Origin of the sequence: Comamonas sp. NyZ500 (genome assembly GCF_016772095.1) — a bacterium.
GTDB lineage: Bacteria > Pseudomonadota > Gammaproteobacteria > Burkholderiales > Burkholderiaceae_C > Comamonas > Comamonas thiooxydans.
In genome coordinates, this window is record NZ_JAEIJE010000006.1 from 57,191 (window position 1) to 113,940 (window position 56,750).

Consider the following 56,750-nt stretch of genomic DNA (forward strand, 5'->3'; position numbering starts at 1 on the left):
GAGCGGGTGGTGGGTGGCGGCTATACCTGGGCATCACAGGCGGGCATCTCGCCGCATCCATCAATCAAGGCATCATAGTGGGGTGTTGAACGGTCGGCATATGGAAGATCCGTATGTCGGCAATGCTGTGATTGCCATGCCATTTTTGATGCCAAAACTGCGTACAGTTCATATTCTAAAAGCGCTGACAGCTTCTGTTTTGATAGCTATTCAGGCCGTATCCCCATTGGCTTCCTCTGCGCAGGCGGCGGGTTTGCCGACCCTGGGCGACGGCGCATCGTCGCTGACCACGGGCGAGGAGCGGCGTCTGGGCGATTCCATCGCCCGCGAGCTGTACCGCGATCCGGACTATCTGGACGACCCGGTGCTGCAGGAATATGTGGAAGGCATCTGGCTGCATCTGCAGGATGCGGCGCGCAAGAATGGTGAGCTGTCGCCCGAACTGGAGGAGCGCTTTGCCTGGACACTGCTCCTGGGCAAGGACCGCCAGGTCAACGCGTTTGCACTGCCCGGCGGCTATATGGGCGTCTATCTGGGCCTGATCGGTGTGGTCAGCAGCGGCGATGAGCTGGCATCGGTCATTGCCCATGAAACCAGTCATATCACCCAGCGCCACATTGCCCGCATGATGGCGCAGCAAGGCAAGCAGACGCCGCTGATGCTGGCTTCCATGCTGCTGGGCGCCCTGGCGGCCACGCGCAGCCCCGATGCAGCCATGGCCATCATGATGGGCGGTCCGGCGGCGGTGATGCAAAACCAGCTGAACTTCTCGCGCGCCATGGAGAGCGAGGCGGACCGCATGGGCTACAGCCTGATGTCCCCTGCCGGTTTTGCTCCCCAGGGTTTTGTGAGCATGTTCGGCAAGCTGCAGCAGGCCAGCAGACTCAATGACAACGGCAGCTGGCCCTATCTGCGCAGCCACCCGCTGACCACGCAGCGTATCGCGGACATGGATTCGCGCATTCCGCCCGGCAAGCGTGCGGCCGACCCCGTGCCGACGCTGGAGCATGTGATGATGTCGGCCCGCGCCCGTGTGATCTCCAACCCCGGTGTCGAGGTGCGCCGCCAGTGGGCCAGGCTGCCGCGTTCCGGCAGTTTTTCCAGCCTGAGCCAGTTGGAGCAGGTCGCTCAGCTCTATGCAGCGACGCTCAGTGCCATGTATCTGCGCGACTGGCCGCTGGCGCGCGAGATGGCGCAGCGGCTGCTCGCGGCGACGGCGGACAACGCACCAGCGAATATTCAAGCCAGATGGCTGAATGCCGAGCTTGAATTCAAGGCCGACAACCCGCAGGCGGCCTTGGCGGCTTTGCCGCTGCAGTCCGGCAATGCCCCCCAGGCGGCGCCCAGGGTCACGGCCAGCGGCAATCTGGCCGGGCCACGTGAGGCCGGGCCGAGCGAGGCCGGGCCAAGTCTGGCCACGATTGACGTGGTGGAGCGGGTTGCGCCGCGCAGGCCAGAGCTGTTGCTCAAGGCGGAAATCCTGCTCAGGCTCAACCAGGCTGGCTCCATGGCCAGCCCCTTGCAGACCTGGGTGACGGATCATCCCCGCGATGGCTCGGCCTGGCAGACGCTGGCCCGCGTGTGGCGCAGCCAGGGCCAGGAGATGCGCGCCCTACGGGCCGAAGCAGAGGCCCAGGTGGCGCACTATGACTACGCGGCAGCGGTGGATCGCTTCAAGGCCGCGCAGGATCTGGCTCGCAAGGCCGGCGCCAGTGCCGATTACTTCGAGGCTTCCATCATCGACACGCGTTTGCGTGCCGTGGACGAGTTACTCCGGGAACAGCTGCGCGACAAGGCGGTCAATAAGTAGGCCCAGCACCGAGTAGATCAGCGCACCCAGCATGGCGGCCCAGAAGCCGGTGACATGGAAGCCGCCGAGGATGCCGGAGGCCATCCAGAACATCAGGCCGTTGACCACCAGCAGGAACAGGCCCACGGTGATGATGGTCACGGGCAGCGTCAGTATCACCAGGATGGGGCGAATGATGGTGTTGAGCAGGCCGATGACCAGGGCCGCAATCATGGCCGAGCCGAAGCTCTGTACCTGTACGCCGCTGTAGACATAGGCGACCGCGAGAAGAGCCGCCGCGCAAAGAAGCCATTTGACGAGGATTTTCATGCTGACCAGCATAGCAGCAGGCCGTGTCTGCCGTCATCGCGGCGCAGCATAAAAAAAGCCTTGCGAGGTGTTGGCCGCGCAAGGCTTTTCAGAGAGTGCTTGAAGCTCTTAAATCGAGAGCGAGTCGTCGATCACAAAGCCCATCATGGCGGCAATTGCCGCCATGGTGCCGGGCAGATTCCAGCGGCCGCCGGTGGCGCCTGTCTTGGCATTGGCCTTGACGGGAGCGGCTTGCACGACCTCCTGCTTGGGGCGGCGGGCATCGATGATCTGTGCTGCGCCATGTTCCTGCTGCAACTCGGCGACCAGCTCGGTCAGCGGGCCCTTGGCCAGCACGGCGGTGACCTTGCCTCCTGTCGTCGCCATCACGGGCATCAGCGCCGCAAACAGCTTGTCTGCCCATTTGCCGCGCCAGTTCTCGCGAGCGCGATGGCTGACCCATTTGCTCACACGGTGGGTCATGCGCGGAGCACAGGCCACCAGCAACCAGTGGGAGGAAGCCGCCTGGCTCGATCCCGCCAGTGCCTCGAGCATAGGCTGGGCGTATGTGGCGTCATCCACGTAAACAATGATGGGGTTCAAAGTGCGTCCTAACGGGAACGAAGGTTGAAGAATGCGGCACATCTGTAGGAATGTGCCGACTTGTTTCTATTGTGAGTCGTGAAGGCTGCAGTCAGTTCCCGCATTCCTTCACGAATTGCTGGGTTTTCCAGACTTAGTGGGCTGCAACCGTGGGACGGCGGCTGGCAATGAACTTGCCCAGAGCCAGAACCAGCAGTGCGCCGCCGATATGGGCTGCCCAGTACAGGGTCTTGGAGATCTCGGCCAGACCTTGTGCATCGGTCGTGCCCAGCTTGGGCATCCACAGCCACTTGTCGGTGTTCACGAACACGGGGTCGGTCACGAACATGCCGCCCGCGATCCAGCCCAGCAGCATGCCGCCGGCCACGATGATCATGGGGAAGCGCTCCATCAGCTTGATGACCAGCTGCGAACCCCAGACGATGATGGGCACGGAAATCAGCAGACCCAGCACGATCAGCAGCATCTGGTGGTCGCCCGAGCTCTGGGCTGCGCCGGCGATGGCGATCACGTTGTCCACGGACATCACCAGGTCGGCGACGATGATGGTCTTGATCGCGGCAAACAGCTTGTCGCTGCCTTCGATGTTGTCGTGACCTTCGTCATCGGGAGCAATCAGCTTGATACCGATCCAGATCAGCAGTATGGCACCCACGACCTTCAGGAACGGCAGCTGCAGCAGCACCATGGCAAAGGCGATCAGGATGATGCGCAGGATGATGGCACCGGCAGTACCGTAGATGATGCCCTTGCGACGCTGCTCGGGTGGCAGCTTGCGGCAGGCCAGTGCGATCACGACCGCGTTGTCGCCGCCGAGCAGGATGTCGATGATGATGATTTGGCCCAGCGCAATCCAGAAGGGCGTGTGGGTCAGAAAGTCCAGATCCATGTGATTTTTCCTCGTTGTGGAATGCCGCCGGTGCAGTCTGCATAGGTTTGGCACTTGACGCCAGCGGGTGAAGACCAAGGTGACGTAAGTCGAAGCGCAAACCCGCGCGAGGAATCGTGCAGGGGCAGACACTTTGATTGACCGTCATCGGCCTATCAAAGGTCTTGCTCGATTGCAGCCTGGCTGCAAACCGTATGGCCGGAAGCTTGCGCTTCGTATTGACGACCATCCGCTCATGACGCAAAGCATGCGCCCGATAAGCTACTCCCCTTCGAAGCTGCGCATTTCAACACAGCAGGCATGGGATTTCAAGTTTCAAACCCCATCTAGTTCACAGGTTTTATATTGAGCAGCCGTCTTGCGGCGCCTTTGCACAAAGCACAGGCAGCTACCAAAAACGAAGCAACCTTGCTGACGCAGGCCTCATGGCTGCGGCTTATGATGCCTGCTCCATGACTGCCATTCATATCACCGACATCGAAGCGGCCATCAATTACTGGCGAGGCCGTGCTCCATCACCCGACGGCGTGCTGCTGGCACCCGAGGTCAAGGCGCTGGCCGAGGTGTATGCGCTGATGATTCATGCCTGCGAGTCCGAGGTGGCGGTGGAGGGTTTCCCGTCACATGCCATGGCTGCCTGGCTGGCCTGGTTCGACACCATGCCCGATACGCCTTGCATTGCCATCTGTTCCACCAGCCAGGGCGACGAGAAATGCAAGGGCTGCGGCCGCAGTTTCGACGAGGTGCAGCACTGGACTGCCATGGAGCCCGCCGAGAAGCGGGCCGTATGGCGCCGCATCACGGTCGAGGGCGATTCCTGGCGCTTCAACCGCTATGCGGAGCGCGCGGCGGAGCGGCGCGGCCAGAGTTTCTGAAGCTTATTTCCAGCGCGTGGGCTCGATAAACACCGTGCCCAGATTGCTGGACAGCGTGAGCTGGCCTTCCTGAATCGTGGCTTGCAGTTGCATGCTGCGCTCGGCCAGCGCACCCAGTTGCTGGGCCACTTCCGAGTCGATGTAATGCACTTCCAGCTTGCTCTGGCGGGCCAGCTTGCCTTCCAGACCCTTCCACCAGACATGGGCGGCGTGGTTGAAGGGGTAGACCAGCATATGGTCGGACTTGTTGCAGGCCTTGGTGATGGGCTTTTCGTCGGGCTGGCCGACTTCGATCCACAGGCGCTTCTGGCCGGTGTAGTCGGTGATGTGCACGTCCGGATCGTCAGGGTCGGACAAGCCGATGCCAAAGCCCAGCGTGCCGTCACCATTGCACAGGTCCTGCAGCTTCCAGGCGTTCAGCGCCAGGGCCACCAGGCGCACCATCATGCGGTCATCTGTTTCGCTGGGATGGCGCGCCAGTGTCAGATTGTGGTCGGCGTAGTAGTTGTGGTCGATGTCGGCAATCGACAGATTGGCTTTGAAGATGGTGGACTTGATGGCCATGGCGGTGCTGCCCGCAGGCAGTCCTTTTTGAAAACTATCAAAAACAAGAGCTGCCAGCGCCAATAAACATTGGCTTTGGCAGCTCTTTGATGCTGAAAAGCTTGAGTATCAAGCGCTAGCAGCTATCCTTTTTGCGGATCAAACTTGCGAATCAAACGCGCTTGGCCAGCTCGGCAGCCTTGCCGATGTAGGAGGCAGGCGTCATGGCCAGCAGACGGTCCTTGTCGGCCTGGGGGATTTCCAGACCGTTGATCAGGCGGTGCAGGTCTTCGGCCAGCACGGTCTTGCCGCGCGTGACTTCCTTGAGCTTTTCGTAGGCGCCCTGCACGCCATAGCGGCGCATCACGGTCTGGATGGGCTCGGCCAGCACTTCCCAGGCGTGGTTCAGGTCTTCCTGCAGGCGCTCTTCGTTGAGTTCGAGCTTGTTCAGGCCGGTCATCAGCGAAGCGTAGGCCAGCGTGGTGTAGCCGAAGGCGACGCCGATGTTGCGCAGCACGGTGGAGTCGGTCAGGTCACGCTGCCAGCGGCTGATGGGCAGCTTCTCGGCCAGATGCTTGAGCATGGCGTTGGCCATGCCCAGATTGCCTTCGCAGTTCTCGAAGTCGATGGGGTTGACCTTGTGGGGCATGGTGGACGAGCCGATCTCGCCGGCCTTCAGGCGCTGCTTGAAGAAGCCCAGGGAGACATAGCCCCAGATGTCGCGCGACAGGTCGATCAGGATGGTGTTGGTGCGAGCCATGGCATCGAACAGCTCGGCCATGTAGTCATGGGGCTCGATCTGGATGGAGTAGGGCTGGAAGCTGATGCCCAGGCCCTTGGGCTCGGCGGATTCCACCACGTTCTGGCTGAAGGCTTCCCAGTCGAACTCGGGCCAGGCCGACAGGTGGGCGTTGTAGTTGCCCACGGCGCCGTTCATCTTGCCCAGGATCTTCACGCCGGCGATGTTGGCAGCGGCCTTTTGCAGGCGTACGACCACGTTGGCCAGTTCCTTGCCCACGGTGGTGGGGGAGGCAGTCTGGCCGTGGGTGCGGCTGAGCATGGGCACTTCGGCATAGAGGTGGGCCATCTCGCGCAGCTTGGCGATGATGCCGTCGATGGCGGGCAGCAGCACGGTGTCGCGGCCGACGCGGATCTGCAGCGCGTGGCTGGTGTTGTTGATGTCTTCGCTGGTGCAGGCAAAGTGCACGAACTCGGCGGCCTTTTGCAGCTCGGCGCGGCCATCGAACTTGGACTTGATCCAGTACTCCACGGCCTTCACGTCGTGGTTGGTGGTCTTTTCGATGGCCTTGATGGCGTCGGCATCGGCTTCGGAGAAGTTGGCGACCAGCGCGTGCAGATAGTCGCGCGATTCGGCCGACAGCGCGGGGAATTCGGCAAAACCGGCATCGGACAGGGCGATGAACCAGGTCACCTCGACCTGAACACGGCGGTGCATATAGCCGTATTCGCTCATGATGGGGCGCAGTGCGGACAGCTTGGCGGCGTAGCGGCCGTCCAAGGGAGAGATGGCGGTGAGGGAGGACAGGTTCATGGTGGCGCAATTGTAGGTGCGCTGCATCAGTCGCACGCCGCGCTGGGTTGCTCGGCGGCCGTGACTGGCACGCATGCCGGCCCTTTGCGGCGGCAGCCGGGCCGCCATGCCAGCGCATAGAATCATCGCACCGGCCCGTCGCCGGTGACTCGTGTCATGGAACCGCTGCTATGAAACTAATAGGCTCCACCACCAGCCCCTTTGTGCGCAAAGTCCGCGTCGTGCTGGCCGAAAAGAAGCTGGACTATCAATTCGTCGAAGAGAACCCCTGGGAGGAAGCGCTTGCGCCGGGTACGGGCAATCCTCTGGGCAAGGTGCCGCGCCTGGTGATGGACGGAACGGAGGCCATGTTCGATTCGCGCGTCATCGTCGAATATCTGGACACACTTTCGCCGGTTGGCAAGCTGATTCCGGGCACGGGCCGCGAGCGCGCCGAGGTCAAGACCTGGGAGGCCCTGGCTGACGGCATGCTGGACGCTGCCGTTCTGGTGCGGCTGGAGGCCACCTGGCCCGGCCGCAGCGCAGAGCAGCGCAGCCAGGCCTGGATGGACCGCCAGATGGGCAAGGTCCAGGCCGCGCTCAAGGTCATGTCTCAGGGCTTGGGCGAGAAGCCGTTTTGCTGCGGAGGCACGCATCTGACGCTGGCCGATATCAGCGTCGGCTGTGCCCTGGCCTGGCTGGATTTCCGCTTTCCCGAGATGGACTGGCGCGCCGAGCATCCGAATCTGGCCGCCTTGCTGATCAAGCTGGCGGCACGCCCCAGCTTTGTGAACACCGTGCCCCACTGAGTGGCAGCATGTCGTCAAAGAAAAGGCCACTCGAAAGTGGCCTTTTTTGGGGCATAAAAAAGCTGCGAAGCATCCCGAAACGAATTAAGAGAGGGAGGGAGGAGAAGCGCTCCGGGGATTGTTCAATGGGCGTACCCAAGGGCTTCGCAACTGGAAATTGGTGAATGCAGACCTGTCAGTTCATTGCACTTGACTATCAGATAAGACACTGTTGCAGAAGTTCCAGCCCCAGTGGGTTTCATTTTTGTAACAGTTTGGCAATGCCTGTAGGCAAATCTTGATGGATGCTGCCAGTGCTTCGAAAAGCAGGTGCTCACCAATCTCCGATCCATTGAGGCAGTTAGCTGCTTTGCGCTGAGGCGACAGGCCCGAACACCGCAGTCCAGAGCTTGAGTACCGCTTCACGCTGGGCTTGGGCCTGCTCTGGTTCCAGCTGTCCGGAACGCTCATCCAGTCTTGCCACGTGTTGCAGGCGGCGCAGCTCACGGTAGGCCTTGGCTGCTTCATAGCCCACTGCCTTGGGCAGCAGGCCCGCGTCTTCGGCGCGCTGCAGCAAGGCGATATTGCCCACATTGGCGATCAGCTCGCGGTGCGCGCCGGATTCGGCCAGCACCAGGTACTGCACGGCAAATTCCACATCCACCATGCCGCCGGGGCTGTGTTTGACGTCAAACAGGCCGCCGCGTACCGGGTGGGCGCCACGCACCCGCTCACGCATGGTTTCAATCTCGTTGCGCAGAGCAGCGGCATCGCGCGGCGCGGTGATGACGGCTTCGCGCACCGCATCAAAACGCTGATGCAGGTGCAGATCGGTCGCAGGCTCGCCTGCAGGCGAGGGAAAGTCGCGGCTGCCAAGCACAAAGCGGGCACGCGTCATGGCCTGGTGTTCCCAGGTCCAGGCGGTGTTGCTGCCGCGCTGCTGCTGGTAGTTGGCATAGGACTCGAAGCTGGTCACCAGCAGGCCCGAGTTGCCGTTGGGGCGCAGTGCGGTGTCGATCTCGAACAGATCGCCTTCACCGGTCTTGACGGTCAGCCAGTTGATGAGCTTGCGCACATAGGCCGCGTAGACCTCGGGCGCGCGGTCATCGTCGTCATCGAAGACGAAGACGATGTCCAGATCGCTGCCGTAGCCGAGTTCCTTGCCGCCGAGCTTGCCGTAGCCCACGATGCCGAAACGTGGCGTATCGCGATGGCGGTTCTTGAGCCGGCTCCAGCACCATTGGGCCGTGATGCGCAGCACGCTGTCGGCCAGGGCGCTGAGGTCGTCGGCCACTTGCTCTACGGTAATGCGGCCTTCGATATCGCGCGCCAGCGTGCGGAAGACTTCGGCATGGTGGGCGCGGCGCAGCAGATTGAGCAGGGTTTCGTCGTCGTCCTCGCCCGTGGACTGCAGGGCGGCCAGGCGCATGGCCAGCTCGTGCTCGAAGTCTGCTGCGACAAAGCGCTCCTTGAGGATGGCATCGCTGGCCAGCTCATCGATCACCCCGGGGTGTTGCTGCAGGTAACGTGCTGGCCAGCGTGCAGCTCCCAAAAGATGTAGCAATCTCTCGTGAACTGCCGGGCGCTCCAGCAGCAAGGCGAGATAGCTTTCGCGGCGCAGCAGGGGTTCCAGCCACTGCAGAAAGCGTTTGGCAGCTTCTTCGCTGGACTGGCCGCTTTCCACCCATTGCGAGGTGCGCTCCACCAGCCTGAACAAACGAGCCCGCGCCTCGTCGCGCAGGCCGTTGATGCGGGTATTGCTGCGCCAGTCGGCGACCTGCCCGGCCAGCGAGGGAGGCAGGGCCTCGATCAGGTCTTCGATGTCTCTGGGCGTGGGCGGTCCGCCTGCCGCGGCCTTGGCGGCATTGCAGTGGCCGTTGCTGCATTGCTGGGAGTCACCGCCGAGCAAGGTGTCGAACTCCTGTGCCACCAGTTCGCGGTGCTCGTCCAGCTGGTGCAGAAAGCCGCAGGCATCGGCATAGCCCAGGGTGCGGGCAATCCACAGCAGATCATCGTCGCGTGTGGGCAGCACATGGGTCTGCTGATCGTCCAGATACTGGATGCGGTGCTCCACCTGGCGCAAGAAGATGTAGGCGCGGCTCAGCGCATCGGCAATCTCGGCGCTCATCAGATTGGCCTGCACCAGGCGCTGCAGCGCTTCCAGTGTGGGGCGACGGCGCAGTTCGGGGAACTGGCCGCCGCGCACCACCTGCAGCAGCTGCACGATGAATTCGATCTCGCGGATACCGCCGCGCGAGAGCTTGACGTCGTTGGCGCGCTCGGGATGGCCTGCGCTGCGCTTGGAGGCGTGGTCACGGATCTGGCGATGCAGGCTGCGCAGCGAGTCGAACACCGCATAGTCCAGATAGCGGCGGAACACAAAGGGCAGCACCACGCCGCGCAGGGCCTGGACGTTGGGGGTCTGGATATCGGCCAGCGGCGCTACGATGCGGCTCTTGAGCCAGGCAAAGCGCTCCCATTCGCGGCCATGGATCTGCAGATATTCCTCCAGCGAGGACAGCGAGACGGCGGGGGCGCCTGAATTGCCGTTGGGCCGCAGGGCCAGGTCGACGCGAAAGACAAAGCCGTGTTCGGTGGTGTCGCCGATCAGGCTGAAGATGCCCTTGACGGCACGGCCGAAGTACTCGTGGTTGGAGATCACGCCGCGGCCGTCGGCCTTGCCACGGGTGTCGCCGTCATGTTCGTAGACGTAGATCAGGTCGATGTCGCTGGAGACATTGAGCTCGCGGGCGCCGAGCTTGCCCATGCCTATGACCCAGAACTGGACTTCCTGGCCGGCGGGTCCTTGAGGTGCACCATGCCGGGTGTCGAGTTCGGCGCGCACCTGGGTGCAGGCGCGATCCAGGGCCAGCTCGGCCAGCTCGGTGACGGCCTTGGTCACTACGGCGAGAGGTGCCTGCTGTTCGCAGTCCAGCACGATGATGCGCTCCATCACCAGCTGGCGCAGCACGCGCAGCGCCGCGGAGAGGTCCAGGCCGCGCGACTGCAGCGTGCCCAGGGCCTGCTCCATCAGGGCCCGGTCGGGGGCTCCCGGCGGCAAGGCGTCAAACCAGTTCTCGTAACGGCGGTGAAGGCGCTGCACAAAGCGCGAGTACTGGGCCGGGGAAGGAACATTGAGGGCGTTTTCTGCCATTGCTTGCTCTGGGGACTGCATGCGGACCGTGAAAAATGATGTCAGGCAGGCAGGTAATCAGCCCGGCAACGTGTGGTTACCGAAACGCGCACGGGGCGCCGGTCATAATTCCTGCCATTGCTAGGCCACCGATGATCGAACCGAAACCACTCCCAACTCGCCAAATTCATAGGCTGGCCAGCTTGGCACGGTGGTCTCTGGGACTGGTCCTTAGCCTGTGGCTGCTGCTGGCCACCGTGTGGGGGGTGCTCCATTTCTGGATTGTGCCGCGAATCGAACAGTGGCGCCCCGAGCTGGAATCCCTGGCCTCACGCAGCCTGGGTGTACCGGTTTCCATTGGCCGGCTGAATGCTTACCGCTCGGGTCTGGTGCCGACCTTCGAGCTGGGCGACGTAGTCCTGCATGACCCTGCGAACAAGAGTGAGGCCTTGCTGCTGCCCAAGGTGGTGGTGGCGGTCTCTGCCCATTCGCTGATGACCCTGGGCGTCGAGCAGATATATCTGGAAGGGCCGGATCTGACGGTGCGCCGCGATGCCGACGGCCAGATCTTTGTGGCCGGTATTGCCGTGTCATCCGATCCGGGGCAGGGTACCGACTCCGACTGGATCTTCTCCCAGCCCGAAATCGCCATCCGCAGCGGCAAGCTGCAGTGGGTGGACGAGCTGCGCAATGCCGCGCCCTTGCAACTGCAGGATGTGGATCTGGTGCTGCGCAACAAGCGCTGGCACCACTCCCTGCGGCTGGATGCCACGCCGCCAGAGGGCTGGGGCCAGCGCTTTACGGTCATGGGCAACTTCAAGGAGCCTTTGCTGTCGGTGCATGAAGGGCGTCTGGAGCGCTGGAGCGGACAGGCTTATCTGGACTTCACGCATATCGACCTGTCCCATCTGGGCCAGTATCTGGGGCCGCAGGACTGGAAGCTGCAGCAGGGCAAGGGCTCGGTCAGGGCCTGGCTGGATGTGGATCACGGACAGCCCGTGGGCGGGGTGGCCGATGTCGCGGTACAGGCGCTGCAACTCCAATGGCGGGACAGACCTGAGCCCCTGGCCCTGCAGGCCTTGCGGGGGCGTTTGCGGGCCAAGAATCAGAACGGTTACCAGTTTTCCGTCCAGGGATTGCAGTTCACGGCCGATGACGGCCTGAACTGGCCCAGAGGCGACTTCAGCCTGCGCTATGTGCCGACCGGCGCTTCCGAGCAGGGCAGCCAGGGCGAGCATGGCGAGGTTCAGGCCGATGGCATCGATCTGGCCATTGCGGCGCAGATGCTGCAGCGTCTGCCCCTGCCGGAGTCCGTGCAGACCCAGCTCAAGGCGCTTGCGCCGGCAGGACAGCTGAGTGATCTCAAGCTGTCATGGCGCGGACCTCTGCAGCAGCTGGCGCAGTACAAGGCTTCGGGGCGCTTCGAGCAGCTGGGCTTGCGTTCCCAGGCTTCGCAGGAGGGTCCGCACAGCATAGGTATTCCCGGCGTGCGGGGGCTGAGTGGCAAGTTCAGCCTGGACCAGGACAGCGGCGAGGCAACGCTGACCAAGACGGCGGAGGCCAACCAGGCCATGCTGAGCTTCCCCGGAGTGTTTGAAGACCCCGATATTCCGCTCGACCAGTTCGACAGCCTGGTGCGCTGGCAACTGCTGGACAAGGGCCAGTCCATCAAGGTGCAGGTGCCCCGGCTGCGTTTCGCCAATGAGGACACGGCCGGCCAGGCCCAGGCCAGCTGGCAGTCCGGTGCAGGGACCAAGGAGCAGCCGCGCTTTCCGGGACTGCTGGATCTGCAAGGGCAGCTCAGCCGCGCCAAGGGTGAACGGATTTATCGCTATCTGCCCCAGGATCTGGGCAGCGATGCGCTGCGCTATGTGCGCGAGGCCATCACCACGGGTCAGGCCAGTGCAGTGAACTTCCGCGTCAAGGGCGAGCTCGAGCATGTGCCGTTTGAAAAGCCGGGCAAGGGCGAATTCCACATCAGTGCCCAGGTGCATGATGTGAACTACCAGTTTGTGCCCGGCTATCTGCTGGGCCCCGGCGAAAAGCCCTGGCCGCCGCTGACCAGGCTGTCGGGCGAGCTGGTGTTCGACCGCAACTCCATGCAGGTGCGCAAGGCCAAGGGCTTTCTGGGGCATACCGCCATCGTGGTTGATGAAGCGCAGGCCGGAGTGGCCGACTGGAACCTGACCGAGGTGGAGGTCAACGCCAAGGCTCATGGAGCTCTGGGCGATATGCTGAACCTGGTCCAAGGCTCGGCCCTGTCTGCGCTGACTGCCCATGCTCTGGATGGCAGCAAGGCCACGGGCAATGCCAAGCTCAGCCTCAGGCTGCATCTGCCCACCATGCATATGGAGCGCAGCAAGGTACAGGGTGAAGTGGCGCTGGCGGGCAATACGCTGCAGCTGATGCCCGAGGTGCCCACACTCAGCCAACTGCGCGGCAATGTGCAGTTTTCGGAGACCGGCTTTCAGCTCTCGGGCGTGCAGGCCAGAGCTCTGGGCGGTGATGTGCGCATCGAGGGCGGCATGAAGCCTGCCGCCGACGCCGCCACGGCTCCGGTGCAAGTGCGCGTGGACGGTATTGCCACGGCCCAGGGCCTGCGTGACGCCAAGGAGATGAGCGAACTGGTGGCTCTGGGCAAGCATCTGCAAGGCCAGGCCCGTTATGGCTTGCAGATCAAGGTGCTGCACAGCGTGCCGGAAATCAGTCTGCAGTCCGAGCTGCAGGGAATGGCGGTCATGTTGCCAGCTCCTTTGGGCAAGGCGGCCGACAGCTCCCTGGCCTTGCGTGTCAACCGTACGGTGCCAGCCGTGGCCAAGCCGCTGACCGATCAGTTCAGCGTGCAATGGGGCAATCAGGCCGCAGCTTTGCTGGAGCGCGATATCAGCGGGGCCCAGGCCCGCATCACACGCGGCAGCCTGGAGCTAGTGGAGTCGGGCAAGGCGGAAGCCGCGTTGCCGCCTGCCGGCCTGCAGGCCAGGGTGCAATTGCCGGTGCTTGATCTGGATGCCTGGAGTCGTTTGTGGCCCGATGGCGCAGGGGGCGCTGCCGATGGACCAGGTGCCGAGGAAGAGAGCTGGCGCCAGTTTGTGCCGCAGCAGCTGGCGCTCAAGGCGCGCGAGGTGAAGCTCCATGGCCGTTCGCTGCACGATGTATCCCTGCAGCTCAGCCATGCCAGCAAGGTCTGGACCAACCAGATCCAGTCACGCGAGCTGGCAGGGCGTGTGGAGTATCGCGAACCCTCCGCGCAGGAGCCGGGCGGCCTGGTCATCGCCAAGCTCTCGCGTCTGAGCATTCCCGACGGCCCGGACGAAGGGCTGGATGCTGCTGCGGAACAGACCGGCAATGTGCGCGAGTTACCGGCCTTGCAGGTCAGTGTGGACGACTTCCAGCTGGGCAAGCGCTCGCTGGGCAAGCTGGATGTGGTGGCGCGCAATCACGGGCTGTCCGTCGGCGCGGGGCAGCGCGAATGGCAGCTGTCGCGCTTCAATATCAGCACGCCCGAGGCGACGTTGACGGCCCAGGGCTCCTGGGGGCTGCGCTCCAGTGACAAAAAGCACCCGGGGCAGACCCAGCTGCAGTTCCAGCTCAATCTGCGCGATGTGGGCAAGCTGCTCAATCGCTTTGACATGCCGGGCGTGGTTGCCAATGGACAGGGCCAGCTGCAGGGTGAAATCAGCTGGACAGGAGCGCCCGTGACGCCGGAGTTCAAGACCATGTCCGGCGCCGTGCATCTGGAGGTGCAAAAAGGCCAGTTCCTCAAGGCCGATCCGGGACTGGCCAAGCTGCTGGGCGTGCTCAGCCTGCAGTCTCTGCCCAGGCGGCTGACGCTGGACTTCCGCGACGTGTTCCGTAACGGCTTCTCTTTCGACTTCATGCGAGGCGATGTCACCATAGAGCGCGGCATTGCCAAGACGAATAACATGCAGATGAAGGGCGTGAACGCGGCCGTGCTGATGGAGGGCTCTGCCGATATCGACAAGGAAACCCAGGACCTGCATGTCGTGGTAGTGCCGGAGATCAACGCCCTGTCCGCCTCCCTGGTTGCGACGGCCATCAATCCCGTGGTGGGGCTGAGCAGCTTTCTGGCACAGATGATTCTGCGTGGCCCGCTGATTGCGGCCACGACCAAGGAGTTCCATATCCACGGCAGCTGGGAAGACCCGCAGGTGACCGAGCTGCCCAGGCGCAGCGTGCCCAAGGCCGGAGCCGACGATGCCGGCAAGCAGCCCGCTGCCGCTCCAAGCTCAGAGGAGAAGCCATGAAGATTGCCGCTCTACAAATGGTCTCGGGTCAGGACGTCGCAGCCAATCTGGCGCAGGCGCGCAGCCTGATGCAGCAGGCTGCCGCCCTGGGTGCGGAGCTGGTGGTGCTGCCCGAGTATTTCTGTGCCATGGGAGCCAGGGACACCGACAAGCTGGCCTACCGGGAGGCTTTTGGCCAGGGGCCGATCCAGGACTTCATGGCCGGGGCGGCCAGGCAGCTGCAGCTGTGGGTGGTGGCCGGCACGCTGCCGCTGCAGGCCGCTGACGACAGCCATGTGCTCAACACCAGTCTGGTCTATTCGCCCGAGGGCGAATGCGTGGCCCGCTACGACAAGATCCACCTCTTTCAGTTCGACAACGGGCGCGAGAGCTATACCGAGGCTGCCGTGGTGCAGGCGGGCAGCCAGCCCGTGGTCTGCGACATACAGGCCAGAAATGGCGTGAGCTGGCGCCTGGGCCTGAGTGTCTGCTATGACCTTCGCTTTCCCGAGCTGTACCGCGCACTCAGTGCACAGGGGGCCGATCTGCTGCTGGTGCCAAGTGCCTTCACCTACACCACGGGCCAGGCGCACTGGGAGGTGCTGCTGCGGGCGCGGGCGATAGAGAACCTGGCCTATGTGCTGGCACCGGGCCAGGGCGGCGTGCATGAAAACGGTCGCCGCACCTGGGGCCACAGCCTGCTGATCGACCCCTGGGGCGAGGTGCAGGGCCTGCAGGCCAGCGGCACCGGCGTGGTGGCGGGAGAGCTCAATCGTGACCGCCTGCTGCAGGTGCGCCAGCAATTGCCGGCCTTGACCCATCGTGTGCTGTGACTGATCCGCTGAATACCGCTCTTGACGCACTGCCCGAGGACCATCCCGCCCATTGGCCCTGGCGGCGCTGGCGCATGGCCTGGAAGCGCTGGTCGCTATGGACCTTGCTGGTGGCACTGGTGGTCAGCATGCTGGTCACCATGGTCTGGCTGGCCGGACGCTATGAGGCCTCGCAGGTGCAGGAAAAGCTGGAGCGCGACACCGCCAATGCGGTCGGCGATATCCGTGCAGCGCTGGGCCGCAATCTGCAGGACCTGCTGGCGCTGAGCGCCTACAGCAGCAAGCATGCCGCCTGGCGCGAGCATGCGACCGAGCTGCTGCAGCAGCGCCGCGATCTGATGCGCATCGAATGGCGCGGTGAAAACATGCGTCTCATCGAGCATGCCGAGACGCCTTACCGCACCTTGCTGGTCGAGGACGAAAGCCATTTGCCCGAGCTGCATTCGGGCGAGGCACTGACCTGTACCCAGGCCAGACGCGTCAACGGGCCATCGTACTCGCCCAGCCGCTTCCAGCTGCTGGGCGAGGGCCTGGGCACGGAGACCATGCAGGTCTGCATGCCGCTGACGGAGAACGGCCATGTGGTGGGCTATGTGCTGGGCACGTACAGCCTGCAGGGCATTCTGATGGCCCAGGTGGGGAAATCCCTGCCGCGCACCCAGGAGGTTTCGTTCACCGAGCCGGACGGCACGCGTCTGGCCATGGTGGGGGCGGCCTGGCGCGGCTCGCGCATGTTCACGGCCCAGCAGTTGCTGGATCTGCCGGGCAACACCCTGGTGCTGCGCATGGACAGCTGGCATCACGCGCCCAGCGTTTTTCCGAATGTGATGACGGCGCTGGTGACCGGCATGTCGATCGCGCTGGTGACCGTGGTGGTGGTGCTGGTGCGCGACAACCGCCGCCGCCTGCGTGCGGAGCGCGATCTGGGCGATGCGCTGGCCTTTCGCAAGGCCATGGAGGACTCCCTGGTCACGGGCATGCGTGCACGCGATCTCCAGGGCCGCATCACCTATGTGAACCCGGCCTTCTGCAATATGGTGGGCTTCAGCGCGCAGGAGCTGCTGGGTCTCAATGTGGCGCCTTACTGGCCGCCCGAGCTGGCCCAGGAATATGTGAGCCGACGCGATCAGCGCCTCGCCGGCCTGCTGCCCACACCGCGCCAGGGCCACGAGAGCGTGTTCATGCGCAAGGACGGCTCGCGCTTTCCGGTGCTGATTTTCGAGGCGCCGCTGATCACCGCCCAGGGCCAGCACACGGGCTGGATGAGCGCTTTCATCGATATCAGCGAGCAGCGCCGCATGGAGGAGATGTCGCGTGCCTCCCAGGAGCGCCTGCAGGCCACGGCACGCCTTGCGACGGTGGGCGAGATGGCCTCCATGCTCAGCCATGAGCTGACACAGCCGCTGGCCGCCATTTCCAGCTATGCCACGGGCTCGCTCAATCTGCTGGAGCATGAGCCGACTGACCCTCAGGTCCCGCATCTCAAGGACTTGCGCATGGCTCTGGAGCGCATCAGTTTTCAGGCCGACCGCGCAGGCAAGGTCATCAAGAGCGTGCGCGATTTCGTGCGCCGGCGCGACAAGTCCAGAGAGGTGGTGCAGCCCGTGGAGCTGATCGATGCCGTCATGCCTCTGGTCTATCTGCAGGCGCACAAGCTCAATGCAACTGTGCAGCTGGAGCTGGAGCCCGATCTGCCGGGGGTGCTCTGCGATGTCACCATGGTCGAGCAGGTGCTGCTCAATCTGGCGCGCAACGGCATGCAGGCCATGGACCTGCCCGAGCTCAAGGAGAGGGTGTTGACCATGGCTGTCAGGCGCAGTTCTGACGGTAATAACGCGCGTTGGGTAGAATTTTCCATCATGGACTGCGGCGCCGGCATTTCTGCGGAAGTCGCCGAGCAGCTGTTCACCCCCTTCTTCACCACGCGCACCGAAGGCATGGGCCTGGGCCTGAGTCTGTGCCGCACGGTGGTGGAGCAACATGGTGGTCACCTTGATTACCGCCCGCACCTCCCGCAGGGCACGGAGTTTGTCTTCACGCTTCCGGCCCACTGGGAACCCAGAGAGAACTAGGCTTCATGGAACCTGTAACCGACGCTACCGTCTACGTGGTGGACGACGATGCCGATGTCCGAGAGGCATTGGCATGGCTGCTGCGTTCGCGCAGATTGCTGAGCGAGTGCTATCGCAACGCTGAAGAATTCGAGCAGGCCGTGCTGCAGACCAGCCCCGTGACGCGTCGTCCCTGCTGCCTGCTGCTCGATATGCGCATGACGGGCATGAGCGGGCTGTCGCTGTTCAACCGCATGCTGGAGCGCGGCCAGATCGAGGCCATGCCCGTGATCTTTCTGACCGGCCATGCCGATGTGCCGACAGCCGTGGATACGGTCAAACGTGGTGCCTTCGATTTCTGCGAGAAGCCGTTTTCCGACAACGCGCTGGTGGACCGGGTGGAGCAGGCGCTGGCGCTGTCCGCCGAGCATCTGGCCGCTTTGCAAGCACGTGAAGAGGTGCGCAGCCGCTTGGACGAGCTCACCGATCGCGAGAAAGACGTGATGAAGCTGGTCGTCGAGGGCGTGCCGAACAAGTTGATTGCCGATCAGCTCGACATCAGCGTGCGCACCGTGGAAGTGCACCGGGCGCGTGTCTTCGACAAGATGCAGGTCAAGTCGGCCGTCGAGCTGGCCAATCTGCTGCGCAACGCCTGAGCGTAAGCCTCCGCGACATGAAAAAAGCCCCGCTTGGCGGGGCTTTTTGCTGGTCTCGCGCTGGCTTATTGAGGCGCACGCTCGCCCACGAAGATTTCCACGCGGCGGTTGCGCGCACGGCCTTCGTTGGTGGCATTGGAAGCCACTGGCTGGTGCGAGCCCATGCCCTGAACCTGGATGCGGGCGCCGTTGACGCCACGCGAGGTCAGATAGTTGCGGGTGCTCTCGGCGCGCTGCAGCGACAGAGGGTTGTTGATTGCATCGGAGCCTGTGCTGTCGGTGTGACCGATGATGCGCACTTCTGCGTTGGGGTTGTTGCGCAGACCTTCGGCAAAGCGATCGAGGATGGGGGCGAAGTTGCCCTTGATGTCGGCGCGGCCGGTGTCAAAGGAGATGTCGCTGGGGATGTCCAGCTTGAGCTGGTTGTCCGCGGTCTGTGTCACGCCCACGCCTGTGCCCTGGGTCGCGGCTTCCATTTCACGCTTTTGCTTCTCGAGGTTCTGCGACCAGATATAGGAGCCCAGGGCGCCGACACCGGCACCGATCAGTGCACCCTTGCCGGCATGGCCGCCAGCAATGGCGCCGATGGCAGCACCGCCCAGTGCGCCCACGCCTGCACCGGTCGCAGTACGACGCGTGGTGTCCGACATGCCGCCGGTATTGGCGCAGCCGGTGATCAACAATGCAGAGGCCAGAGCGGCCGTCACAGCCATTTGCTTGCGCATAGAAAACTCCTTAGTTTGATAAACGACCCGGAGGGTCTTGCAAACCAGCTTTGCGTAAAAGCTGCAAGGCCACGAGCGTACTGCCAAGAGAAGGCAAAAAAAGTAGGACGCGGGCCAGCGAGCGGTTTCTGATGCAAAAGATTGTCACATGCAGCCCGCGCTGCAGTGGCTGCAGCGCCATGGGCTAAGCTCGATTAGAGCGATCTTGTTCGGGGTCTGCAAGCACTTCTTTGTGTGGCGCAGGCTCGACCGGGGCCGGCAACTCACCCTTTTTTCGACCTGAGAACATGGTCCACCACACAATAGCGACCAAAATGGCCAATGCCAGCAGTGCTTCAAGCAAAATCAGACCCATGAATTTCCATCTCCTGCGCCGTGCTTCACTGGCGCTGATTGTAGGAACCCTGGTGGCATGCACCACCACCAAGCAGCAAAACGACCCGGCATCGGTGCCCGAGATGGCTCCGCATGGCGGGCCGGCTTCCGCAGCCAAGCCGCCGTTCACCGCCAATGTACCGACTAAAAGCCGCTGGGTGGCGGTGGATTGGGGCGAGTTGCCCGGCGTGCCCCAGGATTCCCTGAACGAGGCCTGGAATGCCTGGATCAAGAATTGCGAGCGTCCCAGCACCGTGTTTGCCAATCTGTGCGGCGAGGTGCGAAGGCTGAGCATCGCCTCGGAAGACGAGCAGCGCAGCTGGATGATGAACACGCTGCAGCCCTATCGCATCGAAGCGACCACGGGCAGTCCCGACGGCATGCTGACCGCCTATTACGAGCCCTTGTACGAGGCGCGCCGTGTGCAGGGCAACGGCTTCAACGTGCCCATCTATCAGGTCCCGCAGGGCTTTGGCAAGCGCAAGCCCTGGTTCACGCGCCAGCAGATCGACACCAACTCCGAGGCCCAGGCCGCCCTGGCCGGCCGTGCCATTGCCTGGTTGCGCGACCCGGTGGACATGCTGGTGCTGCATATCCAGGGCTCGGGCCGGCTGATGCTGACCGAGGCCGACGGCCGCCAGCGCATGATCCGCGTGGCCTATGCCGGCACCAACGATCAGCCCTACAAGAGCGTGGGCCGCTGGCTGCTCGACCAGAACCTGGTGCGCGATGCCACCTGGCCCGGCATCAGCGCCTGGATTGCCGCCAATCCCTCGCGTGTCAACGAGATGCTCTGGAGCAATCCGCGCTATGTGTTCTTCCGCGAGGAGGCGCTCAATGACTTCGATGCCCAGTTCGGTCCCAAGGGCGCCCAGGGCGTGGCGCTGACGCCGGGCCGCTCGATTGCCGTGGACCGCAACAGCATTCCCTATGGCACGCCGGTCTGGCTGTCCACGCCCGGCCCTACGGTCTCGCTCAACCGCCTGGTGTTCGCGCAGGATACGGGCAGCGCCATTCTGGGCGCCGTGCGCGCCGACTATTTCATGGGCTGGGGGGCCGAGGCCGGTGATGTGGCGGGCCGCATCAAGCAGCCGCTCAAGCTCTGGGCCTTCTGGCCCAAGGCCTTGGCCGGATCGGCACCGCATCTGCGTTGATGCTAAAAACAGGAGCTGCCAGCGCTTGTCAGTCAATGAATTCCGATGAATAACTATCTGAAATCATTGCACTGAAAGCGCTGGCAGCTCTCTTTTAAAGAGCGTCGCTGAAGTAGCGCTGCACCACGGGCGGCTCCTTGCCCTTGTGAAAGCTCAGCTTGCGGTCGCGCAGCGCCACATCGGCGGTCGTCACGCGCTCGAAGCGGCGCAGATGCTCGGTCCAGGATTCATCGGTGATCTGCTCCACGAAGCGCTCGGGCTGGCTCATGCTGTGCAGCAGGCTCCAGGACAGCGCGCCCTGGCGCAGACGGCTGCGCCGGCTCAGCTGCATCAGGTCGCGGAAGGCGCCGGCCCTGGCCGGGTCGATCAGGTACTCGATGGTCACCACCACGCGCCCGGCTTCGGGCGTCGACGCTGCCGTCGGCGGCGTGAAGGCGCGCGAAGGGCTGAGGTCTTCCTCGATGTCGCGGTCCGGGTTCAGGCGCTGCACGATCAGCAGGGCCGTCAGCCCGCTGACGGCGGCCACGGCCATGCTGATCTGCACCGAGCCCAGGCTGGCGATCTTGCCCCAGATGGCGGCGCCAATGGCCGTGCTGCCCATGATGGACATCTGGTAGACGGACATGCCGCGTGCCCGCACCCAGTTGGGCAGGGCCATCTGCGCGGCCACGCCCAGCGTGTTGGCCGTGGCCAGCAGGGCCATGCCCGAGAGCATCATGCCCGGCACGGCCACGGCGATATGGGGGGCGAAGGCCACGGTCAGCGTGGCCAGGCTTTGCGCGGCCACGCCGGCCAGCACCGTGCGCTCGCCCGACAGCATCTGGCGTATGCGCGGCAGCAGCATGGCGCCCAGGATGGCGCCCGCGCCCATGGAGGCCAGCAGCAGCGTGAAGGTGCCGGCACTGCCGCTGCTGGCCGTGCCGTGGTCCAGGCGCTGGGCCGTCAGCGGCAGCAGCGCCATGATGGCGGCGGCCTGCAGAAAGTAGCAGACGGTGCGCAGCAGCACGGCATGCATGCGCGGCGACTCCTGGATGAACTGCAGGCCCACCCGCATGGCCGAGCCCAGGCGCTCGCGGCCCAGCGGGTTGGCGGGCTGCTGGCGCTTCCAGCGCAGCAGCACAAAGCCCGAGACGATGGACAGCACGGCGTTGAGCACAAATACCCAGGCGCTGCCCAGGCCGGCAATCAGGGCCCCGGCGACCAGTGGGCCGATGATGCGCGAGGCATTCATGGCCACGCCGTTGAGGGCCATCGCAAAAGGCAGATGGTGCTTGGGCACCAACTCGGGGATCAGCGCCGAGAACACCGGCCAGCGCATGGCCAGGCCGATGCCGTTGGAAAACACCAGGGCCAGCAGCAGATAGGGCGTCAGCTGGCCCGAGAGCACGGCCAGGCACAGCAGCAGCGCCACGGCAGCCACCCAGAACTGGGTGACGATGAAGTAGCGGCGTCGGTCCAGGATGTCGGCCAGCGCCCCGCTGGGAAGGGCCAGCAGCATGACCGGCAGGGTGGAGGCCGACTGCACCAGCGCCACCAGCACGGGCGAGGTGGTCAGCGATGTCATCAGCCAGGCGGCCGCCACATCGTTCATCCACATGCAGATATTGGCCGTCATCCAGATCATCCACAGCATGCGGAAGGTGGGCGTGGCCAGCGGTGTCCAGACGCCCGGGGCCGCGGCCGGCGGCGCGCCGCCGTCATGCATGGCCGAGGGATCTTCCAGCAGCTTGCCTGCAGGGACCTGGCCGGAGTCTGAAGTTATTGGATTGTGGGAAGCGCGTGCTGCGGAATCATCGTGGGCCATGGGACACGATTCTGTAGCAGGAAAGTTGTGCTGACAAATACGTAGTTCCTCACAGCGCCAGGTTGCGGCGGCCACCTGTCGCAGCGGTGACGGGTGCTATTGATCAGTGAGCATTCAGCGCATGCCAGTCAATGATTTCAATGCCGATACGGCAGGTATCGCCCATGGATAAAGCGGTGCGCGCTTCACTTTTGAAGTGCGCCGGCCGGGCTCAGGCATGCGTCAGCGTGCTGGGCAGCGGCAGCGCGCTGCTGGACTTGACCTCGCCCAGCGAAAAAATCGTGTGCACGTCTTTGACGTTGGGCAGGCGCAGCAGCACATTGCGCACAAAACCGGAAAAGCTCTCCAGATCCCTGGCCACGACCTGCAGCTCGAAGGTGCCCGCGCCGCTGATGTAGTGGCAGGAGGTGACTTCGGGCAGCAGGCGAATGGCTTCCTCCATGCGCAGCGTGATGTCGGCCGTGTTCTGTGCGGCATCCACGCGCACAAAGGCCAGCACGCCCAGGCCCAGCTTGTGGCGGTCCAGCGTGGCGTGATAGCCGGTGATGTAGCCCGACTCCTCCAGCGCGCGCACGCGCCGCCAGCAGGGCGCGGCAGACAGGCCCACGCGCTGGGCCAGCTCGGCATTGGTGAGGCGCCCATCCATTTGCAGCTCATTCAGGATGGCCCAGTCGAAGCGATCAAGTTGGTTCATGATTCGCAATTTACAGCAAGATTCTTTCAAAAACTAGGTTAATCCCGGCAATAAAAAGAAAGCTCTATTCGGGGCGTTTTCCGTAAACTTTGCTCAAACAACTTGCGTTCCGTGCCTCTGGCGCAGGAATGCCCAAAGCAATATGCTGCTCTGGTAGCCAAGAGCTGCCACGGGTGGTCACCCACATGGAGACAAGCCATGAATGCCCCTTTGCCCGATGAAGTCCGTCGCGCCCTGGAGTCTGTGACTCTGGACGACAAATATTCCCTGGCCCGCGGCCGCGCCTTTATGAGCGGCGTGCAGGCCCTGGTCCGGCTGCCCATGCTGCAGCGGCTGCGCGATGCGCAGGCCGGGCTCAACACAGCCGGCTTCATCAGCGGCTATCGCGGCTCGCCCCTGGGCACTTACGACCAGTCCCTGTGGGCGGCCAAAAAGCATATGGAAGCGAATCACATCGTCTTTCAGCCCGGCGTGAACGAAGAACTGGGCGCCACGGCCGTCTGGGGCACGCAGCAGCTCGATCTCTATCCCGAGACCAAGAAGTTCGACGGTGTCTTCGGTATCTGGTATGGCAAGGGTCCGGGCGTGGACCGCTGCTCCGACGTGTTCAAGCACGCCAATATGGCGGGCACGGCCAAGCATGGCGGCGTGATTGCGATTGCGGGCGACGACCACATCAGCAAGTCCTCCACGGCCGCGCACCAGAGCGACCACATCTTCAAGGCCTGCGGCACGCCGGTGTTCTTCCCCAGCAATGTGCAGGACATCCTCGACATGGGCCTGCATGCCTTTGCCATGAGCCGTTTCTCGGGCCTGTGGTCGGGCATGAAGACGATCCAGGAGGTGGTGGAGTCCTCCTCCTCGGTCCTGGTGGACCCGGATCGCGTCAACATCATCCTGCCCGAAGACTTTCAGATGCCGGACGGCGGCCTGCATATCCGCTGGCCTGATCCGCCGCTGGAGCAGGAAGCGCGGCTGATGAACTACAAGTGGTATGCAGCCCTGGCCTATGTGCGCGCCAACAAGCTCAACCACAACGTGATCGAAGGGCCCAACGACCGCTTCGGCATCATCGCCAGCGGCAAGGCCTATAACGATACGCGCCAGGCCATGGCCGATCTGGGGCTGGACGAGGACACCTGCCGCCAGCTGGGCATCAGGCTGCACAAGGTCAACGTGGTCTGGCCGCTGGAGGCCACCATCACGCGCGATTTCGCGCGCGGCCTGCAGGAGATTCTGGTGGTGGAGGAAAAGCGCCAGGTCATCGAATACCAGATCAAGGAAGAGCTCTACAACTGGCGCGACGACGTGCGCCCCAATGTGGTGGGCAAGTTCAGCGACGAGCATGGCGGCGAATGGTCGCTGCCCAACCCCAGCACCGACTGGCTGCTGCGTCCCACGGCCGATCTGACTCCCGCCATCATTGCGCGCGCCATTGCCCAGCGCCTGAAGAAGCTGGGCGTGCCCGAGCATGTGCAAACGCGCATGCAGCAGCGTCTGGCCGTGCTCGACGCCCGCGAAGCGGCGATCAAGGCGGCCAAGGAGGTCTCGACCGGCGACCGCACGCCCTGGTTCTGCAGCGGCTGCCCGCACAACACCTCGACACGCGTGCCCGAAGGCTCGCGCGCCGTGGCCGGCATCGGCTGCCACTATATGACCACCTGGATGCCCGACCGCCGCACCAGCACCTTCACGCAGATGGGCGGCGAGGGCGTGACCTGGGTGGGGCAGGCGCCTTTCACCAAGGAAGCCCATGTCTTCGCCAATCTGGGCGACGGCACCTACTTCCACAGCGGGCTGCTGGCGATCCGCCAGAGCATTGCGGCCGGCACCAACATCACCTACAAGGTGCTCTACAACGACGCCGTGGCCATGACGGGCGGCCAGCGCGTGGGCGAGCGGCCCGAAGGCCATTCGGTGCTGCAGATCATGAACAGCCTGCTCTCCGAAGGCGTGGGCAAGCTGGTCATCGTCACCGACGAGCCCGAGAAATACGATGGTGTGAAGCTGGGCGAGGGCGTGACCGTGCACCATCGCGACGAGCTGGATGCGATCCAGCGCCAGTTCCGCGAGCTCAAGGGCTGCACGGCCATCATCTACGACCAGACCTGCGCTACCGAAAAGCGCCGCCGCCGCAAACGCGGCGTGCTGAGCACGCCCGACAAGACCGTGGTCATCAACGAGCTGGTCTGCGAGGGCTGTGGCGATTGCTCGGTGCAGTCCAACTGCCTCTCGGTCGAGCCCGTGGAGACCGAGTTCGGCCGCAAGCGCCGCATCAACCAGAACAGCTGCAACAAGGACTATTCCTGCGTCAAGGGCTTCTGCCCCAGCTTCGTCACCGTCGAGGGCGGTCAGCTCAAAAAGCCCAAGCAGGAGAAGAAGGGCAGCCTGGAGGCTCTCCCCATTATTCCCGAGCCCGTCCTGCCCGTGGCCGAGCAGGCCTGGGGCATCGTGGTGGCCGGCGTCGGCGGCACGGGCGTGATCACCATCGGTTCGCTGCTGGGCATGGCCGCACACCTGGAAGGCAAGGGCGTGGTCACCCAGGATGCGGCGGGTCTGGCGCAAAAAGGCGGCTCCACCTGGAGCCATATCCAGATCGCCAACCGCGCCGATGCCATCTACACCACCAAGGTGGACATGGCCAAGGCCGATCTGGTCATAGGCTGCGACCCCATCGTGGCGGCCACGCCCACCACCTTGTCTGTGATGCAGCCGGGGCGCACCTATGTGGCGCTCAACAGCCATGCCGCGCCCACGGCCACCTTTGTGGGCAACCCCGACTGGCAGTCGCCTGCCGCACGCTGCGCCACGGCGCTGGCCGAGGCCGTGGGTCATGGTGCCCTGGGCAGCTTCGATGCCGAGAAGGCCTCCACGGCCTTGCTGGGCGACAGCATCTACGCCAACCCCATGATGCTGGGCTACGCCTGGCAAAAAGGCAGGGTGCCGCTCAGCCATGCCTCGCTGATGCGCGCCATGGAGCTCAACGGCGTGCAGGTGGCGCGCAACCAGGAGGCCTTTGAATGGGGCCGCCGCTGCGCCCACGATCTGGAGGCCGTGCGCGCTCTGTATCAGGCATCGCAGGTGATCCAGTTCGTCAAGAAGCCGTCGCTGGAGGAAATGCTGGACAAGCGTGTGGAGTTCCTCACGGCCTACCAGAATGCGGCCTATGCCCAGCAGTACCGCGACTTCGTGGCCAAGGTGCGCGCGGCGGAAGAGCCGCTGGCCCAGGGCACGCGCCTGTCCCAGGCCGTGGCGCGCTATCTGTTCAAGCTCATGGCGTACAAGGACGAGTACGAGGTGGCGCGTCTGCACACCGAGGCGGCCTTCACCCAGAAGATCAGCGAGATGTTCGAGGGCGACTACAAGCTCGTGCATCACCTGGCGCCCCCCGGTTTTGCCAAGAAGGACGAGCAGGGTCATCTGCTCAAAAAATCCTATGGCCCCTGGATGCGCAAGGCCATGGGCTGGCTGGCCGGCATGAAGGGGCTGCGCGGCACGGCGCTCGATCCCTTCGGTCGCACCGAGGAACGCCGCACCGAGCGCGCCCTGATCGTCGAATATCGCCAGTGCATCGAAACCCTGCTGACGGGTTTGACGACCGACAAGCTGGCGCTGGCCGTGGAGATCGCCTCCATCCCCGAAGACATTCGAGGCTACGGCCATGTCAAAGAGCACCATCTGGCGGCTGCGCGCATCAAGTGGCAGTCCTTGATGACTCGCTGGAATGGCTCGGCTGCAGCTGCTGCGCCAGCCGTCAAGCTGATGGCAGTGAACTAATTGCGCCGAGGCGCATCACAACAAGGCCGGGGCAACCCGGCCTTTGTATTCATGGTCAGAGGCGATGCTGGCAGTGGGCTATCTGAATTTGATAGCTGTCAGCGCCTGTATTGAGTGATATTCAAAGATAAAACAGTCACAAAACAATACGGGTAATGCGCTGATAGCTATGTTTTTTACGGGCATTGTTGATGTGGAAAGGGAGGTCCCCATCGCATCAGGGAATGCCTGTGCTGCGCGGCTGCCCATGCCAATCTTGGGTACAAGCCAGCCGAATACAATGTCCCGCTGACCTGGCGAGATCGCGCAAGTGCGCGCCTGCCGGGACCTATTCCTGACAAATTCACTCTTTCGGAGTCTTTTTCGTGTTCATTTCTTCTGCTTTCGCCCAGACCGCTCCTGCCGCCGCTGCTGAAGGCGGCTTCATGGGTTCGCTCACCGGCATGCTGCCTCTGGTGCTGATGTTCGTGGTGCTGTACTTCGTGATGATTCGTCCCCAGATGAAGCGCCAGAAGGAACACCGCTCCATGATCGACGCGCTGGCCAAGGGTGATGAAGTGGCTACCGCCGGCGGCATCATCGGCACCGTGACCCGCATGGCCGAGCAATTCATCTACATCGAAGTGGCTTCCGGCGTGGAAGTCCAGATCCAGCGCTCCGCTGTGGTGCAAGTGCTGCCCAAGGGCACGGCCAAGTAAGCCTGTCCGCTGTGGATTTTGAGGGGTACGGCGCTCGACCAGAGTGCGCGTACCCGTTGTGCGTTGCTGTAAAAAAAAGAGCGCGATCATGAACCGATACCCGGTCTGGAAGTACGCGATCATCGTGATCGCGCTGCTGGTGGGGGTGCTCTACACCCTGCCCAATTTCTTTGGTGAAGCGCCTGCCGTGCAGGTGTCCTCGGCCAAGTCCACCGTCAAGGTGGACAACGCGGTGCTGCAAAAGGTGGAGTCCGCCTTGAGCGCGGCCAGCGTCAAAGCCACATCGATGTCGCTGGAAGGCACTTCGGTGCGCGCCCGTTTCGATACGCCCGATGAGCAGCTCAAGGCCAAGGACGTTATCCAGAAGGCGCTGATCTCCGACCCCACCGACCCCTCCTACATCGTGGCGCTGAACCTGGTGTCGCGCTCGCCCGACTGGCTGACGGCCATCGGCGCCAAGCCCATGTATCTGGGTCTGGACCTGCGCGGCGGCGTGCACTTCATGCTGCAGGTGGACATGGCGGCGGCCCTGACCAAGAAGGCCGAGAGCTATGCGGGCGATCTGCGCTCTTCGATGCGCGACAAGAATATCCGCCACGGCGGTGTCAGCCGCGACGGCAACAACGTCACCATTCGCGTGCGCGACGAAGCCACGCTGACGGCGGCGCGCAATCTGATCGCGGACCAGTTCCCCGATCTGGCGGCCACTTCCACGCCTGACGGCACGGGCTTCAAGCTGGTGGCCTCGATCAAGCCCGAAGCCCTGCGCAAGGTGCAGGAGCAGGCGCTCAAGCAGAACATCGTCACGCTGCACAACCGTATCAACGAACTCGGCGTGGCCGAGCCCGTGATCCAGCAGCAGGGCCTGGACCGCATCGTGGTGCAACTGCCCGGCGTGCAGGACACGGCCAAGGCCAAGGACATTCTGGGCCGCACCGCCACGCTGGAAGTGCGCATGGTGGACGAGTCCGCCGAAGCGCGTGCTGCCGAGATGGGCTCCGGCCCCGTGCCTTTCGGCTCCGAGAAGTATCTGGACCGCAACGGTCAGGGCATCATCGTGCAAAAGCAGGTGACGCTGACCGGCGAGAACCTGACGGATGCCCAGCCCGGTTTTGACAGCCAGACCCAGGAGCCTACCGTCAACCTGACGCTGGATGCCAAGGGCGCGCGCATCTTCAAGGACGTGACGCGCGAGAACGTGGGCAAGCGCATGGCCATCATCCTGTTCGAAAAGGGCAAGGGCGAGGTGGTCACGGCTCCCGTGATCCGTGGCGAAATCGGCGGCGGCCGCGTGCAGATCTCGGGTCGCATGACTACGGCGGAAGCCAACGACACTTCGCTGCTGCTGCGCGCCGGCTCCCTGGCCGCGCCCATGGAAATCATCGAGGAATACACCATCGGCCCGAGCCTGGGCGCCGACAACATCAACCGCGGTATTCACTCCGTGGTCTGGGGAATGGTGGCGATTGCGGCCTTTATGTGCATGTACTACATGCTGTTCGGCGTGTTCTCCACGATTGCTCTGTCGGTGAACGTGTTGCTGCTGCTGGCCATTCTGTCCATGCTGCAGGCCACGCTGACCCTGCCCGGCATTGCCGCCATGGCGCTGGCACTGGGCGTGGCCATCGACTCGAACGTGCTGATCAACGAGCGTATTCGTGAAGAGCTGCGTGCCGGTGCTTCGCCTCAGGCGGCCATCCATGCAGGCTACGAAAACGCCTGGCACACCATTCTGGACTCCAACGTGACCACGCTGATCGCCGGTCTGGCCCTGCTGGCCTTTGGTTCGGGCGTGGTGCGCGGCTTTGCCGTGGTGCACTGCATAGGCATTCTGACCAGCATGTTCTCTGCAGTGTTCTTCTCTCGCGGGCTGGTCAACCTCTGGTATGGCGGCAAGAAGAAGCTCAAGAGCGTCTCCATCGGTCAGGTCTGGAAGCCTGAGGGTGAGGGTCACCGTTCCGTGGCCGGTCGCGGCAGCAACAACTAAGGAGGAAGATCATGGAGTTCTTCCGCATCAAAAAAGACATTCCGTTCATGAAGTACGCGTTGGTCTTCAACGCGATTTCCTTCATCACCTTTGCGCTGGCCGTCTTTTTCCTGTTCTCGCGCGGCCTGCATCTGTCCGTGGAGTTCACGGGCGGTACGGTCATGGAAGTGGCCTACACCCAGCCTGCCGATATCGGCAAGGTGCGTGAAACCGTTTCCAAGCTCGGCTATGCCGATGTGATCGTGCAGAATTTCGGTACATCCAAGGATGTGATGATTCGTCTGCCCGTGCAAAAGGGCGTGACGACTGCTCAGCAAAGTGAGCGGGTGATCACTGCACTGAAGGCCGAGGATGCCGAGGTCACGCTGCGCCGCACCGAGTTCGTCGGCCCGCAGGTGGGCGATGAGCTGATGCATAACGGCCTGATGGCGCTGGGCATGGTGGTGCTGGGCATCATCATCTATCTGGCCTTTCGCTTCGAGTGGAAGTTCGGCGTGGCGGCCATCATTGCCAACTTGCACGACGTGATCATCATCCTGGGCTTCTTTGCCTTCTTCCAGTGGGAGTTCTCGCTCTCCGTGCTGGCAGGCGTGCTGGCCGTGCTGGGCTACTCGGTCAATGAGTCCGTGGTGATCTTCGACCGTATCCGGGAGGCCTTCCGCAAGTTCCGCAAGCTCAGCACCCACGAGGTGATCGACCACGCCATCACCTCGACCATGAGCCGGACCATCATCACCCACGCCTCGACCGAAGCCATGGTGTTGTCCATGTTCTTCTTTGGCGGCCCCAGCCTGCATTACTTTGCGCTGGCGCTGACGATTGGTATCTTGTTCGGTATCTATTCTTCGGTGTTCGTGGCGGCTGCCATTGCCATGTGGCTGGGCGTCAAGCGCGAAGATCTGGTCAAGGCTCCCGCCAAGTCCGGGTCGCAAGATCCCAATGATCCCAACGCGGGAGCCGTGGTCTGACGCTTTGACCATTGCGGCGGGTGCATAACTGCTTCTGCCGCCATTACACTTACGGAATGGCTCTCTCGCAGTCTTCCTCCACCGCGCCTGCGGCCCCGCAACAGCTGGGCTGGCAGGCGCGCTTGCGTTGGGTCCATGGCATTTGTCAGGGCCTGCCCAAGGTCGCTCGGCAACTGGATGAATTCCTCTCCAACCAGAGCAGTGCCGTCTCCACTGCCAAGGAGATGCAGGAGTGGCGCGAGGCCTGGGTCGGCTTTCAGCAGAACAAGGACGCCTGGTTGCAGGCAGGTGCTCAGGCGCTGCAGCAGGCTGCGCGCAAGCCACCCTCTGGTGGAGCCGAGAGCAATGCTTCGGGCTCGGCTCCGCTGACCTTCGAGCTGCTCAGCGACGATGTTGTCGAAAACAGGATTCTGGCCTCCCGCATGGCCCTGGCCATGGGAGAGACGCTGCAGCCCGGCTTCGAGGCCATGCGCCTGCGCATTCAGGCACTGGAGGGCCATGAGCTGGCTTCCCGGGACATGTTCCGCGCCGAGACCGTCTGCCTGCATCTGGTCGAGCAATGGCTGAGCTGCGGCATGGAGCGCAAGCATTTGCTGCGGGCTGTGGAGCCCCTGCAGAATGCGCTGGCACCGCTGATGGAGTCCGAATACAGCATCCTGCACAAGCTGCTGGATGCCAAGGGCGTCAGCAAGGCCCAGGATGCCCCGCTGCGCGTGCGACGTACCGAGGGTGGCCCGTCCACCGGTGCCATGCATCTGGGCGCCAGCAGTGGCTATGGCAATGCGTCCGATGCGGGTTGGACCAACTCTGCCATGCAGTACATGCCGGCCGGTATGGCTGCCGGTCTGGGCGTCGGGACTGGGATGGCTCCGGGCATTGCCCTGCCGCCAGGCGCCAGCGCCGGCCTGGGCATGCTGGCGCGGGCGCGCCATCGCGCGCTGGATGCCATGAATCAGCTGCGCCAGGTGCTGAGCCAGCCTGCGGTCGGCATTCCAGGACTGATGCCTGGCACGCCTGTCGTTCCCATGCCTCCGGCGTCTGCCGCTCTGGCGCAGGCGCTGCAGGAGCAGCAACAACTGATGGCGGCCGAGCTCCAGGCCCAGTATCCGTCTGCGGCCGGTTCGGCCATGGCCATGCCCGCCATGGACTACAGTCCGGCAGCGATCGGCCAGCTGGTCAATCTGGTGCGCGAGCGCTCGGCCGACTGGAAGCAAAAGGCCGAGACCAAGAGCGAGAAGGCGACCATCGAGGTGGTGGCGCTGATGTTCCAGAGCATTCTTTCGGAAGACCGGCTGCCGCCGTCCATTCGCGTCTGGTTCGCGCGCCTGCAGGTCCCCGTGTTGCGCGTGGCCCTGGCCGAGCCGCAGTTCTTCAGCGACCTCAATCACCCGGCGCGCAAGCTGATCGACCGCATGGGCTCCTGCGTCATGGGTTTTGACGCCAGCAGCATCAACGGCAATGCGCTGGAGACCGAGATCCGCCGCGTGGTTCAGGTGATAGAGCAGTACCCTGAAACCGGGCAGAAGGTCTTTGCGCTGGTGCTGCGCGAGTTCGAGGAATTCCTCACCAGGCACTTTGCCCAGAATCGGTCCACGGCCAAGATCACCAGCGTGGCTCAGCAGGTGGAGCAGAAGGAGACGCTGGCCATCCAGTACACCATCGAGCTGCGCAATATGCTCACCGACATGCCGGTGCGCGAAGAGGTGCGAGACTTTCTCTTCAAGTCCTGGGCCGATGTGCTGGCCATGGCCACCGTGCGCTATGGCGCCAAGGATGCGCGGGCCATGCGCCTCAAGCAGGCGGCCAGCGAGCTGGTCTGGTCGGCCAGCGCCAAGCCCTTGCGTCAGGAGCGCGCGCGTGTCATCCAGGGCTTGCCGACCTTGCTGCAGACCTTGCGTGAAGGACTGGAGCTGGTGAGCGTGACCGGCGATGCACAGTCTGCCGCGATCAAGGTGTTGACCGATACGCTGGCCCAGGCCTTCATGTCCAAGACGGCAGCCATTCCGGCCGAGCGTATCGAGGCCATGGCCAAGCGCCTGGCGGAGCTGGAGAAATACATCAGCGAGGATGGCAAGCTCGACGATATGCCGCTGTCCAGCGAGAGCATAGAGCTGATGCTGGGCGTGGATGCGGGCGATCTGAACGTTATTCCCAACACGGACAGCCTGGTGGAGCCCGCCATGCTGGAGTGGGCCCAGTCGCTGGAAAGCGGTCGCTGGTTCACGCTGGACCACAACGGTGCCCGTGTGCAGGTGCAATATGTCTGGCATAGCCGTCGCAAGCATCTGCATTTGTTCGCCTCGCTGGATGGACACTGTTATCTGCTGCAGGCGCAACGCATGGCGACCTATCTGCAGGCCGGCTTGCTCGCGGTGCATGATGCCGAAGCCCTGACGGTGCGTGCCACGCGCGATGCACTGCAGAAAATTCAGGCGAATCCGGAAAGACTGGCCTAAGCCCCTGAGGTGCTTTGCATCTTTCCCCTTTCTCTACGCGCTGCACCAGGGAAGGGAGCGGCCTTTGCTGGGCGTCGCCTTGTCGGGATATGCCGGTTTGGGGCTTCAGCTTTGCGTAAGTCGCTGGTACAGGCCGCCAGGCAGGCGCGCGACCAGGCCGTCGAGCTCCAGTTCCATCAGCTGCGCCTGCAAATGGGCGGCATCCCAGCCCGTGCGATCGCTCAAGGACTCCAGTGTCATGGGGTCATGGCCCAGCGCCTGCAGCAACGGGTTATCCGGTGTCGATGCCTTGTTTTTGGCAGCTTCCTGCGCTGGTTCGGCTCTGGTCGACGCGAGTTTCAGTCCTTGAAGCTCTTCGAGCACGTTGTCAGCGGTTTCCACCAGCTTGGCGCCCTGGCGTATCAGCGCATGGCAGCCCTTGGCCTGCGGCGCGTGGATGGAGCCGGGGATGGCAAAGACTTCACGCCCCTGCTCGTTGGCCAGGCGGGCCGTGATCAGCGAGCCAGACTGCAGGGCGGCTTCCACGACCAGGGTGCCTTGCGACAGGCCTGAGATGATGCGGTTGCGCTGAGGGAAATGCCGGGGCAGGGGCTCGCTGCCCAGCGGGTATTCGCTGATGACCAGCCCATTGCGCGCAATTTGCTGTGCCAGCTTGGTGTGCGCACGCGGATAGACCTGATCGAGTCCGGTGCCGACGACGGCAATCGTGCGGGGGGTAGGGCCTGAGCGGGCCTGAAGTGCTCCCTCATGGGCAGCTGCATCGATGCCGCGTGCCAGACCTGAGACTATGCACAGCCCTTGCTCGGCCAGTGCCTGCGCCATGCTGCGCGCATTGATGACTCCCTGGGCGGATGGATTGCGGCTGCCCACCATGGCCAGGGTGGCAGGGTAGGGAAACCAGGGCCCGGCAGATGCCAGCAGTGCCGCTGGACCTTGGACAAACAGCAGCAGGGGCGGATCTTCGGTCTGCAGCAAGCAGTCCGGATACTGAGAGTTGCCCAGATGAATCACGGTGTGCAAGATACCCGGCGCGGGGGAGCTCAGCCAGCGGGCCAGTGCGCTGCAATGCTGCTCCCAGTCTGCCGGGAGCTCTGTCAGAGCCTTGATCTGCGCCTGAGTGGCGCATTCCGCCCATGTGGACAGCGGCAGCCGCCAGACCGCGTCTGCACTACCGGCGCTGGCCAGCAGGCGGCGTGCCGTGGTGCGTCCGAGACCCGGTGTCAGCAGCAGGCGCAGCCAGGCCAGAATTTCGGCATCGGGTGAGGCATGGAGCGCATCTTGTGAAGGGGGCGACACCATGCTCACGCTCCATTCAGGGCTGGGGCGACTGCAGGCCATCGCCCACATTCACGCCACGCTGGGCCGTGGTGATGAGCGCGTAGGAAACCCGGTCAAACACCTTGAAGACCATGGCATAGCCATTGGCCTCATCGGGCAGCTTCACCCGGTCACGGCTGGGGCTGGTCTTGTCCACGATGACATTGCCCTTGCTGACGAGTTCCAGCACTGCGCCGATGTCCATGCCGTCCTGGGCTCCCTTGTTGATGGCAATGACCTGATTCTGAGCTGCGTTATAGCCCACCGAGTCACCATAGATGGAGACCACGGCGGCATCTACCGCATGGCGCGGGGCATGGGGCACATAGCTCAGATACTGCTGCTCGGGCGAGGGCAGCAGACGGTCACCTGCGCGGATTTCATTCTTGGAGCGGATGATGTCCACGGTTCCAGGGGTGGTCTGTACAGGCTGGCCCGGCGCGGATTCAAGCAATGTTTCACTACGCGCCACGGTGGCACTGCCCAGGTACTTGGCTTCGTAGCCAAGGATTTCCCCGGTGATGGGGTCCTTGAGCGGCGTGGCATCGCGGAAGATGCGATAGCTCGCGGGCCGGCCCTTGCCGGTGGTGACCAGCGCGCCACCGGAGTTGCGTACATAGGCGCGATCGCCATTGGCCATGAGCACGCGCTTGTCCTGGGTGGCGATGATGCGCGGGGCTTGTGTAAGTGCCTGGCTGTCCACCACCAGCGGCTCGGCCAGGAAGGGCTCGATCAGATGCGGCGGCAGCGTGGGCAGGGCCAGGTCGTTCAGTGACGATTCACGCGTTTGCGGCGACAGGCGCACTACCCCGGAATCGCCGTTGGGGGCCGTGGTCGATAGACGGGCATAACCGTTGCTGCGCACCAGATACAGCACCTGGCCGGGGTAGATCTGATGAGGGTTGGCGATGCTGGAGAGGTTCATGCCCCAGAGTTCGGGCCAGCGCCAGGGCTGGCGCAGATACATGCCAGAGATGCCCCAGAGCGTGTCGCCGCGCTTGACGGCGTACTGTGCGGGAGCGTTGGGCGCCAGTTCGTTCTCGGGGATGCCTTGCTGAGCGACTTGCTGTGCGGTGGAGCGCTGGGTGGCGGTCACAGGATAGCTTTGGGCGTGGACCGAAGTCAGGGCTGCAAGCAATGTGGCTCCAATGCTCAAGGCGCGTGCAGTGGCAAATGCGGTCATGAAGTTCCTTCTGGCGGGATTCGTTTGCTGCAGCGTCCCTCGCGTCGCCGCACTGTGGCCGATCTTGGCATAGCCAGCCAACAAGTCTTACAAATGTGTCGAAATTCTCGATGCAAGGCCTCGATAGATCAATGTTTATTGAGGACGTGACAAGCGTTTGGCGTCAAATGTTGGGACAATAACGACAGATTTACCGAGACACCATGGCCATTCTTCCCATCCTCTGCTACCCCGATCCCCGTCTTCACAAGGTCGCCAAGCCCGTGGCGCAGGTGGATGAGCGCATCCAGTCTCTGGTGAAAGACATGCTCGAGACCATGTATGACGCCCAGGGCATCGGCTTGGCCGCGACACAGATCGATGTGCATGAGCGCGTCATCGTGATCGACGTGTCCGAGAAGCGCAACGAGCCCATGGCCTTGATCAACCCCGAGATTCTCTGGGCCAGCGAGGAAAAGCAGCTGGGCGAGGAAGGCTGCCTGTCCGTGCCCGGCATCTACGACGGCGTGGAGCGCTCCATTGCCGTCAAGGTCAAGGCCCTGGATGAGAACGGCAACAGCCGTGAGATCGACGCCGAAGGCATGCTGGCCATCTGCATCCAGCACGAGATGGATCACCTGCTGGGCAAGGTGTTTGTCGAATACCTCTCGCCGCTGAAGCGCAATCGCATCAAGACCAAGCTGGTCAAAGCCCAGAAGCATGCCCTGAGGGCCTGATCGGAGTGTCCATGTCCCTGCCTCGCCTGCAAACACTGTTGACTGCCAGTCTGCTGGCATTGGGGCTGGCGGGTTGCATGGTGCCCCAGTGGCAAAAGCCTGGCATGCCTCAGGCCGAGGTGGAAAAAGGCATGGGCAAACCCACTCTGGTCGTGCCTCTGCCCGAGGGCGGCCAGCGCCTGGTCTATAGCCAGCAGCCCGCCGGTCAGCAGGTCTATCACATGGACTTCGATGCCCGACACAAGCTGGTGCGTGTGGAGCAGGTGCTGGATACCGCGCATTTTTTCGCGTTGCGCAATGGTGTGGATACCCGTGACGATGTCTACCGCATGTTCGGCCCGCCCGCCAAGGTCGAGAGGGTCTACAGCTTCAAAGGTGACATCTGGACCTACCGTTTTCTGGACAATACCGTTGCTCGGCGTGCCCATGTGCACATAGACCCGCAAGGCGTGGTGCAGAAGGTCATGTTCACCGATGAGAGCATTTACTTCAAAGAGCCGCATCTTTGAACATCTGGCAGCCGGCGGCTGCCTTTTTAATTTGTGAGTCCCATGAAAGTCATTTTTGCCGGCACGCCCGAATTTGCGCGCGTGGCCCTGGAGAGTCTGCTGGCTGCAGGTTTTGAAGTTCCGCTGGTGCTGACCCAGCCGGACCGTCCGGCCGGGCGCGGCATGAAGCTGCAAGCCTCTCCCGTCAAACAGTGCGCCCTGGAGCATGGCATTGCAGTGGCTCAGCCGCTGAGTCTGCGTCTGGACGGCAAATATCCCGAAGACGCCGCTGCCGCCAAGGCCGCGATCGATGCCGCTCAGGCCGATGTGATGGTGGTTGCGGCCTATGGCCTGATCCTGCCGCAATGGGTGCTCGATACGCCTCGCCTGGGCTGCCTGAACATCCACGCCAGCCTGCTGCCGCGCTGGCGAGGTGCAGCGCCGATTCATCGCGCCATCGAGGCCGGTGACGCCGAAACCGGCGTCACCATCATGCAGATGGATGCCGGCCTGGATACCGGCGATATGTGTGTGATCGAGCGCCTGCCGATAGCCGCATGCGACACCACGGCCAGCCTGCAGGACAAGCTGGCCGCGTTGGGCGGCCGCCTGATCGTGGAAGCGCTGGAAATGGCGGCCTGCGGAGGTCTCAGTCGCACGCCACAGCCTGCCGATGGAGTGAGCTATGCACACAAGATCGAGAAGGCCGAGAGCCTGATCGACTGGAGCGAAAGCGCCGAAGTCATTGCGCGCCGCCTGCGTGCCTTCAACCCCTTCCCCGGTGGCGCCACCAGCCTGGGCGGCGAGGCCATCAAGGTCTGGGAAGCAGAGGCCCAGCAAGGCAGCGGCGCGCCCGGCTCCGTGCTGTCGGCCGACGCTCGCGGCGTGCGCGTGGCCTGTGGCAGTGGCGTGCTCAATATGACGCTGTTGCAGCGCGCGGGTGGCAAGCGTCTGGCCGCAGGCGATTTTCTGCGCGGTTTCGAGCTGCCCGCAGGCGCGCAACTGGGCGAGGGTGCTGGCGAGGTATGACGGATATGGCGTTCACGCTGAGTCAGCGTGCGAAATCGATAGTCAGGGATCCGTTCTTCTGGGTCGGCTCCAAGGAGATGGGCGGCACCGCCCTGGGCATCGCCGCCTGGGGCCTGGTAACCGGCGTGGCCATGGTCAAAAGCGGTCTGTCCGTTCCCCTGGCGCTGCTCATGGGTTTGACTGTCTATGCGGGCAGTGCCCAGCTGGCCGTGCTGCCGCTGATGGCCGTGGGGGCTCCGCTGTGGGTGGTCTGGTTCACCGCCATTTGCGTGAACCTGCGTTTTGTGATTCTGTCCAGCATGTGGCGCAGCTATTTCGCCAAGCTGAGTCTGCGTCACCGTCTGGCGGTCGCCTATTTCAGCGGCGATGTGATTTTCGTGAACTTCATGCGTCGCTACCCAGAGGCCAGGCCGCAGCCCGAGCAACTGCCCTATTTCTGGGGCGCAGCACTGACCAACTGGCTGGCCTGGCAGATCCCGTCCACGCTGGGCATTTTCCTGGCCGACCAGATTCCTCTGTCCTGGGGGCTGGGCTTTGCCGGCGTGCTGGCGTTGTTGGGCGTGCTGCTGTCCATGCTCAAGGACCGTGCAACCTGGGTGGCCTCCATCGTGGCCTGTACGGCAGCTGTGGCGGCTTTTGCGCTGCCGCTCAAGCTCAATATCCTGGTGGCGATCGCCGCTGCGGTGGCTGCAGGCCTGACGGCCGAGCAACTGCAAAAGCAGGCCAGCCGGCTGCCTGCGGTGAAGAATGAGGAGGACCGGTCATGATGAGCAGTTTCTGGGTCATCGTTGCCTGCATCGGTCTGGCCCTCATCACGCTGATCACGCGTGCTTTCTTCATGATCCCCGAGCGTGAACTGCCGCTGCCCGACTGGCTCAAGCGCGGGCTCAAATACGCACCGCTGGCGGCCCTGGCGGCGGTGATTGCGCCCGAGATCGTGATGAGCAATGGTCAGCTGATCAACAGTCTGGCTGATGCTCGACTGCCTGCGCTGGCCGCTTCGGTGGTGTATTTTTTTTACAAGCGCAGCATTCTTGGCACCATTGCTCTGGGCATGGCGATTTATCTGCCTCTGCATATCGGTCTGGGCTGGTAGCTCCAAGACCAGAGAAAACAGGAGCTGCGTGCTCCTGTTTTCATATGGGCTGTCTATAAAAAGGCTTGAAACCAAGTTACAGAGCGCGCAGGATGCTCCTGTTTTTGAGTCGAGTAAGCGTGTAAAAGCGATGCCTGAAAGTGGCGATCGCCCTAGAATGCAGGCAGATTTTGTGTTTTCCAACCTTTGTATGGGCGACTTTCGGAGTCGCTTTTTTGCTGCATGAACATCATCCGCTTCTCCGATCTGTGCGCCCAGGGCAAGGCCCAGGGTCAACGTGTTTTCATCCGTGCCGACCTGAACGTACCCCTGAACGACGCTGGTGAAATCACCGAAGACACGCGTGTGCGCGCTTCCGTGCCTGCGATTGAAATGGCTTTGAAGGCCGGCGCTGCCGTGATGGTCACCAGCCACCTGGGCCGCCCCGCCGAAGGTGAATTCAAGCCCCAGGACTCGCTGGCTCCCGTGGCCAAACGCCTGTCCGAGCTGCTGGGCCGCGATGTGCCCCTGGTCGCCAACTGGGTGGACGGCGTGCAGATTGCCCCCGGCCAGGTCGTGCTGCTGGAGAACTGCCGTGTCAACGTGGGCGAGAAGAAGAACAAGCCCGAGCTGGCCCAGAAGCTGGCCAAGCTCTGCGACATCTTTGTGAACGATGCCTTCGGCACCGCTCACCGTGCCGAAGGCACGACCTACGGCATCGCCGAATACGCCCCCATCGCCTGTGCCGGCCCGCTGCTGTCGGCCGAGATCGACGCGCTGAACAAGGCCCTGGCCGCGCCTGCGCGCCCCCTGGCCGCCATCGTCGCCGGCTCCAAGGTGTCCACCAAGCTGACCATCCTCAAGAGCCTGGCCGACAAGGTGGACCAGCTCATCGTGGGCGGCGGCATTGCCAATACCTTCATGCTGGCTGCCGGTCTGAAGATCGGCAAGAGCCTGGCCGAGCCCGATCTGGTGGCCGATGCCAAGGCCGTGATCGACGCCATGGCTGCCCGTGGTGCCAATGTGCCCGTGCCCACCGATGTGGTCACCGCCAAGACCTTTGCTGCCGACGCCGTGGCCACCGTCAAGAAGGCCTCCGAAGTGGCCGACGACGACATGATTCTGGACATCGGCCCGGAAACCGCAGCCCTGTTGGCCGAGCAGCTCAAAAAGGCCGGCACCATCGTCTGGAACGGCCCCGTGGGCGTGTTCGAGTTCGACCAGTTTGCCAATGGCACCAAGGTCATCGCCCAGGCGATTGCCGAGTCACCCGCCTTCAGCATTGCCGGCGGTGGCGACACCCTGGCCGCCATTGCCAAGTACGGCATTGAAAAGGACGTGGGCTACATCTCCACCGGCGGCGGCGCCTTCCTGGAAGTGCTGGAGGGCAAGAAGCTGCCCGCCTTCGAGATCCTGGAAAAGCGCGCTAACGGCTGATTCCCTTGAGAAATGGCGCTAACCCAAATGGGAAGAGCGATGTAAGCTATCAAAAAGGATCGAATCATCGATCCTTTTTTGCTTTGATGCGAATGAAGATGCAGACACTCTGGGGAAGTAAAAGCAACTCCGTACCGCAAGTGATTGGCGGGACTGTCAGAGTCGCTTAGCATTCAGCCTGCGTTGATGGTGAGCCATGGCGCGCTATGAATTTCTTTTACCCTGAGCGGCCGGGATGCGTATCCGGATTTGTCCACCGGATGGCATGCGGCGTTCGCGTTCCACCCACTGCTTATGTTCGCTTCAACACCTCAGGATTTGTCGGCGCTGATCCAGGCGATGACGACCTCGGTTGCCACCGATACCGCTCAAAACGTGCTCAGTGCCGCTCAATGGGAGCTGTTGGCGCCGTACCTGCAGCCGATCAATCTGGCGGCCAGCGAGGTGTTGTTTGCCGAAGGGGCGCTGGATCGCAATCTGTATCTGGTGGAGTACGGCTCGCTGAGCGTGCATTACCAGGATTCGAAGGAAAGAATCCGCCTGGCTTTGGTGGGGCCGGGGGCGATTGTGGGGGAAGGGGCCTTCTTCGCCCATAGACCACGCAAGGCCACGGTTCAGGCCGCAGCGCCCAGCCGTCTATGGTGTCTGACAGCGCTGCGTTATTCCGAAATTGCCAACCGTCAGCCTGCCCTGGCCCTGGCGCTGCTGACCATGGCAGGTCAGGTGCTGGCCCGCCGCGCTGGGGACAGTCGTCGCCGGGTGGCCAGCACCTGAGTGAAGATTTTTTGTGTTTCGACCGGGCTGGGCGCTTGATCCACGTCGGACAAAGGCTAATATTTCGGTAAATGTCACGAGCTGCTCCAGACCCGGAGGCAGAATGTGTCTCGTTGTAAATCCTGCTTGTTCGAGTGTGCTCATGTCCCTGTTCCGATGGTTTTCTCGCGGGCCTCGCCGAGAAGGTAGCACGCAAGCACCGCGCCACGAGGATGATCCAGTAGCGCGTCAGTCGCAGCGCCGTGAGCGCTCCGCCAGACGCGAGCAGCTGTACGTCATCGTGCGCGAAGCCATGGTCAGGGTCGGCATTCTTTCGGCCGGCTACAAGTTCAAGGTGCTCTCGCTGGACAACGTCGGCCAGCGCTTTGTCGTGATGGTGGATCTGGCTCCTGCGTACGCTGCGGATGCTCCGCAGCAAAGACGTATCGAGGCATTGATTGCCGAGCTCGCCAGAACCCGCATGGATGCTGGGGTTCACGCCGTTTACTGGCGCGTGAACGGGCAGCTTCAAAGCGCTGCTAGCCCTGATTTTGCGCAGACGCAGTTTGACGGGGCCGTACCCCCGATGAAGGCGCTACGCCATGCTCCGGTTACGGCACATTCAGGCCGCTCTTTCGAGCCCATTGACGCGCAGGAAATGGATGCGTTCAAGCAGGCGGTGGCCATGGCTGCTGCATCGCCTGCGAGTGTTCGCCCATCACGCCAGGCGCCATTGCTGGGCCCTGGCTCTGGCCATGAGGAAGGCTGCGAATTTGCCGTCTCCGGACTGGGCTCTCTGGGCACGACGCAGTACGGAGAGCTGCGCTGATCCAGGGCTGGTGCGGGGCTGCTCAGTGCCCGGCAAAGTCAACCAGAGTGAACAGGGGCAGGCCGCTGTCCTTGAGGTGCTTGGAGCCGCCCAGTTCCGGCAGATCCACAATCGCTGCGCCTTCCACCACGGTAGCCCCCAGCTTTTCCAGCAGCTTCTTGCCGGCCATCATGGTGCCGCCGGTGGCGATCAAATCGTCGATCAGCAGCACACGGTCGCCGGACTTGACGGCATCGGTGTGCAGCTCCACGGTAGCGCTACCGTATTCGAGCTCATAGGTTTCCTCCACCGTGGTGAAGGGCAGTTTGCCTTTTTTGCGGATGGGCACAAAGCCGACGTTGAGCTCGTGGGCGATCACGGCACCCAGAATAAATCCGCGTGCATCCAGGCCGGCAACCACGTCGGGGCGCAGCTTGGGGTCCATGTAACGGTGAACAAAGGCGTCGGTCATGATGCGAAAGACCTTGGGGTCCTGCAGCAGGGGCGTGATGTCACGGAATTGCACGCCCGGCGCAGGCCAGTCCGGCACGGTGCGGATATGGTCACGCAGATAGTCGTTGACGCTGGTGGAAGTTTGCATGTGTCCGCCTGAGTTCTTGAATGCTCGCCAGTGTATGGGCTCGGGCTTGAAATGCGGGCCAAAGGGGTGTTGCCCGCTGCCCGGCAAGCATGGGCTGGCTAAAATCCGGGCATGAATTCTGATGCTGCCAATTCGCGTCTGATCGACGCACCGCGAGCTTTGAACCTGGCCCGCGAGGCCCTGGATATAGAGGCTGCTGCCTTGCGTGCGATGTCGGTGCGCCTCAATGGCGCATTCACGGCGGTGGTTCAGCGCATTCTGCAGCTGCCGGGCCGTGTGGTGGTCATGGGCATGGGCAAAAGCGGGCATGTGGGCCGGAAGGTGGCCGCGACGCTCGCGTCCACAGGGACTCCCTCCTTTTTCGTGCACCCCGCAGAAGCCAGTCATGGCGACCTGGGCATGTTGACACAGGATGATCTGGTGCTGGCCCTGTCCAATAGCGGCGAGACCGATGAGCTGACGGGCGTGTTGCCTGCCATCAAGCGCATGGGCGTGCCCCTGGTGGCCGTGACCGGCGGTCTGCAATCGACACTGGCCAAGCATGCAGACTGGGTGCTGGACACCCATGTCGACAAGGAAGCTTGTCCCTTGAACCTGGCACCCACTGCCAGCACCACGGCCCAACTGGCCATGGGGGATGCGCTGGCCGTGGCCTTGCTCGATGCCCGGGGCTTTGGTGCCGAGGATTTTGCGCGCTCACACCCCGGAGGAGCATTGGGGCGACGCCTGCTGACCCATGTGCGCGATGTGATGCGCCGTGGTGTCGATGTGCCCCAGGTTGCCCAGGATGTGAGCAGCGTGGACCTGATGCGCGAAATGAGTGCCAAGGGCCTGGGCTGCTCCGCCGTGGTCAACGCATCCGGTGAGCTGGTGGGGATCTTTACCGATGGTGATTTGCGCCGCTGTGTGGAAGCTGGCGTCGATCTGCGCAGCCGCACGGCGCAGGACGTCATGCATGCCAGGCCTCTGACGATCAAGCCCGATCTGCTGGCGGTGGCTGCGGCACGCATGATGGAAGAGCATGGGATTACCGCAGTGCTGGTGGCCGATGACAACCAGCGCCTGCAGGGTGTGGTGCATATTCGCGATCTGATGCGTGCCAAGGTGATTTGATGAACCGACCTGCTCTGACACCCCGCCAGCAATGGGACCCACAGTTGCTGCTCAAGGCCCAGGGAATTCGTGTGGCCTTCTTTGATGTGGATGGCGTGCTGACCGATGGCGGCCTTTACTTCTCGGGCGAGGGTGAGGTCCTCAAGCGCTTCCATACGCTGGATGGTCATGGCCTGAAAATGTTGCAAAAGGCCGGCATCACGCCGGCCGTGGTGACGGGGCGAGACTCCGCGCCGCTGCGTTTGCGCTTGAAGCAACTGGGCATTGAACATGCGCGCTTTGGCACGGAGGACAAAGTGCCGGCTGCCGAGTCCATCCTGGCTGAACTGGGTCTGCAATGGCCGCAGGCCGCCGCCATGGGGGACGACTGGCCCGATCTTCCCGTCATGCGTCGCAGCCACTTTTCCTGCGCACCCGCCAATGCCCATGACGAGGCATCGCATGTGGCGGACTGGGTCAGTGCCAAGAATGGCGGAGAGGGGGCGGTGCGGCAGTTCTGCGATCTGCTGCTGGCCGCCAATGGCGCTTATGCGGCGCTGCTTGCGGGGTATGGCTCATGAGCGGGCAATGGCGCCGTGTGGGCGACAAGGCCTCGATGTACCTCCCGGTGCTCATCATGGGTCTGCTGGCGTTGGGCACCTGGTGGCTGGTGCGCAATGCTCCCAAGCCGATTGTCAGTGGCGCGGAGAAGGCCGTGCGGCACGATCCGGACTATTTCCTCAAAGACTTCGTCATCAAGAATTTCGAAGCATCGGGCCGCCTCAAAAATCGCCTGAATGGCGCGACAGGTGAGCACTTTCCCGATACCGATACGCTGGAAGTCTACGACGCACGCATGCTGAGCTTCACGCCTGATGGACGCAAGACCGTGGGCAGCTCCAACCGGGCATTGAGCAATGGCGACGGCTCGGAAATCCAGATGTTCGGCCAGGCCGTCATTCAGCGCGAGCCGGTGCCTGCAACTGCAACCCAGAAGGCCTTGCCTGCCATGCGGCTGGAGAGCGAGTTCCTGCAAATCTGGCCCAATGACGAGCGCGTCAGCACCAACAAAGCTGTGGTCATGACCCGTGGCAACGACAGATTTACCGGTGACAGCATGCAGTACGCGCACCTTGATCAGATTCTGCAGATGCAAGGGCGGGTCAAGGGCGTCATCCAGCCCAGCCAGAAGCCGTAAATCATGGCAGGGCATGGGGCCGGACTCGTCTATATCACCGGTGCCTCCAGCGGCATTGGGCAGGCCCTGGCCTGGTACTACTATCAGCGTGGCTGGTCGATCGCACTGGTGGCAAGACGCACCGTGCTCATGGAGCAATGGGCGCAGTCCATGCGAATGGATGCATCCCGCTACGCCGTTTATGGTGCGGATGTCACGAACATAGCAAGTGCTTGCAGTGCTGCGAATGCCTGTCTTGAGCGCCAGGGCCTGCCTGATGTTGTTATTGCCAACGCGGGTGTCAGCTGGGGTGTGGATACCTCCTTGCGCGAGGATCTTGAGGTCATGCAGCAGGTGCTGGCCAGCAACACCATGGGGCTGGCTGCAAGCTTCCAGCCGTTTATTGCACCCATGGTGCGACGCGGCTCCGGGCGTCTGGTGGGTATTTGCAGTGTGGCTGGTATTCGCGGCCTGCCCGGCCATGCCGCATATTCGGCCAGTAAAGCGGCAGCCATTGCTTACTGTGAGAGTCTGCGTGTTGAGTTGCAGAAATCCGGGGTCTCTGTGACCAGTTTATTGCCTGGCTATGTGGACACTCCGTTGACGAAAAATAATCCGTATTCCATGCCTTTTCTGCTCTCGCCCGAGGAGTTCGCAAGGCGTGCCTTTCGGGTTATAGAGCGCAAAGCCAGATATGCGATTATTCCCTGGCAGATGAGGATTGTCGGCGGCGTAATGCGGGTGCTGCCCGCTTATCTTTGGGATAGATTGACTCTGGGGAAAACCAGAAAGCCCAGGCATCTAAAAAAGGATTGAGTGGAAGACATTGGGAAAATGACTATGCATTTGAATGTCTTCAAAAATAAATAAAGGCACGCTATCGTGCCTTTATTGCTGAGCTGTTAAAAGAAGCTCATTCGCCGTGGTTATTGCCACCACCGTAGCCGCCGCGACCACCGTGGCGTGGGCCTGAGCCATAGGGGCTGCGGAAGCCGCCTTCGCCGCGACCACCACCGCCATAGCCGCCGCCATCACCGCGACCATAGCCACCACCTTCACTGCGGCCACCGTAACCGCCATCGCGATTACCGCCGCCAAAACCGCCTTCACTGCGGAAGCCGCCTCCATAACCGCCGGAGCGAGGGGGGCGGGGTTCCATAGGGCGTGCCTCATTCACGACGAGGCTGCGACCCCCGAGGGGCTGACCATTCATGCCTTGAATGGCGGCTTGTGCTTCTGCTTCGCTGGCCATTTCCACAAAACCAAAGCCTTTGGAGCGGCCGGTGTCTCGTTCCATCATGACGCGTGCACTTGCTACGGCTCCAAACTGGCTGAACGCCTGCTCAAGATCGTTGTCACGCACACCATAAGGAAGGTTGCCGACATACAGCTTATTGCCCATTAATAACTCCTAGCTCCTCAATGCTTCAATGGCGCGATCGAATTCAGGACGTCCACTGCATATCCATGGGAAAACATGCAAAAAATCCTGAACACCTATTCGCTTGTGAACGGGAAATGCCCGAGAAAGGAATTATGACGGAGAACAATGAAAAAAATAAATGCTCGAAAACCGCATTGCTAACGTTTAGCAACAAAAAAAGGATCCGAAGATCCTTTTTTTGTTATTGGCAATAACTGATTAGTAGCTATTGCGACGGCCGTAGCCGCCGTCGCCACGGCCACCGCCGAAGCCGCCGTCACCACGGCCACCGCCAAAACCACCTTCACGACCGCCGCCGAAGCCGCCGCCGAAGCCGCCGGAGCGGGGAGGACGAGGCTCCATGGGGCGTGCTTCGTTCACGACCAGATCACGGCCACCACGGTTTTGGCCATGCAGGCCTTGGATAGCGGCTTGTGCTTCGGCATCGCTGCCCATTTCCACAAAGCCAAAGCCCTTGGAACGGCCGGTGTCGCGCTCCATCATCACCTTGGCGCTGTTCACAGTGCCGAATTCGCTGAAGCTGTCTTGCAGATCTTGGTCGCGGAAGGAATAAGGCAGATTGCCTACGTAAAGCTTGTTGCCCATGCTGGACTCCTGAAAAAACTTGAAAACGCGATGGAGCCCTAGGGAGTCAGCCTTGGATGACAACATTAGAGACGCTAACGCACTTGCCCCATCCAGAAATTGCTTTCCAGACAAAGACTCAAGCATTATGAGTCACAAGAGAAGCCGTAGTATTACGAAAAGATCAAATTTCGTGCTTGTAACAACATTGTCCTGATGGGAGTTACCCTGAAATACAAAATTTTGAATATCCAAATACGCAGATGTCTTACAGGGTTAAGCATGTAGAATGACGGCTACTTTCTTTGGGGAGTAGGCCGTTCGGCAGCCGTCTGCCGGATGCATGCGTCAACAGACTTGGGTCCTCGTGACCTATGGCGCATGCGGTACCGCGTGCAATGCGTGGTGCGACCGGTCGAGACCATTGATTACGTACCGAGAAAACCTATGAAGAGATAGGCCGGAGTCGGTGCGTGGTCAATGCGTTCTGGCAACTCCGGCCGTCTATCCCCATCATGGAAGCCTTTCTCATATCCACCTCCATCGTCGCCCTGGCCGAAATGGGGGACAAGACCCAACTGCTGTCATTGGTACTGGCAGCCAAGTTCCGCAAACCACTGCCCATCGTGGCCGGCATTTTTGCCGCGACGCTGGTCAACCATGCTCTGGCCGGCGCCGTGGGCAACTGGATCACCACGATGCTAGGTCCCGACGTGCTGCGCTGGATCTTGGGGGTTTCATTCATCCTCATGGCGGGCTGGATGCTGATTCCCGACAAGTTAGACGATGACGATACCGGCAATGGCGCCGGGCGTTGGGGTGTCTTCGGTACGACGCTGATGCTGTTCTTCCTGGCCGAGATGGGGGACAAGACCCAGCTGGCCACGGTGGGCCTGGCCGCCAAGTACCCTCTGTCGTATTACTGGGTGGTGGCTGGCACCACGCTGGGCATGATGCTGGCCAATGCACCGGTGGTGTGGTTTGGCGAGAAGATCACCAAGAAGCTGCCGATCAAGACGATTCACCGTGTGTGCGCCGTGATCTTCCTGGTGCTGGGTGTGGCGGCGCTCCTGACCAAGGTGTGAAACTACCGAAAGCATAGCTATTTGCACAAGGCTCAAAAGGCTTGGACAGCTTTGACAGTCTGCTTTTGAGTTCGGTGCAATGAATGCAGTACACTGCACTTTTCACGCGCCGATTTGCCAAAGCTTGCGGGCGCTTTATAAATCCAGCTAAAGACCCGTCCGCGAAGTGACAGTACACCGACCCGGCCTCGTTTTTAGCGATGCCGGGTTTTTTCATATGTCCTTCATCGCGACACCTCAGTTCATGCATTTTGATGAGCCGCTGCCCTTGCAGAGCGGTGGCTCCATCGCCGACTACGATCTTGCCTTCGAGACCTATGGCCAGCTCAATGCCGACAAGAGCAATGCCATCGTGGTCTGTCATGCGCTCAATGCCTCCCACCATGTAGCAGGCAGCTACGAGGGCCAGTCCAAGAGCGAGGGCTGGTGGGACAACATGATCGGTCCGGGCAAGCCCGTCGATACCGACAAGTTCTTTGTCATCGGCATCAACAATCTGGGCTCCTGCTTCGGCTCTACCGGCCCCATGCACACCAACTCGGCCACGGGCAAGCCCTATGGTGCGGATTTCCCCGTGGTGACGGTGGAGGACTGGGTGGATGCGCAGGCGCGTCTGCTGGACCGCCTGGGGGTCGGGAAGCTCGCCGCCGTGCTGGGAGGCAGCCTGGGCGGCATGCAGGCCCTGTCCTGGTCGCTGCGCTATCCCGAGCGCATGCGCCATGCCGTGGTGGTGGCCAGCGCGCCGAATCTCAACGCCGAGAACATTGCCTTCAACGAGGTGGCGCGTCGCGCCATCGTCACCGACCCGGATTTCAACGGCGGCCATTTCTATGAGCATGGCGTGGTGCCCGCGCGCGGCCTGCGCATCGCGCGCATGATAGGCCACATCACCTATCTGAGCGATGACGTGATGAACCAGAAGTTCGGCCGCAGTCTCAGGGCCCCCGCGCTCCTCGCCGAGGGGGGCGACCTGACTCGGGGCGGCCCGGCGCCGGAGCGGCGCGATTACCTGTACAGCACCCAGGATGTGGAGTTCCAGATCGAGAGCTATCTGCGCTACCAGGGCGAGAAGTTCAGCGGCTACTTTGACGCCAACACCTATCTGCTCATCACGCGCGCACTGGACTATTTCGATCCGGCGCGCGCTCATGACGGCGATCTGACTCGGGCGCTGGCCGTGGCCAAGGCCCGGTTTCTGCTCGTGAGCTTCACGACGGACTGGCGCTTCGCACCGGCGCGCAGCCGAGAGATCGTCAAGTCGCTGCTGGAGAACAACCGCGACGTCAGCTATGCCGAGATCGACGCCCCCCATGGTCATGATGCGTTTTTGCTTGATGACCCACGCTATATGGGCGTGATGCGCTCCTATTTTGAAGGCATTGCCAAAGAACTGAACACCGCCGAACGCGCAGGAGAAGCCGCATGACCGAGTTGACCACCATGAAAGCCATTGCCCAGCTGGTGCCCGAGGGCGCACGCGTGCTGGACCTGGGTTGTGGCGACGGCGCGCTGCTCGAGCATCTGGTGCGAGAGCGCGGATGTACGGGCTATGGCGTGGAACTGGACGACGCCAATGTGCTGGCCTGCACGCGCCGCGGCGTGAACGTGCTGCAGCTCAATCTGGAGGACGGCCTGGCCATCTTCGGCGACAACAGCTTCGATGTGGTGCTGCAGATCGACACGCTGCAGCATTTGCGCAATGCCGAGGTGATGCTGCAGGAGACGGCCCGCATCGGCAAGCAAGGCGTGGTTGCCTTTCCCAACTTTGCACATTGGCAAAATCGCTTCTCCGTGCTGCGCGGGCGCATGCCGGTCACGCGTCGCCTGCCTTACCAGTGGTATGACACGCCGAATATCCGGGTGGGCACCTACAAGGACTTCGAGGTGCTGGCCACCAAGAACCGCCTGCGCATTCGCGACTCCTTCGGTCTGCAAAACGGTCAGGTGGTGAGGAGCCTGCCCAATCTGTTGGCGACAACGGCGGTGTTCCACTTCGAGCATGCCTGATTGCTGCTCTTGAAACAGTAGCTAATTACGATTCATTGGCAATGAATCGGGTATTGATTCACATCGAATTCATTGTCTGACAAGAGCTGGAAGCTCTTAAATTTGAGAGGGTTGCACTCCTGCTGCAAGGCGGCGGTGCTGCTGCCGTAATGCAAAAAATGTAAGCAGTTGATTCATAATCAACTGCTTATTTCTTTTTGATCTGAATCAATGCGCCGAAGCCTCGGCAGGTGCGCGCCTTGCCATGCGTTTTAGTTCCCGTCTCATTTTTTGCTCGGCTGCACCTGCAGCCTTGTTTGTTTTGGCGCTGCTTAGCAGCCAGTGGGGGCTGACCCGCACACAGTCCGATTTCAACGACTACCTGAGGAACAACCAAGCCGTGGTGGCTCAGTTGCAGGAGCTGTATGCCCAGGGTCTGCAATCGGGCCAGGCACTGCGCAATATCGTGATGGATCCGTCGGACGGGCAGGCCGTGGAAAATCTTGGCAATGCCCGTCGGGCCTATGACGCCGCCTATGACGATCTGAGCCGGCGCGTGCAGGGCACGGCCATGGAAGTCGCCGTCAAGAGTCTGCAGGCCTTGCGCCAGGCCCAGTCCGAAGCGCAGGACCAGATCGTGAATCTGGCGGCCGAGGACTATGACACCGCCGCCGCCGCGCTCAAGACCCGGGAAACCCCGGCTTGGCGCAAGCTGCGCGAAGACGTGCTGCAACAGCTCAAGGCGGCCCGTGATGCGGCCGACGCATCGCATGCGGCCACTCGTGCCAGCGCCCAGCGCATGCAGCTGTGGTCGGGTCTGCTGGCCCTGCTGGCCGTGGTCATCTCGGCCGCGCTGCTCTGGGTGATGGTGCGCACGCTGCGCAGCGAGCTGGGCGGAGACCCGGCCGATGCGCGCAAGGCGTTGCGCCGCGTGGCCGATGGCGATCTGACCGGTGGGAGCTCGGGCGGCATGGCCCGGGGCCTGATGTCCGATCTGCAAACCATGCGCGGCGCGCTGCGCGAACTGGTCCAGCGCGTGCACGGCGCATCGGTGCAGATGCAACATGCCTCCAGCGAGATTGCTCAGGGCAATGCCGACCTGTCTGCCCGTACCGAAAGCCAGGCCAGCGCGCTGGAGGAAACGGCGGCCAGCATGGAGCAGCTCAACGCCACCGTGCGCCAGAACGCCGATAGCGCCCAGACGGCCAATCGGCTGGCGCAGAACGCCTCGCAAGTGGCCCGGCAGGGCGGTGCCGTGGTGGCGCGAGTTGTACAGACCATGCAGGACATCAACACCAGCAGCTCGCGCATTGCCGACATCATCGGCGTCATAGACGCCATCGCCTTCCAGACCAATATCCTGGCACTGAACGCGGCTGTGGAGGCTGCACGCGCCGGTGAACAGGGCCGAGGATTTGCCGTGGTGGCCAGCGAGGTGCGCGCCCTGGCGGGGCGCAGCGCCGATGCGGCCAAGGAAATCAAGACGTTGATCACTGCCAGCGTGGAACGCGTGGCAGACGGCAGTGCGCTGGCCGACCAGGCAGGTCGCACCATGGACGAGATCGTCAGTGCCATTCACCGTGTGACGGACATCATGGGCGAGATCAGCGCAGCGAGTAGCGAGCAGAGCGCAGGTGTGGCCCAGGTCGGCGAGGCTGTCATGCAGATGGACCAGGCCACGCAGCAAAACGCTGCCCTGGTGGAGGAAAGCGCAGCCGCTGCCGAGGGGCTGCGCCAACAGGCCGAAAGCCTGTTGAGAGAGGTTTCCCGCTTCCAGTTGGAGCGTGGGGCGCCGGCATTGCACTAAACCCTGATCCACCATGTCAATGCCTGAGGCGCAGGCACCTGCATTGGCGCACAATCACGGGCATGGCGCGAGCCCGTCATGGCTCGTAGCCCCGTCACTGAAGGAGCCGACCATGAACGCACGTACTCCCACCAATCTGCTGCAGCCACAGGACGCGCTGCAGCACATCACCGAGCAGTGGGACCAAAGCATTGTCCCCGAGCTGACCAACTACATCACCATCCCTGCCAAGTCGCCCATGTTTGCCCCCGACTGGGAGCAGCAAGGCCATATCGCCACCGTGCTGCGCAATGCTGCGGCCTGGGTGGAAGCGCAGAAGGTGGCCGGGCTGACGCTGGAAGTGATTCAGCAGCCGGGTCGCACGCCGGTCATCTTCTTCGAGGTGGAAGGTACGGCCGAGAAGGCCTCGACCAGCCCCACGGTGCTGATGTACGGCCACCTCGACAAGCAGCCCGAGTTCGAAGGCTGGCGCAGCGATCTGGGTCCCTGGACGCCCAAGTACGAGGACGGCAAGCTCTACGGGCGTGGCGGCGCCGACGACGGCTATGCGGTCTATGCCAGCGTGGCGGCGATTCAGGAGCTCAAGCGCCAGAACGTGCCTCACCCCCGCATCGTGGCCATCATCGAGACCTGCGAGGAAAGCGGCTCGGCCGATCTGCTGCCCTATGTGGATGCCTTGCGCCCGCGTCTGGGCGATGTGGGCCTGGTGATCTGTCTGGACAGCGGCGCCGGCAACTACGACCAGCTGTGGCTGACCACCAGCCTACGCGGCATGGCCAGCGGCACGCTCAAGGTGCAGATACTCACCGAGGGCGTGCACTCGGGCGATGCCTCAGGTGTGGTGCCCTCGTCCTTTCGCATCATGCGCCAGGTGCTGGATCGTCTCGAGGACAGCAAGAATGGCCGTGTGCTGCCGCAGAGCTTTCACTGCGAGGTGCCGGCCGAGCGCATGGCTCAGATCCGCGCCACGGCGGAGATCCTCGGCGAGGACGCTTATGCGCGCTTTCCCTGGGCGCATTACGACTGCGGTGGCTCGGCCCGTGTGTCCCTGCCCACGACCACCGATCCTGTCCAGGCCCTGGTGCGTCGCACCTGGGAGCCCACGCTGAGCGTGACGGGGGTGGAGGGCATGCCCAATCTGCAAAATGCCGGCAATGTGCTGCGCCCCTACACGGCCTTCAAGCTCAGCCTGCGCCTGCCGCCGCTGGTCGATGCCGCAGCCTGCGTGCAGGAGATGAAGGCCCTGCTGGAGGACAACGCGCCCTATGAGGCCAGGGTGACCTGGGAAGGCCTTTCAAGCTCCAGCGGCTGGAATGCGCCGGGCATGGACGGCTGGTTCGAGAAGGCGCTCAATGCCGCCAGCCAGGCCCATTTCGGCGCCGGCTGCGGCTATATCGGCCAGGGTGGCACGATTCCGCTGATGAATATGCTGAGCAAGGGCTTTCCCAAGGCGCAGATGATGGTCTGCGGCGTGCTCGGACCCAAGAGCAATGCCCACGGCCCCAACGAGTTCCTCCATGTGCCCTATGCCAAGAAGCTCACGGCGTCGGTGGCCGAGGTGATTGCCGCCATGGCCCGCCATCAGACGGAGCCGGACCAGGCCTGATCGCGGCATTGAAAATAGCTGCTGACGCTTTTCCAGAAAGCGCCGGCAGCTATCCTTTTGGTGGCGATAGTGTTGAATTCCCAGGGACGGGTCGAGGATTGCCACGGTTGACGCGGGCGGGGGGCGGCTGCATCCTGCAAGCTCTTGCCAGCTGAAGAGACCGTGCATGACGCCTACCGATACCCGTACCCAGACGACGCCCCGGCTGCTGCATATGGCCGCATCGGACGCCACCCAGCTTGCGCTGCGCGACTGGCCGCTGGCGCCGGGAGTCAAGCCCCGTGCCCAGGTGCTGCTGGTGCATGGCCTGGGCGAGCACAGCGGCCGCTATGCCGCGCTGGCGCAGCGACTCAACGAGCTTGGCTTTGCGGTGCGGGCCTATGACCAGTACGGCCACGGCCTGTCGGGCGGGCCGCAGGGCGGCCTGACCAGCGATATGCGCTTGCTCGACGATCTGGCCGTGGTGCTCGATGCCACGCGTGCTGCCATGCCCAGGCATCAGCCCCTGGTGCTATTGGGGCACAGCCTGGGTGGACTGGTGGCTGCGGATTTTGTCGCGTCCGGCCTGCGTCATGTGGACGGGCTGGTGCTGTCCTCGCCGGCGCTGGCCCTGCATCTGTCGGGTGTGCAGAAGGCGCTGGTGGCGAGCCTGCCCAGGCTGCTGCCCAATCTGCGCGTGGCCAATGGCGTGCAGTCCGCGCATCTCTCGCATGATCCGGATGTGGCTCTGGCCTATGACGCCGATGCACTGCAGCACCGGCGCATCAGCGCCCGGCTGGCGAGCTATATGGCCGAGGGTGGCCGCCATGTGCTGTCCAAGGCCACGGCCTGGTGCGTGCCCACGCTGCTGCTATGGGCGGGCGAGGACAAGCTGGTCAACCCGGCCGGCAGCGCGGCCTTTGCCGCCCAGGCGCCACGCGATCTGGTGCAGTCCCAGTGCTTCGAGGCGGCCTATCACGAGATCTTCAACGAGAGCCCCGAGCTGGCAGCCCCCGTGTTTGCGCGATTGGAGCAGTGGCTGGAGCAGCAGTTTCCAGCCCCCTGATTACCACTGCTGTGGTGGCTGCTTGCGGCCTTTTTCCACGGGGTTGGCACGCAGTTTTTCCGCAGGGTAGGGGCGCAGAAACTCCTTGGCCTTGTTCACCTTGGCATTGAGCCAGGCGTCGTATGCGCCTTCGTTGAGGATGGCTGGCATGGCCTTGTCGTTGCCGGGCTGGCCGTAGCGGTTCATCAGCGCATGGGCATTGGCATTGATGGTGATGAGGGCATAGCTGACAATGACCTCGCCGTCCTCGCCCACCCAGCGTGCCCAGACACCGGCGGCGCCCATGGGCTGGTTGTCCACACGGGTGATGCGTGTGGGCAGGGGCTTGCCGGGGCGCAGGTCGTCGACCTGAAAGGCCTGCAGCGGCACGATGCAGCGCTGGCCTGCCAGCCAGGCATCGCGAAAGGCCGTTCCCGTGGTCAGATTGTCGATTTTTGCATTCACCAGCTTGAGCGCGCGCAGGCGGCCGTCCGAGGCCGATTTGACCCAGTGCGGCACCAGACCGAAGCTGGCCGGCACCAGCAGCCGTTCCACCGGCAGTGCGGGTGCTCCTTCTTTAGGAGCTGTAAACGTACGTCCCAAGAGCGTTGCAGAGGACTCTGTGGCAGCGTTGATGATGATGCAGCCGAGGCGGCGCGGGGTGATGATGCTTTCGGGCCTGGGCTCGGGAGCCTCAACGCGAAAGTTCTGCAGATAAAACTCGGGCTTGGCCAGAGAGAGATGACAGCTGCTCATTGATTTACTCCAGGGCCAGCAGGGACAGGGCGGCAACAGATGCCGTTTCAGCGCGCAGCACGCGGGAGCCGAGGCTGGCAGGCTTCCAGCCCTGCTCCAGCGCCCAGTCTTCTTCCTGGGCGGTCAGACCCCCTTCGGGGCCATGCAACACCCAGACCGCCTGAGCATCGCCGGCGGCAGTACGCAGCGGTTGATTGCCTTCGCGCAGCGACAGCACCAGACGCGTCGCATCGGTGGCAGGGGCATCCTTGCTGCGTAGCCAGTCGGCCAGCGGCAGGGGCGCGTGAATCACGGGTACCTGGTTGCGGCCGCATTGCTCGCAGGCCGAGACGGCAATCGACTGCCAGCGCTCGATCTTTTTGTCGGCGCGGTCGCCCTTGAGCTTGAGCACGCTGCGCGCCGCCATCACGGGCTGGATGCTGGCGACACCCAGCTCGGTGGCTTTTTCCACCAGCCAGTCCATGCGCTCGTTGGCGGGCATGCCGACGACCAGGTGCACGGCACGTGCGGCTTCGCGCTCGGCGGGGCTGTGGCTGTCCACGCGCACGCCCACATCGCTGCGGCCCATGTGGGTGATGGTCGCCTGGAACTCGCCGCCGGTAAAACCGTTGCCGGTCTGGCCCTCAAACAGGGTGATGACATCGCCGGGCTGGTGGCGCAGCACCTGCACATGGCGGGCGGCACCTGCAGGCAGGTCCAGCTCGTTGCCGATGTGCAGTGGAATAGGGCAGTGATAGCGCGGCATAGGGGGAATTGATATTTGTTACTTGCGGTTAGAGCTGCTTCGCAGCCTGTAAAACTGGCACCCTCTAACCTAGGGACACCGCGCAAGGGCCGCCCCGCAGCGCTGGTGTCGTCCCCCTCCGCGAAGCAGAGAGGGGGAAGCCGCAAAGCGGCTCAGGGGGGTGTTCACATCCGCCCGTAGGCGTAACCGACCTGCGTCTGGATACCCTCGATCTCGTCGATCAATTTAAGGAACGGGCCCAGCGCGCGGTAGCGGTTGCAGGTGGATCGGATGTAGTGGATGAAACGAGGCGCATCGGCCAGATACTTGGGCTTGCCGTCGCGCAGCGTCAGGCGCGCAAAGATACCCGCAACCTTGAGGTGGCGCTGCAGACCCATCCATTCAACCCCACGGTAGAACTCGCCGAAGTCATCACCCCAGCCGCTGGCGCTGTTGGCGCCCACCAGGCCGGCCTTGCGGGCCTTTTCCCAGTAACGGATGGTGATGTCGATGATGAAGTCCTCTTCCCAGCTGATGAAGGCATCTCGCAGCAGGCTGGCGATGTCATAGGTGATGGGGCCGTAGACGGCATCCTGGAAGTCCAGCACGCCCAGCGGCGCGCCGCTTGCCACAGGCTGCATCAGGTTGCGCATCATGAAGTCACGGTGCACATAGACGCTGGGAGCCTGCAGATTGTGGGCGACGATCTGATCGAAGGTCTTGCCGAGCAAGGCCTGCTGCTTGTCGTCCAGCGTGAACTGGCGGTGCTTGGCGATGTACCAGTCGGGAAACAGCTGCAGCTCTCGGCGCAGCAGGGCCTCGTCATAGAGAGGCAAGCTGCCGGTATTGCCGGCCTTGGAGGCCAGTTGCCAGTCCAGCAGCACCTCGATGGCCGAGCGGTACCAGGCTTCGGCATCCTGGGGTTTTTCGGGGTTCAGAGCCTCGATGACGGTCTGGCCGCCCAGGTCGCTGAGCAGCATGAAGCCATGAACGGCATCCCAGTCCAGGATCTGCGGCACGCACAGGCCGGCCTGGTTCATCAGGCCCTGAACCTTGGCAAAAGGCGCGCAATCTTCCTTGTCTGGCGGCGCGTCCATGACGATCAGGCTGCTTCCATCGCTGCGATCCAGGCGCAGATAGCGGCGAAAGCTCGCATCTGCTGAAGCGGGGCGCAGGGTTGCGGGAAGCAGCTGGTG

Annotated in this window: 49 protein-coding genes (1 of these 49 cut by a window edge); 31 read left to right on the plus strand and 18 right to left on the minus strand. The window is 62.9% G+C overall.

Going from position 1 to position 56,750, the window contains the following annotated elements; all coding sequences use genetic code 11:
* The first annotated feature begins 148 nt into the window (after positions 1–148).
* Entirely contained in the window at positions 149–1,810 is a 1,662-nt protein-coding gene (locus tag JAO85_RS11350; RefSeq protein WP_237734807.1) for a M48 family metalloprotease, read from the plus strand.
* Here JAO85_RS11350 and JAO85_RS11355 read toward each other — a convergent pair.
* The 3 genes from JAO85_RS11355 to JAO85_RS11365 form a co-directional block, all read right to left on the minus strand.
* Positions 1,769–2,119 carry a phage holin family protein gene (locus JAO85_RS11355; protein WP_034348032.1) on the minus strand — a complete coding sequence of 117 codons (351 nt, stop codon included), beginning with the start codon at positions 2,117–2,119 and terminating at the stop codon, positions 1,769–1,771. The two genes, JAO85_RS11350 and JAO85_RS11355, sit on opposite strands and share 42 nt — an antisense overlap.
* A 108-nt stretch (positions 2,120–2,227) precedes the next feature.
* Positions 2,228–2,701, minus strand: coding sequence for a hypothetical protein (locus JAO85_RS11360; protein WP_034351037.1), 474 nt, complete (start codon positions 2,699–2,701; stop codon positions 2,228–2,230).
* Between the two features lie 133 nt (positions 2,702–2,834).
* Positions 2,835–3,590 (minus strand): TerC family protein, encoded by a 756-nt coding sequence (locus JAO85_RS11365; protein WP_202788105.1) that lies wholly within the window; start codon positions 3,588–3,590, stop codon positions 2,835–2,837.
* Positions 3,591–4,015: 425 nt separating this feature from the next.
* Between JAO85_RS11365 and JAO85_RS11370 the strand changes: the two genes are divergently transcribed.
* Positions 4,016–4,465 (plus strand): DUF3717 domain-containing protein, encoded by a 450-nt coding sequence (locus JAO85_RS11370; protein WP_034382388.1) that lies wholly within the window; start codon positions 4,016–4,018, stop codon positions 4,463–4,465.
* Positions 4,466–4,468: 3 nt separating this feature from the next.
* On the opposite strand, the gene JAO85_RS11375 is transcribed toward JAO85_RS11370, so the two are convergent.
* Together JAO85_RS11375 and purB are read right to left on the minus strand one after the other, a co-directional pair.
* On the minus strand, positions 4,469–5,029 hold the full coding sequence (locus JAO85_RS11375; RefSeq protein WP_012840346.1) for a YaeQ family protein: 561 nt from the start codon (positions 5,027–5,029) through the stop codon (positions 4,469–4,471).
* A 151-nt stretch (positions 5,030–5,180) separates the two neighbouring features.
* Complete coding sequence (gene purB, locus JAO85_RS11380; RefSeq protein WP_003066783.1) at positions 5,181–6,560, minus strand: adenylosuccinate lyase; 1,380 nt, start codon at positions 6,558–6,560, stop codon at positions 5,181–5,183.
* Positions 6,561–6,730: 170 nt separating this feature from the next.
* Between purB and JAO85_RS11385 the strand changes: the two genes are divergently transcribed.
* Positions 6,731–7,348, plus strand: coding sequence for a glutathione S-transferase C-terminal domain-containing protein (locus JAO85_RS11385; protein ID WP_012840344.1), 618 nt, complete (start codon positions 6,731–6,733; stop codon positions 7,346–7,348).
* Positions 7,349–7,688: 340 nt separating this feature from the next.
* Here the strand turns inward: JAO85_RS11385 and glnE are convergent, their stop codons facing one another.
* Complete coding sequence (glnE, locus tag JAO85_RS11390) at positions 7,689–10,481, minus strand: bifunctional [glutamate--ammonia ligase]-adenylyl-L-tyrosine phosphorylase/[glutamate--ammonia-ligase] adenylyltransferase (RefSeq protein ID WP_202788106.1); 2,793 nt, start codon at positions 10,479–10,481, stop codon at positions 7,689–7,691.
* A gap of 182 nt (positions 10,482–10,663) precedes the next feature.
* On the opposite strand from glnE, the gene JAO85_RS11395 reads away from it, so the two are divergent.
* Genes JAO85_RS11395 through JAO85_RS11410 form a run of 4 tightly spaced genes read left to right on the plus strand, consistent with a single transcriptional unit; the run spans position 10,664 to position 18,244 of the window.
* Complete coding sequence (locus JAO85_RS11395; RefSeq protein ID WP_202788107.1) at positions 10,664–14,725, plus strand: YhdP family protein; 4,062 nt, start codon at positions 10,664–10,666, stop codon at positions 14,723–14,725.
* A complete protein-coding gene (locus JAO85_RS11400) occupies positions 14,722–15,537 on the plus strand; it encodes a carbon-nitrogen hydrolase family protein (protein WP_045839336.1) in 816 nt (271 codons plus the stop codon). The genes JAO85_RS11395 and JAO85_RS11400 overlap by 4 nt, the downstream gene beginning before the upstream one ends.
* On the plus strand, positions 15,534–17,609 hold the full coding sequence (locus JAO85_RS11405; RefSeq protein WP_039050353.1) for a nitrogen regulation protein NR(II): 2,076 nt from the start codon (positions 15,534–15,536) through the stop codon (positions 17,607–17,609). Before JAO85_RS11400 ends, JAO85_RS11405 begins: the two co-directional genes overlap by 4 nt.
* A 5-nt stretch (positions 17,610–17,614) precedes the next feature.
* Complete coding sequence (locus JAO85_RS11410) at positions 17,615–18,244, plus strand: response regulator transcription factor (protein WP_003066795.1); 630 nt, start codon at positions 17,615–17,617, stop codon at positions 18,242–18,244.
* A 65-nt stretch (positions 18,245–18,309) separates the two neighbouring features.
* Here the strand turns inward: JAO85_RS11410 and JAO85_RS11415 are convergent, their stop codons facing one another.
* Both JAO85_RS11415 and JAO85_RS11420 read right to left on the minus strand, forming a co-directional pair.
* A complete protein-coding gene (locus JAO85_RS11415; protein ID WP_003066797.1) occupies positions 18,310–18,969 on the minus strand; it encodes an OmpA family protein in 660 nt (219 codons plus the stop codon).
* 184 nt (positions 18,970–19,153) lie between these two features.
* Entirely contained in the window at positions 19,154–19,324 is a 171-nt protein-coding gene (locus JAO85_RS11420; RefSeq protein WP_003072234.1) for a hypothetical protein, read from the minus strand.
* Between JAO85_RS11420 and JAO85_RS11425 the strand changes: the two genes are divergently transcribed.
* Positions 19,323–20,498: a murein transglycosylase A gene (locus JAO85_RS11425; protein WP_003066801.1), complete on the plus strand. Its 1,176-nt coding sequence runs from the start codon at positions 19,323–19,325 to the stop codon at positions 20,496–20,498. The genes JAO85_RS11420 and JAO85_RS11425 overlap by 2 nt on opposite strands.
* Positions 20,499–20,592: 94 nt before the next feature.
* Here JAO85_RS11425 and JAO85_RS11430 read toward each other — a convergent pair whose 3' ends face one another.
* The gene (locus JAO85_RS11430) at positions 20,593–22,302 is read right to left on the minus strand and encodes an MFS transporter (protein WP_202788108.1); all 1,710 of its coding nucleotides are present in this window, start codon (positions 22,300–22,302) and stop codon (positions 20,593–20,595) included.
* Positions 22,303–22,513: 211 nt separating this feature from the next.
* The gene (locus JAO85_RS11435) at positions 22,514–22,996 is read right to left on the minus strand and encodes an Lrp/AsnC family transcriptional regulator (RefSeq protein WP_003060152.1); all 483 of its coding nucleotides are present in this window, start codon (positions 22,994–22,996) and stop codon (positions 22,514–22,516) included.
* 198 nt (positions 22,997–23,194) lie between these two features.
* Here JAO85_RS11435 and JAO85_RS11440 point away from each other — a divergent pair, with 198 nt between their 5' ends.
* The 5 genes from JAO85_RS11440 (at position 23,195) to JAO85_RS11460 (ending at position 32,882) form a co-directional block, all read left to right on the plus strand.
* Positions 23,195–26,773 (plus strand): indolepyruvate ferredoxin oxidoreductase family protein, encoded by a 3,579-nt coding sequence (locus JAO85_RS11440; RefSeq protein WP_202788109.1) that lies wholly within the window; start codon positions 23,195–23,197, stop codon positions 26,771–26,773.
* A gap of 365 nt (positions 26,774–27,138) precedes the next feature.
* Entirely contained in the window at positions 27,139–27,471 is a 333-nt protein-coding gene (gene yajC, locus JAO85_RS11445; protein WP_003066810.1) for a preprotein translocase subunit YajC, read from the plus strand.
* A gap of 88 nt (positions 27,472–27,559) precedes the next feature.
* Entirely contained in the window at positions 27,560–29,458 is a 1,899-nt protein-coding gene (gene secD, locus JAO85_RS11450) for a protein translocase subunit SecD (RefSeq protein ID WP_034394473.1), read from the plus strand.
* Positions 29,459–29,469: 11 nt separating this feature from the next.
* Positions 29,470–30,426 carry a protein translocase subunit SecF gene (gene secF, locus JAO85_RS11455; protein ID WP_003066813.1) on the plus strand — a complete coding sequence of 319 codons (957 nt, stop codon included), beginning with the start codon at positions 29,470–29,472 and terminating at the stop codon, positions 30,424–30,426.
* 56 nt (positions 30,427–30,482) lie between these two features.
* Positions 30,483–32,882 (plus strand): DUF1631 domain-containing protein, encoded by a 2,400-nt coding sequence (locus JAO85_RS11460; protein WP_012840336.1) that lies wholly within the window; start codon positions 30,483–30,485, stop codon positions 32,880–32,882.
* 105 nt (positions 32,883–32,987) lie between these two features.
* Here the strand turns inward: JAO85_RS11460 and dprA are convergent, their stop codons facing one another.
* Positions 32,988–34,181 carry a DNA-processing protein DprA gene (gene dprA, locus JAO85_RS11465; protein ID WP_054074356.1) on the minus strand — a complete coding sequence of 398 codons (1,194 nt, stop codon included), beginning with the start codon at positions 34,179–34,181 and terminating at the stop codon, positions 32,988–32,990.
* Positions 34,182–34,194: 13 nt separating this feature from the next.
* Positions 34,195–35,382, minus strand: a complete 1,188-nt coding sequence (locus JAO85_RS11470) for a LysM peptidoglycan-binding domain-containing protein (protein ID WP_087864951.1) — start codon at positions 35,380–35,382, stop codon at positions 34,195–34,197.
* A gap of 203 nt (positions 35,383–35,585) precedes the next feature.
* Here JAO85_RS11470 and def point away from each other — a divergent pair, with 203 nt between their 5' ends.
* The 8 genes from def (at position 35,586) to JAO85_RS11510 (ending at position 41,709) form a co-directional block, all read left to right on the plus strand.
* Entirely contained in the window at positions 35,586–36,098 is a 513-nt protein-coding gene (gene def, locus JAO85_RS11475; protein WP_202788110.1) for a peptide deformylase, read from the plus strand.
* Between the two features lie 11 nt (positions 36,099–36,109).
* The gene (locus JAO85_RS11480) at positions 36,110–36,607 is read left to right on the plus strand and encodes a membrane protein (RefSeq protein WP_003066825.1); all 498 of its coding nucleotides are present in this window, start codon (positions 36,110–36,112) and stop codon (positions 36,605–36,607) included.
* A 42-nt stretch (positions 36,608–36,649) separates the two neighbouring features.
* Entirely contained in the window at positions 36,650–37,615 is a 966-nt protein-coding gene (fmt, locus tag JAO85_RS11485; protein WP_202788111.1) for a methionyl-tRNA formyltransferase, read from the plus strand.
* Positions 37,612–38,382 (plus strand): AzlC family ABC transporter permease, encoded by a 771-nt coding sequence (locus JAO85_RS11490; protein WP_012840331.1) that lies wholly within the window; start codon positions 37,612–37,614, stop codon positions 38,380–38,382. The genes fmt and JAO85_RS11490 overlap by 4 nt, the downstream gene beginning before the upstream one ends.
* The gene (locus JAO85_RS11495) at positions 38,379–38,711 is read left to right on the plus strand and encodes an AzlD domain-containing protein (RefSeq protein ID WP_003066830.1); all 333 of its coding nucleotides are present in this window, start codon (positions 38,379–38,381) and stop codon (positions 38,709–38,711) included. The genes JAO85_RS11490 and JAO85_RS11495 overlap by 4 nt, the downstream gene beginning before the upstream one ends.
* Positions 38,712–38,933: 222 nt before the next feature.
* Entirely contained in the window at positions 38,934–40,127 is a 1,194-nt protein-coding gene (locus JAO85_RS11500; RefSeq protein ID WP_202788112.1) for a phosphoglycerate kinase, read from the plus strand.
* Positions 40,128–40,421: 294 nt separating this feature from the next.
* Positions 40,422–40,901, plus strand: a complete 480-nt coding sequence (locus JAO85_RS11505) for a Crp/Fnr family transcriptional regulator (protein WP_034347941.1) — start codon at positions 40,422–40,424, stop codon at positions 40,899–40,901.
* A gap of 142 nt (positions 40,902–41,043) precedes the next feature.
* Complete coding sequence (locus JAO85_RS11510; protein ID WP_202788113.1) at positions 41,044–41,709, plus strand: hypothetical protein; 666 nt, start codon at positions 41,044–41,046, stop codon at positions 41,707–41,709.
* Between the two features lie 22 nt (positions 41,710–41,731).
* Here the strand turns inward: JAO85_RS11510 and JAO85_RS11515 are convergent, their stop codons facing one another.
* Positions 41,732–42,289 carry an adenine phosphoribosyltransferase gene (locus JAO85_RS11515; protein ID WP_003066840.1) on the minus strand — a complete coding sequence of 186 codons (558 nt, stop codon included), beginning with the start codon at positions 42,287–42,289 and terminating at the stop codon, positions 41,732–41,734.
* A 111-nt stretch (positions 42,290–42,400) separates the two neighbouring features.
* Between JAO85_RS11515 and JAO85_RS11520 the strand changes: the two genes are divergently transcribed.
* From JAO85_RS11520 to JAO85_RS11535, 4 genes are read left to right on the plus strand one after another with little or no spacing between them, the layout of a single operon-like run.
* On the plus strand, positions 42,401–43,402 hold the full coding sequence (locus JAO85_RS11520) for an SIS domain-containing protein (RefSeq protein WP_003066843.1): 1,002 nt from the start codon (positions 42,401–42,403) through the stop codon (positions 43,400–43,402).
* Positions 43,402–43,962, plus strand: a complete 561-nt coding sequence (locus tag JAO85_RS11525) for an HAD family hydrolase (RefSeq protein WP_039050344.1) — start codon at positions 43,402–43,404, stop codon at positions 43,960–43,962. Before JAO85_RS11520 ends, JAO85_RS11525 begins: the two co-directional genes overlap by 1 nt.
* A complete protein-coding gene (gene lptC / locus JAO85_RS11530) occupies positions 43,959–44,579 on the plus strand; it encodes an LPS export ABC transporter periplasmic protein LptC (protein WP_012840326.1) in 621 nt (206 codons plus the stop codon). The genes JAO85_RS11525 and lptC overlap by 4 nt, the downstream gene beginning before the upstream one ends.
* 3 nt (positions 44,580–44,582) lie before the next feature.
* On the plus strand, positions 44,583–45,374 hold the full coding sequence (locus tag JAO85_RS11535) for an SDR family oxidoreductase (RefSeq protein ID WP_003066849.1): 792 nt from the start codon (positions 44,583–44,585) through the stop codon (positions 45,372–45,374).
* 97 nt (positions 45,375–45,471) lie between these two features.
* Here JAO85_RS11535 and JAO85_RS11540 read toward each other — a convergent pair whose 3' ends face one another.
* The gene (locus tag JAO85_RS11540) at positions 45,472–45,960 is read right to left on the minus strand and encodes an RNA-binding protein (RefSeq protein ID WP_003066850.1); all 489 of its coding nucleotides are present in this window, start codon (positions 45,958–45,960) and stop codon (positions 45,472–45,474) included.
* Between the two features lie 240 nt (positions 45,961–46,200).
* Entirely contained in the window at positions 46,201–46,587 is a 387-nt protein-coding gene (locus JAO85_RS11545) for an RNA-binding protein (protein ID WP_003066853.1), read from the minus strand.
* Between the two features lie 494 nt (positions 46,588–47,081).
* On the opposite strand from JAO85_RS11545, the gene JAO85_RS11550 reads away from it, so the two are divergent.
* The 6 genes from JAO85_RS11550 to JAO85_RS11575 all read left to right on the plus strand — a co-directional run bounded on the left by JAO85_RS11550 (position 47,082) and on the right by JAO85_RS11575 (position 54,095).
* Positions 47,082–47,651, plus strand: a complete 570-nt coding sequence (locus tag JAO85_RS11550; protein ID WP_003066856.1) for a TMEM165/GDT1 family protein — start codon at positions 47,082–47,084, stop codon at positions 47,649–47,651.
* 217 nt (positions 47,652–47,868) lie between these two features.
* On the plus strand, positions 47,869–49,077 hold the full coding sequence (locus JAO85_RS11555; RefSeq protein WP_202788114.1) for a homoserine O-acetyltransferase: 1,209 nt from the start codon (positions 47,869–47,871) through the stop codon (positions 49,075–49,077).
* Positions 49,074–49,658: a methionine biosynthesis protein MetW gene (gene metW / locus JAO85_RS11560; RefSeq protein ID WP_003066861.1), complete on the plus strand. Its 585-nt coding sequence runs from the start codon at positions 49,074–49,076 to the stop codon at positions 49,656–49,658. The genes JAO85_RS11555 and metW overlap by 4 nt, the downstream gene beginning before the upstream one ends.
* A 301-nt stretch (positions 49,659–49,959) precedes the next feature.
* On the plus strand, positions 49,960–51,444 hold the full coding sequence (locus tag JAO85_RS11565; RefSeq protein ID WP_202788115.1) for a methyl-accepting chemotaxis protein: 1,485 nt from the start codon (positions 49,960–49,962) through the stop codon (positions 51,442–51,444).
* 112 nt (positions 51,445–51,556) lie between these two features.
* Complete coding sequence (locus tag JAO85_RS11570; RefSeq protein ID WP_034382370.1) at positions 51,557–53,050, plus strand: M20 family metallopeptidase; 1,494 nt, start codon at positions 51,557–51,559, stop codon at positions 53,048–53,050.
* A gap of 166 nt (positions 53,051–53,216) precedes the next feature.
* Complete coding sequence (locus tag JAO85_RS11575; RefSeq protein WP_202788116.1) at positions 53,217–54,095, plus strand: alpha/beta hydrolase; 879 nt, start codon at positions 53,217–53,219, stop codon at positions 54,093–54,095.
* Here the strand turns inward: JAO85_RS11575 and JAO85_RS11580 are convergent, their stop codons facing one another.
* The 3 genes from JAO85_RS11580 to JAO85_RS11590 form a co-directional block, all read right to left on the minus strand.
* Positions 54,096–54,830: an SOS response-associated peptidase gene (locus JAO85_RS11580; protein ID WP_202788117.1), complete on the minus strand. Its 735-nt coding sequence runs from the start codon at positions 54,828–54,830 to the stop codon at positions 54,096–54,098.
* Between the two features lie 4 nt (positions 54,831–54,834).
* Complete coding sequence (locus tag JAO85_RS11585; RefSeq protein WP_087865724.1) at positions 54,835–55,575, minus strand: 16S rRNA (uracil(1498)-N(3))-methyltransferase; 741 nt, start codon at positions 55,573–55,575, stop codon at positions 54,835–54,837.
* Between the two features lie 164 nt (positions 55,576–55,739).
* Positions 55,740–56,750 carry the 3' portion of an aminoglycoside phosphotransferase family protein gene (locus tag JAO85_RS11590; protein WP_012840315.1) on the minus strand. The gene runs 96 nt beyond the window's last position, so only the last 1,011 of its 1,107 coding nucleotides appear in the window; the start codon falls outside the window, past its right edge; it ends in the stop codon at positions 55,740–55,742.

What these genes read in the sequence shown, in the direction of transcription:
- JAO85_RS11420 (WP_003072234.1), bottom strand. Translation starts at nt 19,324, where the DNA reads ATGGGTCTGATTTTGCTTGAAGCACTGCTGGCATTGGCCATTTTGGTC.
- JAO85_RS11535 (WP_003066849.1), top strand. Translation starts at nt 44,583, where the DNA reads ATGGCAGGGCATGGGGCCGGACTCGTCTATATCACCGGTGCCTCCAGC.
- JAO85_RS11400 (WP_045839336.1), top strand. Translation starts at nt 14,722, where the DNA reads ATGAAGATTGCCGCTCTACAAATGGTCTCGGGTCAGGACGTCGCAGCC.
- glnE (WP_202788106.1), bottom strand. Translation starts at nt 10,481, where the DNA reads ATGGCAGAAAACGCCCTCAATGTTCCTTCCCCGGCCCAGTACTCGCGC.
- JAO85_RS11385 (WP_012840344.1), top strand. Translation starts at nt 6,731, where the DNA reads ATGAAACTAATAGGCTCCACCACCAGCCCCTTTGTGCGCAAAGTCCGC.
- JAO85_RS11440 (WP_202788109.1), top strand. Translation starts at nt 23,195, where the DNA reads ATGAATGCCCCTTTGCCCGATGAAGTCCGTCGCGCCCTGGAGTCTGTG.
- fmt (WP_202788111.1), top strand. Translation starts at nt 36,650, where the DNA reads ATGAAAGTCATTTTTGCCGGCACGCCCGAATTTGCGCGCGTGGCCCTG.
- JAO85_RS11370 (WP_034382388.1), top strand. Translation starts at nt 4,016, where the DNA reads ATGGCTGCGGCTTATGATGCCTGCTCCATGACTGCCATTCATATCACC.
- lptC (WP_012840326.1), top strand. Translation starts at nt 43,959, where the DNA reads ATGAGCGGGCAATGGCGCCGTGTGGGCGACAAGGCCTCGATGTACCTC.
- JAO85_RS11550 (WP_003066856.1), top strand. Translation starts at nt 47,082, where the DNA reads ATGGAAGCCTTTCTCATATCCACCTCCATCGTCGCCCTGGCCGAAATG.
- JAO85_RS11495 (WP_003066830.1), top strand. Translation starts at nt 38,379, where the DNA reads ATGATGAGCAGTTTCTGGGTCATCGTTGCCTGCATCGGTCTGGCCCTC.
- JAO85_RS11470 (WP_087864951.1), bottom strand. Translation starts at nt 35,382, where the DNA reads ATGACCGCATTTGCCACTGCACGCGCCTTGAGCATTGGAGCCACATTG.
- JAO85_RS11350 (WP_237734807.1), top strand. Translation starts at nt 149, where the DNA reads ATGCCAAAACTGCGTACAGTTCATATTCTAAAAGCGCTGACAGCTTCT.
- JAO85_RS11375 (WP_012840346.1), bottom strand. Translation starts at nt 5,029, where the DNA reads ATGGCCATCAAGTCCACCATCTTCAAAGCCAATCTGTCGATTGCCGAC.
- JAO85_RS11415 (WP_003066797.1), bottom strand. Translation starts at nt 18,969, where the DNA reads ATGCGCAAGCAAATGGCTGTGACGGCCGCTCTGGCCTCTGCATTGTTG.
- JAO85_RS11570 (WP_034382370.1), top strand. Translation starts at nt 51,557, where the DNA reads ATGAACGCACGTACTCCCACCAATCTGCTGCAGCCACAGGACGCGCTG.
- JAO85_RS11355 (WP_034348032.1), bottom strand. Translation starts at nt 2,119, where the DNA reads ATGAAAATCCTCGTCAAATGGCTTCTTTGCGCGGCGGCTCTTCTCGCG.
- JAO85_RS11555 (WP_202788114.1), top strand. Translation starts at nt 47,869, where the DNA reads ATGTCCTTCATCGCGACACCTCAGTTCATGCATTTTGATGAGCCGCTG.
- metW (WP_003066861.1), top strand. Translation starts at nt 49,074, where the DNA reads ATGACCGAGTTGACCACCATGAAAGCCATTGCCCAGCTGGTGCCCGAG.
- secD (WP_034394473.1), top strand. Translation starts at nt 27,560, where the DNA reads ATGAACCGATACCCGGTCTGGAAGTACGCGATCATCGTGATCGCGCTG.
- JAO85_RS11505 (WP_034347941.1), top strand. Translation starts at nt 40,422, where the DNA reads ATGTTCGCTTCAACACCTCAGGATTTGTCGGCGCTGATCCAGGCGATG.
- JAO85_RS11520 (WP_003066843.1), top strand. Translation starts at nt 42,401, where the DNA reads ATGAATTCTGATGCTGCCAATTCGCGTCTGATCGACGCACCGCGAGCT.
- JAO85_RS11460 (WP_012840336.1), top strand. Translation starts at nt 30,483, where the DNA reads ATGGCTCTCTCGCAGTCTTCCTCCACCGCGCCTGCGGCCCCGCAACAG.
- JAO85_RS11580 (WP_202788117.1), bottom strand. Translation starts at nt 54,830, where the DNA reads ATGAGCAGCTGTCATCTCTCTCTGGCCAAGCCCGAGTTTTATCTGCAG.
- dprA (WP_054074356.1), bottom strand. Translation starts at nt 34,181, where the DNA reads ATGGTGTCGCCCCCTTCACAAGATGCGCTCCATGCCTCACCCGATGCC.
- JAO85_RS11430 (WP_202788108.1), bottom strand. Translation starts at nt 22,302, where the DNA reads ATGGCCCACGATGATTCCGCAGCACGCGCTTCCCACAATCCAATAACT.
- JAO85_RS11365 (WP_202788105.1), bottom strand. Translation starts at nt 3,590, where the DNA reads ATGGATCTGGACTTTCTGACCCACACGCCCTTCTGGATTGCGCTGGGC.
- JAO85_RS11500 (WP_202788112.1), top strand. Translation starts at nt 38,934, where the DNA reads ATGAACATCATCCGCTTCTCCGATCTGTGCGCCCAGGGCAAGGCCCAG.
- JAO85_RS11525 (WP_039050344.1), top strand. Translation starts at nt 43,402, where the DNA reads ATGAACCGACCTGCTCTGACACCCCGCCAGCAATGGGACCCACAGTTG.
- JAO85_RS11480 (WP_003066825.1), top strand. Translation starts at nt 36,110, where the DNA reads ATGTCCCTGCCTCGCCTGCAAACACTGTTGACTGCCAGTCTGCTGGCA.
- secF (WP_003066813.1), top strand. Translation starts at nt 29,470, where the DNA reads ATGGAGTTCTTCCGCATCAAAAAAGACATTCCGTTCATGAAGTACGCG.
- JAO85_RS11515 (WP_003066840.1), bottom strand. Translation starts at nt 42,289, where the DNA reads ATGCAAACTTCCACCAGCGTCAACGACTATCTGCGTGACCATATCCGC.
- def (WP_202788110.1), top strand. Translation starts at nt 35,586, where the DNA reads ATGGCCATTCTTCCCATCCTCTGCTACCCCGATCCCCGTCTTCACAAG.
- JAO85_RS11490 (WP_012840331.1), top strand. Translation starts at nt 37,612, where the DNA reads ATGACGGATATGGCGTTCACGCTGAGTCAGCGTGCGAAATCGATAGTC.
- JAO85_RS11545 (WP_003066853.1), bottom strand. Translation starts at nt 46,587, where the DNA reads ATGGGCAACAAGCTTTACGTAGGCAATCTGCCTTATTCCTTCCGCGAC.
- JAO85_RS11575 (WP_202788116.1), top strand. Translation starts at nt 53,217, where the DNA reads ATGACGCCTACCGATACCCGTACCCAGACGACGCCCCGGCTGCTGCAT.
- JAO85_RS11425 (WP_003066801.1), top strand. Translation starts at nt 19,323, where the DNA reads ATGAATTTCCATCTCCTGCGCCGTGCTTCACTGGCGCTGATTGTAGGA.
- purB (WP_003066783.1), bottom strand. Translation starts at nt 6,560, where the DNA reads ATGAACCTGTCCTCCCTCACCGCCATCTCTCCCTTGGACGGCCGCTAC.
- JAO85_RS11585 (WP_087865724.1), bottom strand. Translation starts at nt 55,575, where the DNA reads ATGCCGCGCTATCACTGCCCTATTCCACTGCACATCGGCAACGAGCTG.
- JAO85_RS11540 (WP_003066850.1), bottom strand. Translation starts at nt 45,960, where the DNA reads ATGGGCAATAAGCTGTATGTCGGCAACCTTCCTTATGGTGTGCGTGAC.
- JAO85_RS11410 (WP_003066795.1), top strand. Translation starts at nt 17,615, where the DNA reads ATGGAACCTGTAACCGACGCTACCGTCTACGTGGTGGACGACGATGCC.
- JAO85_RS11510 (WP_202788113.1), top strand. Translation starts at nt 41,044, where the DNA reads ATGTCCCTGTTCCGATGGTTTTCTCGCGGGCCTCGCCGAGAAGGTAGC.
- JAO85_RS11435 (WP_003060152.1), bottom strand. Translation starts at nt 22,996, where the DNA reads ATGAACCAACTTGATCGCTTCGACTGGGCCATCCTGAATGAGCTGCAA.